We start from the raw sequence: 57,671 nt of genomic DNA on the forward strand, positions 1-57,671 counted from the left end.
AACTCGCGACCCCAACCTTGGCAAGGTTGTGCTCTACCAACTGAGCTATTCCCGCGTCTTTCTTACACCCGTACAAACGAAATTCTTCATCGGTACGGGAAGCGCATTATACGAGAAAAATGCTTAACCGCAAGCCCTTATCACCAAAAAAATGCGTTTTTTTGATTGCATGTCGATAAAATCATCACAATGATGCAATATCAATCATAAATGCACATTTTTACTCTTTAATAAAGGTCTTACGGTAATAAGCGAGTTCTGCAATAGATTCACGGATATCATCAAGTGCCTGATGAGTATTCTTTTTCTCAAAGCCATCTAAAATTTCAGGCTTCCATCGACGCGCTAATTCTTTTAATGTACTCACATCAAGATAACGGTAATGAAAATATTGCTCTAATTCTGGCATATAACGGTACAGAAAACGTCTATCTTGACCCACACTATTACCACAAATAGGTGATACCCCTTTAGGTACCCATTTTTCTAGGAATTCAATTGTCGCTTTTTGTGCTGAATTATCATCATATTGACTGGCTTTTACACGCTCAACTAAACCACTGCCCGTATGAGTACGTGTATTCCATTCATCCATTAAACTCAGTTGTTCATCAGATTGGTGTACAGCAATAACCGGACCTTCAGCTAAAATATTAAGTTGAGGATCTGTCACAATAGTGGCAATTTCGATGATATGGTCACATTCAGGATCAAGGCCTGTCATTTCCAGATCTATCCAGATCAGATTGTTCTCGCTTTTTGACATAATATATCCTAGCTGTTTCTAAGTGTGAGACATGATATTTTAGCGTTATCATAGCGCGTTTGCTCAATAAGCACGACAGAAGAACATCTAACCGAATAATACAAGTGAGGATCGGTGACAAAACGTAAATTATCTAAAGGCCAGCAACGCCGAGTACAAGAAAACCATAAAAAGCGTTTGCAGAGCAAAGAGAAAAAAAACCACGTTGAATTAGACGATACACAATTAGGTGAAGCCACAGAAGGCTTAGTTATCAGCCGTTTTGGTCAACATGCTGATATTGAAGCGACTGACGGTACCATTACCCGATGCAATATCCGACGCACTATTTCATCTCTCGTAACAGGTGATAAAGTCGTATGGCGTCCTGCATTACAAACACAAGAGGGTGTGCGTATAAATGGGATTGTAGAAGCTGTACATGACCGCACCTCAGTACTCACTCGTCCTGATTATTATGATGGTGTAAAACCGATTGCAGCCAATATTGACCAAATTATTATTGTGTCTGCTATTTTACCTGAGCTGTCTTTAAATATTATTGACCGTTACCTTGTGGCATGTGAAACCTTAAATGTTGAGCCTCTGATTGTGCTCAATAAAATTGATATGTTAGATGCTCAAAGCCGTCAAGAAGTAAGTAAGTGGATGCAAACTTACAAAGATGTTGGTTATCGTGTTCTTGAGGTCTCTAGCTATACTAAAGAAGGGCTCGACACACTGACCGAAGAACTGATTGGTCGCATTTCTATTTTTGCAGGCCAATCTGGTGTGGGTAAATCAAGCTTACTTAATACATTATTACCACCAATGGAAGAAAGTATTGTTGTCAATCAAGTCTCTGATAACTCAGGGTTAGGCCAACATACAACCACCGCATCACGCCTTTATCATTTCCCACAAGGTGGCGATGTCATTGACTCACCGGGTGTTCGTGAGTTTGGTTTATGGCACTTAACACCAGAGCAAGTGACAAAAGGATTTATTGAATTTAGACCTTACCTTGGAGGTTGTAAATTCCGTGATTGTAAGCACTTAGACGACCCAGGTTGCTTAATCAATGAGGCAGTAAGAAAAGGTGAAATTGCAGAAACGCGCTTTGAAAACTACCATCGTATTTTAGAAAGTATGAGTCAGGTAAAAGTCCGTAAGAACATTAATTTAGACTCTTAATCATAGATTCACTGACAACCCGATTAAGGGTGGGTACAATAGACCCCTTTTGTCTATTTTTTATCGTTTAATCCCAGAGGTTGCCATTTTGGACAAGCTAAAAATTAAACTTCAGTATTTATTGCCTAAATTATGGCTAACACAGCTAGCAGGTTGGTTTGCAAACAAAAAAGCGGGTGCCATCACCCAATTTGTGATTAAATCCTTTGCTAAAGCCTATAAAGTCGATATGAATGAAGCGAAAGACAGTCAGTTTCAAGCTTATTCAACATTCAACGCATTTTTTATTCGTGCTTTAAAAGACGGTGCTCGCCCTATTATTGAGGGTGATGACAAACTTGCATTGCCTGCTGATGGCGCAGTGAGTCAACTTGGTCTTATTCAAGATGACCAAATTCTGCAAGCTAAGGGGCACCATTACACCCTTGAAGCATTGCTTGCGGGTAATTTTATGTTGGCAGATAAATTCCGTAATGGTCAATTTATTACGACATATCTTTCACCTCGTGATTACCACCGTGTTCACATGCCTTGTGATGGTTTATTAAAAGAGATGATTTATGTTCCAGGCGATCTCTTTTCTGTGAATCCATTAACGGCAGCAAATGTCCCTAACTTATTTGCCCGTAATGAACGCATTATTTGCCTCTTTGAAACTCAATTTGGGCCAATGATACAAATTCTGGTGGGTGCCACTATTGTTGGTAGTATTGAAACCGTTTGGTGTGGCATGGTAACCCCTCCTCGTGAAGGTATTATTAAGCGTTGGACTTATCCTCAAGCAGATAAAACAGGTGCGATATTCTTGAAAAAAGGGGAAGAAATGGGCCGATTTAAATTAGGCTCAACGGTTATTAATCTTTTCCCTGAAAATACGGTTCAATTGAATAAAGATCTTATGAATGGCTCCGTTACATTAATGGGGGAACAATTGGGTTCCATCATCAATGTTGCTGGCAGTAACACTAACGTCATCAGTGAATAACACGTAATTCGGAGTAACCTTTGTGCGCCTGATAATCAGCCTTTTCTTCTCGCTCTTTTTGACGCTCTCATTAAGCACACCCGCAATATCGGCAGATGTGGAGAAACTACGTCAAGATATTAAACAACTTGAAGGAAGTACTAACCCTCAAGATATTGAGGCCATTCAGGCGCTACAAGGCACTATTAACTGGATTAATGATGGTGAAAAAGCGCAAGCAAATGCAGATAACTATCAAAAAACCATTGATGATTATCCTCAAATCACGAAAGAACTAAGAACAAAGCTACTTGAGGAAAGTCATGCTGTTCCGACTATTCCTGAAAAAATTAGTATTCCTGATTTAGAACAAAAAATTATTCAAATCAGTAGCCAATTAATGGAACAAGCAAGGCTGCAACAACAAGAGCAAGATAAAAGCCGTGAAATCAGTGAATCTTTAAATTTATTACCACAACAACTTTCAGAAGCTCGCCGTTTACTCAGCGACGCAACAGCAAGATTAGCATCTGTCAGTGCATCAACCACACCTTTAACTGAAGCACAAAACAAACTCACTCAAGCTGAAGTCACGGCTCGCAAAGCGATGGTGAATGAGCTAGAGATGGCGCAATTATCAGCCAATAATCGCCAAGAAATTGCCCGCCTTCGTTTAGAACTATTTAAAAAACGCTATCAACGCCTTGATGTACAGCTACAACAATTACGTAGTCTCCTAAATATAAAACGCCAAGAGGTGGCAGATCTCGCGCTAGAAAAAACAGAAATGCTAGCGGAGCAAGGTGGCGAACTTCCTGAGTTTTTGACTAAACAGATCCAAACCAACCGTGAACTTTCTCAAATTCTGAATAAACAAACACAGGAAATGAGTGAGCTATCAGAAAAACAACGCATTACAACACAGCAAACACAGCAAGTACGTCAAACACTGACCACTATTCGTGAACAAGCACAATGGCTAAGTGGCTCAACCGCATTAGGTGAAGCATTAAGAACACAACTGTCTCGTTTACCTGAAATGCCTCGCTCACAAGAGCTTGATAGAGATATTATTCAATTACGTGTTGAGCGTTTAGGCTATGAAGATATGCTGGATAATTTGAGTAAAATTCAGCCTCCAGAAACGGCTGATGGCTCTAAATTACCAGAAGCTCAACAATATATTTTTGATTCCCTTATTCAAGCACGCCATGAATTATTAAATTCGCTGTTATCCGGCTATGACTCTCAAATTCTTGAATTAACAAAATTAAAAGTCGCCACAACACAATTGGCAGATGCGTTAAAAGAGACTAAAGACGCCACAAACCGTTATATGTTCTGGGTTGCAGATATTAGTCCAATTAAATTTAACTACCCTGTTTTATTAGTTAAAGATATTACCCGACTACTTTCATTAGATACCTTCTCACAACTGGGTCATGCTGCTGTCAGTATGCTTAAAAATCAGGATACGTTCCTATTCCTGTTTGTCACCTTATCGATTGTAGGCTTTAGTCTTCGGACTCGAAAACATTACAACGCCTTTCTTGAAAGAGTTAGTAACCGTATTGGTAAAGTTACACAAGATCATTTTTCACTGACCATACGCACTGTCTTTTGGTCTATCCTTATTGCGCTACCCTTGCCTCTTTTATGGTCAGCCGTCGGCTATGGTTTACAAAGTGTTGAATGGCGTTACCCCATGGCAGGGGCGATTGGTTATGGTGTAACTGCTGCGGCACCCGTATTGTGGCTGTTTATGATCAGTGCAACATTTGCTCGCCATAATGGCCTATTTATTGCCCAATTTAAATGGAAAGAGAGTCGTGTTAAAAAAGCGATGCGCTTTTACCAGCTTTCTATCTTTGTCATCGTTCCATTGATGATGTCATTAATCACCTTTGAATATTATAGCGATAGAGAATTTGCCCCTACCGTTGGTCGTTTCTGCTTTTTATTACTCTGTATTGCCTTAAGCTTTATTACTTCGAGTCTTAAGAAAGCACACGTTCCGTTGTACCTTGATAAGCATGGCTCTGGCGATAACCTGATTAACACCATTTTGTGGTGGTTCTTACTTCTCGCCCCTGTGATTGCAGGCTTCGCTGCGGTTTTAGGCTACCTTTCTACGTCAATTGTTTTACTTGGACGTTTAGAAATGTCTGTGGCAATTTGGTTTGCACTACTGATTATCTATCACATTATTCAACGATGGATGCTTATTCAGCGTCGTAAATTAGCCTTTGAACGCGCCAAACAAAAACGAGCTGAAATCCTTGCTCAACGTGCGAAAGGTGAAGATGAAAATACCATTGTAGGAAGTAGTGGTGAAAGTACAGTAGGGTTAGAAATTGAAGCCCAAGAAATAGACCTTGATGCAATCAGTGCACAATCTATTGGTTTAGTTCGTTCTATTCTTACGATGATTGCATTAGTGTCGATGATCTTACTGTGGTCTGAATTAAACACCGCATTCTCTTTTGTCGATAATATCCGTCTTTGGGATGTTACCTCATCGGTTAATGGGGTTAATACGATACAGCCTATCACCATGGGCTCTATTTTAGTGGCGATCCTCGTCATTATTATTACAACGCAATTAGTTCGAAATCTTCCTGCCTTACTTGAACTCGCCATTTTACAGCATCTTGATTTAACGCCAGGTACAGGCTATGCCATTACCACAATGACCAAATACAGCATCACACTCGTAGGAAGTATTGTGGGCTTTTCTTTATTAGGCATTGAGTGGTCAAAATTACAATGGCTGGTTGCGGCAATGGGGGTGGGGCTAGGCTTTGGTTTACAAGAGATTTTTGCCAATATCATTTCAGGTCTGATGATTTTATTTGAAAAGCCCATTCGTATTGGCGATACCGTAACAATTCGTAATTTAACGGGGAATATTTCTAAGATCAATACACGGGCAACCACATTGACCGATTGGGATAGAAAAGAGATTATTGTCCCGAATAAGGCCTTTATCACTGAGCAATTTATTAACTGGTCGCTGTCAGACTCCGTTACCCGTATTGTGATGACCATTCCTGCACCGGCTGATTGCAACAGTGAACAAGTAACCAACGTTCTATTAGAAGCATCAAAACGCTCTACGATGATTTTAGAAAACCCCGCACCTGAAGTTTATTTAGTTGATTTGCAGCAAGGTATCCAAATCTTTGAATTGCGTGTTTATGCAGCGGAGATGGGCCATAGAATGCCAGCAAGACATGAAATTCATCAAAATATCCTCTCAGCCTTTGCTGAACATGGTATTCCATTACCGTTCCCTCCATTCCAAGCAAGAGTGGACATGATGGGCAATACTCTTCGCAGTTCAATGCGTGCAACACCAAGAGAAGTAGGTGGATTATAATCTATTTCATCAATTAATTTGACAAAGGCCGTTATCTTTTCGAAAAAACACGAAAAATAACGGCTTTTTTATTCTCCCCTTTCCCTCTTTCTTATCAATTAACGTTCTCTTTTTGGGTTTTAATATTCCCTAGGTACTCATTTGTAGCCCATTGATTGTCTATATTTAATCCAATTTTCTTTGTTTTTATTTTTTCGATGAAAAAAAACTTTGCGCTTTACTCTCTTTTTGTTTAATAAAATTGATAAATTGTAACATTTAAAACTATTTCACTATTGTATAAATGAGAGCGTAATAAAAAGAGCATCATAAAATGTAATTTCCACCTCTTTATTTCTAATACCCTTCGTTTACTCAAGCTCTCTCTGTTTTTCTAACAAACAGTCAATTGAACAAAAGCACAAAATCACATTTAAGATAAGTCACGGAATTTACCTTAAGGTAAAAATCATTCTACCTTCCTTTATTATTTTTTCATGTCATAGAACTAATCGACTCCTCTTTTAAAATATTACTCACAATTATTGATCTAAATCATATTTTTACGTTTTTATACTTAATATTACCCTTATAATGAGTACCCATCTCTCTTTTTTGATGATTTAACTTTAAATCATTGGTTACTTTTTTAGTATAAATTGACTTAAGTTAAATAAATTATAAGGATCTTAGATATTCCTATTATTAACAACCCAGATATAATATGCAGATAAAAATAATTATTTAACATAGTAAATTGAAATTTAACACTACCATTAATCTAATTTTGATTAGTTTTATTTTCTATAATATCAAGACTCATTATTAGCCTATCGTAATAAATATCGAAGTTATAGAATGACTCTTCTTTTCTCTTATTTATAAATACAAAGAAATAGTCAATAAAAGAAAACGACCGCTTATTAAAAATAAATAAAAAATAAAAACTGTTATATTAAAATAAAAAAAGATAAAAAAAGATAAAAAATCAATTGAATTTCTTAAAATCAAAGAAAGATAAAAATAAACAAAAGAATAATTTTAATAAATAAAAACAAACATAAAAAAAGAAACCTATTTAAAATAACACTTTTTAGTTATCTGAGTTTAATTTAATTAACCTAAATGTGTAATTAAATTAATAAACAACTAAATTAATTTAATATCAATTTTATTTTTTTAAAAACGAGAAAGATAATATAAAAAAAATAAATAATTTAATAAATAGCATTACAGCTTATAATGTTAATATTTCTTAAACTTGGTTAAAAAACAAGTATTCCTACCTATTAACAATGCTAAGATATATTGCTAGGTTTATTTATAATGAGTATTAAATAAATAATAATAAGAAGGTTCCATTATGGAAAAATCCCGAACGACTCTCGATCAATGGATTACCTTACAAGCCGTTGTTGATTACGGTGGATTCGCTCAGGCCGCTGATGCGCTGCACAGAACACAATCATCAATCAGCTATACAATCAATAAGTTAGAGCAAACATTAGGTATTGAAATTCTCTCTTTAGAAAAAAGAAGAGCAGTATTGACTCATGAAGGCAAACTATTACTTGAGCTATCAAGGGAAATAACGGAAAAAGCGATTTCACTAGAAAAAGAGGCCAAAAGTTTTTTATTTAACAATAAGTTAAAGATAAACATACTTATAGATCCTTTATATATTTCAAGTATTTTCTGGAATAAAATGACTCAATTTATTAAGGAAAATAGGCATTATGATATTAATATTCATAAGAATTCACTGAGTAAATTGGATGTTTTATCACAAAAAGAGTATGACTTAGTGATAACACATCATAATATAAAATCATTGCAACCTATTGATTTAGAATGTATTAAAACCGTTGTGGTAACACACCCTGAAAGCCCGTTACAGCATATTCAATATGATGATTTATCTAAGGAATTACAAAGACATACATGTATTTCTCTTCTTACTGATAACCCTGATACAAGTCATAATCATCAGGTAATTCATGTTGGATCGATTGAAACCGCAATAAACCTCGTTAAACATGGATTAGGTTATTCACGACTTCCAGTTGACGTTATTCAAGAGGAATTGAATAAAAATACGATAAAACAATTAAACATGCATAAAAAAGAAAAAGAATATAAATTCTATCTTTACTTGAATAAAAATTCATTCTTAACAGAGGATATAACAAAGTTATTATCCACTTTAAATAATTCACTTTCAGATTTAATTACTGATTAATAAATCGTTACTCTTAATTAAAAAACAAACATTAAACAATTTGATATAAAGACAAAAAAACTCATGTAAATCTTTATTAACTTAAATTTTTTGTAGTGTTATATTTTGTTGGCATATCTTCTATGCGAATAATTCATACCGAAATCTATACTTATAAATAAATTAAAAAGTAAAAATAATTACTTTTTATATAGGACTGATCATGAGCAAATTAAATAAATCACTCTATTTATTAGGGATGAGTCTCTCTCTACTTTCTGCACCGGCTGCCTTTGCATCGGGCACGATTAATTTTACCGGGGAAATAACCGATCAAGCGTGTACGGTGGATAGCTCTTCTAAAAATCTAACCGTAGATTTAGGAAAAGTATCTTCTAAAAGCCTAGCCACTAAAGGCGAAGTTGCGGGCCTTAAAGATTTCACCATTAAACTGATTGATTGCCCTGTTGATACAACAGTTGCAGTCCGTTTTGGTGGTAATCGTGATGTAGTTGATAGTGATATTTTAGCAATCGACACCGTCTCAGGTGGCGCAACAAATGTCGGTATCGCATTATTTGAAAAAGATGCGGTATCTCAAATTAACCTGTATGACGATTCGAAAGAAGTCGAAATTAAAGGCACTGAAATTAACTTAGATTATGTTGCTCGCTATAAAGCAACAGCTCAAGCAACACCAGGCCCAGCTAACGGATCAGCAGTATATAGCATCCAATATAAATAATAAAAAATGAGGGTAAGACTCATTACCCTCTTATTTCTTCTCAACTTTATGGCACCATTTATGAAAAAGACTTTTTTTCTGATCTTATTTTTATTGTTTTCTCTCATAACGGTAAGCCATGCTGCTGGAATAAGTGTGGGAGGAACACGTTTTGTTTATGGCGATAACGCCCGTGAAATTAGTATTCCCATTCTAAATACAGATAAAGAAAAGCCTTATCTGATCCAAAGTTGGGTTTCTGCTTTTCAAGGAAATGAAAAGACACCGTTTATTGCCACGCCACCTCTTTTTCGTATTGAACCTGATAACACGGGAACAGCACGTATTTCGTATACTGGTGAACCTTTAAGTTCAAATACCGAGGTTGTTTATTGGCTCAATATTAAATCTATTCCTCCCGTTGAAAAAAGCCCAGAAAACCAACTTCAACTGGTAATTAACTCTCAATTTAAGCTCTTTTTACGCTCTCATGATATTGAGCCACTTAACTTTAATAACGTCGAACTATCAAAACAAAACCAAGGCTTAGTGCTTAATAACAACACCCCTTATCACTTAACGATTAAACATATTTTTATCGGTGACAAACGCTACCCTTATGATCCTTTAATTCAACCACATCAAGAAGTGGTATTACTTCAAGAGCAAAATATTCACCAGAAAGTCACGGTGCAGTTTATTAATGACTACGGTGCAACTGTAGATAAAGTATTAAATTAAAGGTGTAGCCTGATGACTTTATCCATAATAGCGTTATCGACAAAACGATTATCGGCATTTCCTACTGATGATCGCTACCGCCACGGTGTACTTGCTATGGCAATTACGATTATTTTATTTCCTTACTTGGCGGTTGCTGAGGAACAATTTAATCCTGAAGCCCTCAATTTAGGAATAGAAAATCAAGTTGCGGATATTAATAGCCTTGATTATTTTTCTTATGCGGGAGGTCAGCTTCCGGGAGTCTACTCCGTTGATATTTATCTCAATAATAAACTAATTGATAACCGGCAAGTGCGGTTTATTTTTGATGAAGAAAGAAAAACACTGACTCCTGAAATTACCCTACAAGATTTATTAAATTGGGGAGTCAAAGAGTCAGTTACTTCACAAGTTAATTCCCCCTTAATAACAGATATTGCTAGCATTATTCCTAATGCAACTTATCAATATGATTTTTCACGAGCACGTTTATCGTTTTCTATTCCGCAAATTGCTTTATACAATTATGGTCAAGGCTATATCCCTCCTACACAATGGAACGAAGGGATCAATGCAGCGTTTGTAAATTATACTTATCGACAAAACCAGTATTGGTATCATGACCAAAATAACAGTAATTCGCTTTTCTTAGGATTACGCAGTGGTATTAATGTGGGGGCTTGGCGTTTACGTAATCACAGTAACTACAATAAAAACAATGATAACGCTTCACAGTGGAATAGCTTACAGACGTATGTTGAGCGAGATATTCGTAGCTTGAAAAGTCGATTAACTATCGGTGAAACCGCTTCTGATAATGATGTTTTAGAGAGCATCCCTTATCGTGGTATTAAACTTGCCTCTGATGAAAGCATGTTGCCACAAAGCCAGCGTGGATTTGCACCAGTCGTGAGAGGCATTGCACAAAGCAATGCTGTCGTCACGGTTCGCCAAAATAACAGCGTCATTTATCAAACGTCCGTACCACCGGGTGAATTTGCGATTTCAGATCTATATCCCACCTCTTACAGTGGTGATTTACAAGTCACAATAGAAGAAGCAGATGGAACAACACGGACTTTTTCACAGCCTTTCTCTGCTGTTCCCATGATGCAACGTGCGGGCAGCTTAAAATACAGTGTGGATATCGGTAAATATAATGCCGATAGTGCAGCCCAAAAACCAAACTTCTTACAAGCTTCCGCCATTTATGGTTTGCCTTACAACTTATCACTTTATGGTGGCACATTAATCTCAGCAGATTACCAAGCTTATGCAGTAGGTACTGGGGTTAATCTTGGCTATTTAGGTGCTATTTCTGCTGATGTCACTCACGCTAAAACAACCTTAATAAATAATGATGAGGCTCAAGGGCAATCTTATCGGGTTCAATATTCCAAATATTTACCTGACACCAAAACAGGATTTTCATTAGCGTCTTATCGCTATTCAACAAAAGATTATTATGATTTTTCAGCCGCTAATGAACGCTTTTCTCATCTTTATCATAAGAAAAAACAGTTTCAGTTGTCGGTGTCTCAATCTTTAGGGGATGTTGGCTATCTTTCATTAAATGGCTATCAGCAATATTACTGGTATCAAGATAGAGTCGATCGTAATGTTAATGTGAGTTTTAACTCAAACTACCGTGCTTTAAGTTATAGCGTTTCTTATGCATATAATAAACGTCAAGAAAGTGGCTTAACAGATCAAATCTTATCCATTAATTTTAGCCTTCCTTTCAATATTGCCCAAAATAACAATTGGTTAAGTTATCGTTATAACACCAGTAAACAAGGCGATTCAATTAGCTCTGTCAGCGTAAGCGGAACACAATTGGAAGATAACAATCTACAATATGATATTTCACAAAACTATAACCATACTCGTCAAGAATACAGTGGCTCAGTGAATGGTAATTACAGCGCCTCAGGTGGCGAGATTAGTGCTGGTTACAGTTACGATAAACGCTACCAATCAATGAATTGGGGCGCGACGGGAGCGTTATTAGCCCATTCCGGAGGTATCACGCCTTCTCGTACTATTTATGACTCTGCTATTTTAATTAAAGCAGAAGATGTGGATAACTTAAAAGTCAGTAGCGCACAAAGCCTATATACCAATGCACAAGGTTATGCAGTTATTCCTAATGTTTCACGTTATGAACGTAATAAAGTAACAGTTGATCCCGCGTCATTAACGGGCAATAACGATGTTGAATTAACATCAACAACCGTTATTCCAACTAAAGGAGCAATTGTCTTGGCTGATTTTAAAGCCAGAAAAGGCGCTCGAGTGCTTGCAAACTTACACTACAACGGAACACCTTTACCCTTTGGTACTCAAGTCGAGATTTACCAAGACGACCAAGTGATCTCAAGTGGAATTGTGGCCAACGACGGTGAAGTTTTCTTAAATGGTGTCCCTGAACACAGCCAGTTACGTGCCAAATGGGGTAATAGCGCCGTTGAACAATGCCAAGTAACGTTAAATGTGGATCTCTCGTTAGAAAAAATCCAATTTTTACAACTTAATTGCAGATAGGTGATAGTCATGAATAAATATATAACACTAGGTTGCCTGTCTGCTATTTTGTATACATCAACTACATTGGCAGAATTTAGAGCAGACCTTACCACTAAAACCGTCACCTATTCTGCACCCATTTATGTCTCACGTTCAGCACCTATTTTAACCGAAGTCGCCACGATTAATTTAGGAACCGTGAATGCATGGACATGGTGGAACCTCTCTGGTGGTGCAGTAAGACCGGGGATTTATTTACCCGGCTCTTTTAATGCGTCAAGCCCAAGAGTCAATGGTGCTTATGTCAAAGAGCTTAACAGCAGTGGTATTGGCTATACCTTACATGGCACCATTAACGGAAGTTGTAGTGGTTCTGCTTATGTCGATGGTCAGCAAAATATTGATGGTAACTACAGTAATCGCCTAATTTGTACCACGAATGCCACCAGCGGCAACTATTCCGTTGCATTAGAAATGAAGCTTTACAAGCTACGTGACAATGTTAAATCACAAACACTTCCTGCCTCATGGGTTGCTATGCTCATTGTGTATCATAATGGGTTTATCACTAGTGACTATACTGGCAAAGCAGAGCCAAAAATTAACCTTTCTCCATTAACCATTATTTCTAGTGGCTGTGATGTGGTGAATAATAATATTAATGTGCCACTGGGTACTGTACCTAAATCAAGCTTTAATGGGGTCGGCTCGGTGAGTGCAGAGAGTATTAAAGATTTTAATATTGATTTGAGTTGCGATCCGATTTCACCTATTAAGATCCGGTTTGATGGTGTTGCTGATGATCAACAGACAGCAGGAACCATTGGTTTAAGTAACCCAACTGACAGCAATACCGCTAAGGGTTACGGTATCCAAGTTAAATATAAAAATCAGCCTATCAAGCTGGGGCAATTAATGACTGTGAGTGAAAAAAATAGCGGTGCAGGGAATTATTCTATTCCTTTAGAGGCGGGCTATATCCAAACATCTAATACAACGAGTGCAGGCAAAGCAAATGGGACATTGCAGTTTACGATGCAATATCACTGACGAAATGCAGATGGATTGAAAAAGAAAAAGGCGAACAACCTATCTTGTTCGCCTTTTCTTTAGAAAGGATCACACTTGATATAATTTACGCAAATAATGAGGTACGGCATCATCAGCGTTAGATCCAATCACTTCCATTTCAGGTAATAGATCTTTTAGCATCTGATGAGAGTTTTGCATGATGCAACCTTTACCCGCCATCCGAAGCATCTCTTTGTCATTCATACCATCACCAAAAGCAATTGCATCTTTTGCCGAGTGTTGCATCAGTTCAGCCACCTTTTCGAGCGCCTCACCCTTTGATACACCTCCTGCCATCACTTCTAAGCAATTACGCAGTGAGAAACTTACATTGACCTTATCACCCCAACGCTGATTAATTTCATTTTCTAGTTTCAGCAATAGCTCATGATCATCAGAGGTGAAGAAGACTTTACACACATCGGTGGTCGGAAATCCTGTTTTACAATATATTTCATAGCTAAAGTCTGACTCTCGAAAAAACTCACAAGCCCCTGGCATCTCTTTATTAACATACCAATAGTCACCAGCATAAATATTGGTTTCAATGTCAGGGTGATCAAAAACCATAAGCGCCAAATCATAAGCAATTTCAGGCTCTAGATCTTGGCTAAAAATAAGGTCGCCATGAGTGTTGTGCACTCGTGCACCATTAGAGGTTATCATATAAGCGTTAATGCCTAATCCGTCACGAATTTGAGCAACATCAACATGATGACGGCCTGTTGCGAACACAAAATGCACCCCTTTATTAATAAGTAGGTGCAGTGTTTCTTGAGTATAGGGAGTTAATACGTGATTAGGTGATAACAGAGTGCCATCAAGATCTGAAGCGACTATCGAATACATACATATTCCTGATTAAAATAAATGCTTATCATAAAACTCACAGATTTCATTCAATGCTTGTGAGCGTAGCTTGTCTATTTCGAACAAGATTTCATGGTGCGCACCTTCAATCACCAGTGGCAATTTTTTCTTTTCTTCTCTTGTTCTGGACTGTCTATAACGTTCACAGAAAGCCCTTAGCTCTTGATTATCCACCACTTTATCATGCTCTGCTTCGAGCACTAATAGAGGGGTTTCAATCTCTCCCGCATGTTCAATTAACCAATCTCCTGTTTGTAGGCTTTCTCCCATCCAATGATATGTAGGGCCGCCTAATCGTAATTCAGGAAAATCAGCATAATAACGTAAATAACGACGGTATCGTTCATGACTGTGTGTTAACACATTAAGAATAAAGGGCAATGGAAACCATTTTCCTGTTGATACCGCGTAGTTATTTCTTTCTGATTCATTTTGTTCTGCTCGGTTAACTAGAAAATTAGCCACCCAGCGTGGTATCGGCAATTTAATACCAAACATCGGCGCGCATAATGCCGCTGCTTTAAAAATATGAGGTTGCTTTAGAAGATATCCCGCTAAGATAGCGCCCCCCATTGAGTGGGCTAACGCAAAATAGTGTTGATATTGATAAGGTAATACTATCGTATCAACGAAAGTCGAGAAATCATCGATATAATCACTAAATTTTTCCACATGGCCTTTTTGAGTATCATCTAATAGCCTATCAGAAAGGCCTTGCCCGCGATGATCTAGCAAGAAAACATCATAGCCAATGTGGAAAAAATCAAACGCCACTTCAGGGTACTTTACATAGCTTTCACTACGACCTGAAGCAATAACCAGTGCCTTATTGTGCGATGGTGATCGCCAATGGACATAACGAATTTTGGCACCATCAACGCCGATAAATTCACCCTCTTCACGTTGACTCCAAAAATCCAATAAAACGCCATTCGTAAACGCAGAAAACTGCTTTTCACGCGATAACCACGTATGTTTAAAAAGAGTGGTTGTCATTGGCGCTCCTCGTTGGTGTTATTCAAAGCCCTCAATATGGTCACGAATGAGCGTCATAAAAGCAGGGCCAAATCGCTCTAGTTTTCGTTGTCCTACCCCATTGATTAATAATAACTCATCAGGATAAACGGGGCATTGCTCTGACATTTCTATCAATGTGACATCATTAAAGACCACAAAGGGTGGAATATTCTCTTCATCAGCAATAGATTTACGTAATTTACGTAGTTTCGCAAATAATTTTCTATCGTACTGTCTATGTGCATTTCTTGTTTGTTGATTACGGCTTTTCGTTGGACTTAACACTCTAGGCACGGCTAATTGTAACGGGACTTCACCACGTAAAATCGGTCTTGCCATCTCAGTAAGCTGTAATGCGGAACGGTGTACAATATTCTGTGTCACCATTCCTAAATGAATAAGCTGGCGTATGACACTCACCCAGTGTTCATGGCTTTGTGCTTTACCGATACCGTAAACAGGTAACGAATCGTGCCTAGAATCCCGAATACGCTGATTATTCGCACCTCTTAAAATCTCAACAATATAGCCAATACCGAAGTGCTGACCCGTACGATAAATGCATGATAACGCTTTTTGTGCATCCACTAAACCATCATATTGCTTAGGGGGATCAAGACAAATATCACAGTTACCACAAGCATTTTGTCGATGTTCATCAAAGTAATTCAGTAAGACTAAGCGTCGGCATGTTTGTGCTTCAGCAAATGCACCCATGGCATTAAGCTTGTGCATTTCAATCGCTTTTTGATCGCTTTCTGGCTTTTCATCTAAACAACGGCGCAACCATGCCATATCGGCAGGATCGTAAAATAATACCGCTTCTGCGGGTAATCCATCCCGCCCTGCACGCCCTGTTTCTTGGTAATAGGATTCAATATTTCGAGGAATATCAAAATGAACGACAAAGCGTACATTGGGTTTATTTATGCCCATTCCAAAAGCAACGGTCGCAACAACAATTTGTAAATCATCACGCTGAAATGCCTCTTGCACTTTAGCGCGTTGTGCTATTTCCATTCCCGCATGGTAGCCCGCGATACTGAGCCCACGTTTACTGAGGCGCTCTGCGGTTTCTTCCACTTTACTGCGGCTATTGCAGTAAATAATGCCAGACTTTCCTTTTTGACCCCGAATAAAGAGCCAAAGCTGATCAAGCGGTTTGTATTTCTCAACTAAAGTGTAGCGGATATTCGGTCTATCGAAACTGCTGATATGAATTAAAGGATCATGCAAGACTAGCTGATTAATAATATCGTAACGTGTTGTGTTATCTGCAGTTGCGGTCAATGCAATAATCGGGACATCAGGAAGATACTGTCTTAATAATCCAATACCACGGTATTCAGGGCGAAAGTCGTGCCCCCATTGTGAAATACAGTGTGCTTCATCAACCGCTAATAATGCCGGTTTCCACTGCACTACATGGTGAAGAAAGCTTTCCATCATCAAGCGCTCAGGGGCAATGTACAGCAGTTTTATTTCACCCTTTTGACAACGTAGTTGGATATCCAGTTGTTCTTCACGTGTTTGTGTTGAATTTAAGTAGGCGGCGTCAATACCATGGAGGCAAAGCTGATCGACCTGATCTTTCATCAATGAAATTAAGGGCGAAACAACAAGAGTCAGCCCATCCAATAATAAAGCAGGAATTTGATAGCAAAGAGATTTCCCTCCCCCAGTCGGCATCACAACTAAACAATCGCGACCCGTTGTAATGGTATGGATGACTTCTTGCTGACCAGGACGAAATTGCTGATAACCAAAGGTATCTCGCAAAATGACTTGAGCTGATGGCATTGAATTAAGAACTTCTGCTGTGGACACACCGTTCCTCTGAAAAGCTGCTGATAAAAACTATGATGAGGAGTAAAAGAAAAGGCACCAATATGAAGGTGCCATCATCATTTATAGCCTTATGCTAACCCAGAACAAGGAAAATTACAGCATATCATTAAGCATCACACCCACACCGATGCGAGTTTGGCGAAAATTATAATCAATCATAGATTCACCATAACCACTAAAGACTTGGGTATAAAAACGCACATGTTTAGTAATAGGGTAACTCCAACCTAGTTCAGCGGCCCCATAGCCACTGTTCCAGTTATAGCGACCCGTTGCAGTGATCACACTGTCACCCAATCGGTAGCCCGCTTTTAAACGGTAATAACCCATATAGCGATTAATTTCTGGGTTATCATCACGTTGAGCACTTTCACTAAAGCGATACCATGGTTTCAAATCGAGTTGTAAATTCCCTTTTTGTACCATAAAACGTGCATAGGCACGGTTCCAGCTACGCGATGTGGGATCAGAACGTCCATTCGATTCGTGGTTAAAACCCGTTTCAATTTCGCGAAGTGTCCAGCCTGCAAACTTATAATCTGTTGCCCAACCTAAAAAAAGCTGAGGCTCATAGTTTGTCTCACGAAAAGGGGCAGATTCTTTCTTATTACTTAATTGCCACCAAGAGCGTTGAGTATAAGACGCCGCTAGAACTGAGTTTTCACCCGCAATGCCTCGCCATAATGGAAAGGCAAGGCTGAGCTGAAATTTCACCTCATCTTTTTTAGCCTTATTTCCCCAATCATAACTTTGAATAGCCTCTTTATTCATATCGGAGGTATCCGTATAAATAATGTAATTGGATTCATAAGGGTAAAGAACAAAAGGTGAATCGTATTCTTGTAATAAACCAGAAATAATACTGCCCTGAACAAGCGGTGCAGGAGATAAAGACGTTTGTATTTCTGATGTAAATCCCCATGCTGGATAGAATAAAACCACCGCAAGTAAAGAACGGATGTAACACATAGTTAATTATCCTGTCTCATTATTAAATAATATAGAAAGTTAGTACTTACTTTGAAATTAGTTCTTATAAATAGGCTTTATTACACTTAAGTGACCATATTTTACACGTAATTGCCATTAAATCTCGTATATTTTCACACCATTATATTTATAGCACGAATATGCAATTACGATTTCGTCATGTATTATTAACATAACATTAACTTTGTGACGTAATATCGGAGACCCTGAAAATGGAAAAACAGCTAACGTTAGAAGAGGCTCAAACATTAATTGGTCATGTTTTTGTTTATAAAATGCCATTTAACCAATTGATTGGTTTAGAATTAATTCGTTTTGAGCAAGATTATGCTGAAATTCAATTTCGTTACCAAGATAAGCTTGTAGGCAATATCGCTCAACGTATTTTACATGGTGGCCTTATTGCTTCTGTACTTGATGTCAGTGCAGGATTAGTGTGTGTAGGTAATGCATTAACACGTTTAGCGCCAATATCTCAAGAGCACTTAGAGCAAAAGCTCGCTAAGATGGGCACTATTGACTTACGAGTTGATTATTTACGACCAGGACGTGGAGAATGTTTTACTGCAAGTAGCCATATCTTACGCAGTGGAAATAAAGTGTCTGTTGCACGTGTTGAATTACATAATGAAAAACAGGTCCATATTGCGAGTGGCACAGCAACCTATATTGTTGGTTAACCCTTTGTTAATATTCATTGTGCACTATGATGCTTAGATTGCTATTAATTACTTGTAAAAATACATGCCTAATGACACATTAGAGAAAGTCATTGGGTATGATAACCCCGTCACACTTTTCCTTTCCATCAATTCCAGAGATAGCATGAGCCAGAAAAACACGATGAAAGGCGTTTTATGTGCCTTAGGCGCCTATTTGATCTGGGGTATTGCCCCCGTCTATTTTAAAAGTATTCAAGAAGTACCTGCAGAAGAGATCCTTACGCACCGTATTCTATGGTCATTCTTTTTTATGCTGATTTTAATGACCATTAGTCGTCATTGGCCTTACTTACGCCAATTAATGCGCCAACCTAAAAAAATCCTACTCTTGGCACTGACGGCGGTCATTATCGCCACTAACTGGCTTACCTATATTTGGGCGGTCAACCATGGCTATATGCTAGAGGCTAGTCTTGGTTACTTTATAAACCCACTTGTTAACGTGCTATTTGGAATGCTTTTCTTAGCTGAGCGTTTTCGTCGCATGCAATGGGTTGCCGTAGGCTTAGCATGTACTGGCGTACTTATCCAATTATGGCAATTTGGTTCAGTACCTGTGATTGGACTCAGCCTTGCAGTTACTTTTGGACTGTATGGTTTACTGCGTAAAAAATTAGGTGTCGATGCACAAACAGGGATGCTGGTGGAAACACTATGGTTATTTCCTGTGGCGCTGGTTTATATCCTATTTTTCACACATTCACCAACGAGCAATATGCTTGAAAACAGTTGGTCATTAAACACCTTATTAATTGCCGCAGGTATTATTACGACCATTCCTTTATTGCTCTTTACTGAAGCCGCTCATCATTTGCGTTTATCAACCTTGGGTTTTTTCCAATACATTGGCCCAACCTTGATGTTTATTCTTGCCACAATGGTGTATGGCGAACAGATTGATGCGGAACGATTAGTCACCTTTGGTTTCATTTGGGTTGCTCTGATTTTGTTTACCTTAGATGCGCTATATACCCAACGCCGTTTAAGACGCGGTTAATCCCCCAGAACTCACTCTTCCGCTAAATGACTAATTTGCGTAAAAGCGGGAGAGGGTTTCTTCTTGTTATTTTTCTTTAGTAAATGTGCACTCTTTGATATCTCTTCCACATAACGATTCGAGTGCCTAAATAGCGTTGATATTGAGTTATTAATCAATCGAATATGGTTAATCATAATACTGTAGTAAAGATTGATTCGAGGAACAAAATCACGCTGATGTCGTAATAATTTACAATACAAATCTTCTTCAACATCATTGATAGATTCACTCGGATGATAGGTATCACAAGGTATTTCATCAATATACTCAACTGAAAATGCATTTGTAGAAGAAGAGACTGATGAGGTGAGTGTGCAAGGATATACAAAACAATATGAATGGAAAGATACGCTAGAAATTTTCATCAATTAATCCCATTAATAAGAATAGACAATGGGATTATTAAGTAATCAAATCGAATTTCCCTTAAAAAAACACCCCAATTTATCTATCAAATAAGTCAGGGTGTTTTTTTATATTAGGATAATGACTGAGATAACGACAATACACTTTCAATCACGACTTATTCAAGTCGTGCGAATGCCGCCACCAGCCACTTGATACCTTCGCCATTAAACGCGATTTGTAACCGACAGTGTTCTCCGCTGCCTTCAATATTGATAATAGTGCCATCACCAAATTTAGGGTGTTTTACCCGTTGTCCAAGCGAATAACCTGAGTCATTGCTGATAAGGGGCATTCCTAAACGGCTATGATTCACAGGGCGTGAAACCGTAGCTCGTAGACGTACCTCTTCAACGCACTCTTTCGGTAATTCACCGATAAAACGAGATGGACGATGACTGACTTCCTTTCCATATAATCGGCGATTTTCAGCGTAAGTAAGCGTTAACTTTTTCATTGCTCGTGTTACACCGACATAGGCCAAACGACGCTCTTCTTCTAAACGCCCGCCTTCATCCAGCGACATTTGACTTGGGAACATACCTTCTTCAACACCCACAATAAAGACTTGTGAAAACTCAAGCCCTTTGGCTGAGTGAAGTGTCATTAACTGAACTGCATCTTGATACGCATCGGCCTGACTTTCACCTGATTCCAATGCCGCATGTGAAAGGAAAGCTTGCAATGGCATCAAATCTTCGTCTTCATCTTGATAGCTAAATTGACGCGTTGCGGTCACTAGCTCTTCCAAGTTTTCGATACGCGCTTGGGCTTTTTCACCTTTTTCTTGCTCATACATCGCTTTTAAACCGGAATCACGAATAATTCGGTCTGTTTGCACATGTAATGGCATATCCGCAGTTTCAGAAGCAAGGGTTTCAATTAATTCTAAGAACCGTTGTATTGCTGCTGTCGCGCGCCCTGCAAGCATTTTATGTTCAATAACCTGTAATGCACTTTCCCATAAGGTAATTTGGTTTTCTCTTGCGACTTGGCGCACGATATCTAATGTTCTATCGCCAATACCTCGGGTTGGTGTATTCACAACACGCTCAAAAGAGGCATCATCATGGCGGTTCGCTGTTAATCGCATATAAGAGAGTGCATCTTTGATTTCTTGACGCTCGAAGAAACGCTGACCACCATAAATACGGTATGGCATTGCGGCTTGTAATAACGCCTCTTCCATTATACGAGATTGGGCATTACTACGATAAAGAATGGCGCAGTCTGTTAGCGCACCACCTTCTTCTTGCCAGCGTTTAATTCGCCCAACAACATAACGTGCTTCATCTAAATCATTAAAAGCACAATAGAGCGAGATGGGCTCGCCTTCTGCACCTTCCGTCCACAAATTTTTGCCTAACCGATCGCTGTTGTTAGCAATCAGCGCATTCGCTGCTTTTAGAATATTGCTTGTAGAACGATAATTTTGCTCTAATCGGATTGTTTCTGCGCCAGGGAATTCATTTAAAAAGTTTTGAATATTTTCAACTTGCGCACCACGCCAACCATAAATAGATTGGTCATCATCACCAACGATCATAACTTTACCCGATTGACCCGCCAGCATTCTTATCCATGCATATTGAATGCGGTTAGTATCTTGGAATTCATCAACTAAGATATTGGTAAAGCGATTTTGGTAATGTTCTAAAATTTGTGGCTTATTCAACCAAAGTTCATGAGCACGTAATAAAAGTTCAGCAAAGTCCACCAGCCCCGCACGATCACACGCTTCTTGATATGCTTGATACACTTTTAACCATGTGGTTTCAACCGGATTACCATAGGTTTGAATATGTTGAGGGCGTAAACCTTCGTCTTTTTTGCCGTTGATATACCACATACCTTGACGAGCAGGCCATTGCTTATCATCTAAATTCATTGACTTCACAATACGGCGAATTAAACGATATTGATCATCGCTGTCAATAATTTGAAAATCTTGTGGCAGGTTTGCATCAAGATAATGCGCTCGTAATAAACGGTGAGCAAGACTATGGAAAGTACCAATCCACATACCACCTTGGCTAGTACCAATTAAGTCTTCAATACGATGGCGCATCTCTGCCGCAGCTTTATTGGTAAACGTCACCGCCATAATAGAAAAAGGAGAAGCTTGTTCAACAGATAATAACCACGCTATGCGATGTACCAGCACGCGTGTTTTACCACTGCCTGCGCCAGCAAGCACCAACATATTAATGCGAGATGCAGCTACGGCTTCGCGCTGTTTATCGTTAAGGCCTTCTAGCAGATATGAGACGTCCATAATTACCAATCATTTAGTGAAGAGAATACTGTGGATATATACAGAAATAGTGAATAAGCAACAAACTAACAGGATTTCACGCGCTATGCAAAACAAAGCCTTTTTCAATCACGTTAATCTCTGCCATTTAGACTTAATCTCACGATTAAACCAACTCTACCAATTTGCTTAAATCTGTAATTTCGATATGTGGCATTACTCGCGTTTCACCTTCTTCAAACAAACTACGCTTATCAAGGTTAATCCAGCAAGCTTGTAATCCGCTATTAACTGCCCCTTCAACATCGGTTACAAGATGGTCACCCACATGGAGAATATGCTGATGAGGTACGTTTAAAAGTGTTGCTGCCTTATCAAACATATCAGGATAAGGCTTAGAGCGACCATCAGGGCCTGCTTTTAAAATATGTGAAAAATACTGCCCTAAGCCACAACTTAACGGGTTTGCGTTACCATTTGTAATGGCAATTAGTGGGATTTTTTGCGCTAATTCAGTGAGAACGAAGTGTGTATTTTGAGGCACATTAATGCGACTACGCCAATAAGCAAAGTGCGCCATAATTTCATCAGCACCTTGTTGTGCCTTTGCTTCACTGTAGTTGTAATCTAACAACATATTTCTAGCCGCAAGCCAACGCCATTGTGTAATATCATGAAAAATAGCGGGGTTATTTTCTATAAGCGGTTTTTTATAGGCATTGACTTCGTGTTCTGTGAAATGATTAAAACGCAGGTCATACTGACGAATAAAAGCGAGGGTCTCTTTTTCCGTTTTATCCATCACGGGTACATTATCATACAGCGTATCATCTAGATCAAAAGTCATCGCGGCAATTGGCATCAGAGTTCGGTAAAAACGCATTATGATTTTTCTCTCTTAGCTCTCGGATGAGCAGCATCATAGACTTTCGCTAAATGCTGAAAATCTAAATGGGTATAAACTTGTGTCGTCGATAAATTAGCGTGCCCTAATAACTCTTGTACAGCACGTAAATCACCACTGGATTCCAGTAAATGCGTAGCAAATGAGTGGCGTAATTTATGAGGATTTACATGGCTACTTAGTCCTTGTTTAACGCCCCAAAGTTCAAACCGTTTTTGTACACTACGCACAGATAGTCGCTGACCACTTTTGGTTGAAATAAAAACAGCTTTATCTTCTGGTGCATAGAGCTCTCGCATCGGAAACCAATTTTGTAGCCACTCTATCGCTTTTCTTCCTAATGGGACTTTGCGCTCTTTGCTTCCTTTACCAAGTACACGGACTTCACCTTCATTAAGGTCAATATCACTAATATTTAAGTTGGTGAGCTCTGATAAACGTAATCCTGCACCATACATCACTTCCAGCATGGTTCTATCTCTGACAGAGAGCGGATCTTTTAAGTCGATATTCATTAGTTGGCTAACTTCATCTACATCCATATTCTTGGGAAGATGGCGGCCCGATTTCGGTGTACGAATCCCCTTGGCGGGATTGACTTCCAACATCCCTTGAGCCACCTGCCAGTCAAGAAAACTACGTAATGCAGAAAAACGCAAAGCAAGGCTTGTTGGTTGTAATCCACTACGGTGGCTTTTCGCCAGTAACATACGGACATGCTGGCTTTCGAGTGATTTCCACTGCGTTATTTTTATCGTCACTATCATCTGAGCGAGAGCAAAGAGTTGGCGATGATAATTTTCTATGGTGACAGGACTTAATCGGCGTTCAACTTGGATATAACGCAAAAATTGTTCAATCGCTAATGAGAGTGTTTCTGGTATGTCTATTGATTGGCTCATTGCCTTGCGATCCAACGTGTTAATAATTCGGGTAAGATATGGGCTAATTTATCCAGCATGACGGTTCCCATTCCTTCCTGAAAATGTTGAGTATCTCGGCTATTAAAAATAATCACACCTAAATCACCGTAATGTCCCAACAATGAAAGAGCAACTGACCCTGAGCGCCGCACATTAGGCATTAATAACATGATTTCTTGCCCATTTAACGTGCCTAAATAGTGATTATGACTCCCCATACGTTGAATACGAAAATGTTCAAACGATTGGCGGGATAATGCAAGTTCTTGTGCATCAAGAGGAGGCTGTAATTGCCAGCGATCGGTAAATAAGCGCAATTGTACAGAATAAAGCCCCAGTCCTTTCGCCCAGAGATTTAAACGCGCTTGCATTTCATTAAGAGAATCACTGCTTGATAATTCGGAAATTAATAATAAGAGTTGGCTAAACAGAGATTCATTTTCAGAGGCTTGTTCTATTAGTAAACGCATATCCTCTTCAAGGTAATGAATGCGATTACGCTGGCGAGACATTATCCATTCAACTAATGAGACCGTACCTCTGACAGGATGAGGCACCTGCATTTGCTCAATATAGCTTGCATTACGGATAAAAAAACCAGGGTGCTCCTTAAGGTAACGAATAATTTGTTGATCATTAAGTTCGTTTGTTTCGGGGCAACAGAACTGCTCATTTTTATCCGTCATACAGATAACCTCTCAAAAAATAATATTATAGCTGAATGATCCCATCATAAATATGTGTTGCAGACCCTGTCATATAAAGTGAATGACCGTCCCCGTTCCATTCAATAAGTAAGGAACCTCCGGGTAAAGTGACTTTCACTCGTTTATCTAACAAGCCTTGCGAAATACCAATCGCTACCGCTGCACAAGCACCACTACCACAAGCTTTGGTTTCACCGACTCCACGTTCAAAAACACGTAAATGAAGGTTACTTCTGTCTACAATTTGCATAAAGCCAATATTAGCGCGCTCAGGAAAGCGTTCATGCTGTTCTAATACAGGCCCTAATAGCTCAACTTCGGCTGTTTTAATATCTTCAACCTGAATAACACAATGGGGATTTCCCATAGACACCACACCACATAGCACAGTCCGTTCCATTGCTCTGATAATATAGGTCTTTTCTGTCTTTTGTGCACGAAAAGGGACTTTTTGAGGCTCAAACTCAGGCTCACCCATATTGACACACACATCATCGTTATCCATAACATGTAAGGTCATTCTGCCCGATTGGGTACTGACTTTTATTTCTCTTTTATTCGTCAACCCTTTGAGTCTGACAAAGCGAGCAAAGCAACGCGCACCATTTCCACATTGTGCAACTTCACTTCCATCCGCATTAAAAATGCGATAATGAAAATCAAGTTCAGGATCATAAGGTGCTTCAACGACCAAAAGTTGATCAAACCCAACACCCGTATATCGATTTGCTAATCGACATATTAGCTCGGGTGAAAAATAAACATTTTGAGTCACGGCATCAACCACCATAAAGTCGTTGCCAAGACCATGCATTTTTGAAAATTGCATCTTGCCCCTGCCTGAAACGGAATTGCCGTTCCTAAAATTGACTAATTGGTCTGAGTTGAGGTGTTCTCAACTTGTTGGGTTGGCTGGGATGACTGAGTCATTTTTGCCTGAGTATCTTCAGGAGGGAAATAAAGAGGGCCTTTCAAACCACAACCCGAAAGAGAAATCAGTGTTATTATAGCAAGAGTGCAACGTAAATACGTTTTCATTCGAAATCTGCCTGTCATTTATTTGGTTAATACCCTCTATAATCGCAGTTAGATCTCGAAAAGCAAATAGGAAATGAAGATGAACGACAGTGAATTTCACCAATTAGCTGACGAACTCATGTCAGACATAGAACAAACTATTGATAATTATGAAGGTGACGCAGATATTGATTGTGAAATCAATGGTGGTGTAATGACATTAACCTTTGAAAATAATAGTAAAATCATTATTAATCGTCAGGAAGCGTTTCATCAAATTTGGTTAGCAACCCGCTCTGGTGGCTATCACTTTGATTGGAAAGATAATCAATGGATTTGTGATAGAAGCAGTGGGGAATTTTTAACCATGCTCGCACAAGCAATAACAGAGCAAAGTGGTGAAGCATTTTCTTTCTAGTTAGCTCAATGTCGTTACAATAATGGGAGCACGAAAGGCTCCCATGTGTATTCTCAGTGTATATTCGCTTAAGAGTGTTGCACCGCTTTATAATCCGTAAATCCATGTGAGGCAACGACCATCTCTTGCGGTATCTCTTTATTGCCCAGATCCGTTAATTTACCGAAAGATCCCCCCGCAAAAGGCAACACTTGTGTCAATCCTTCCACTTTCACTATTTGATAAAACTGCGGCAGATTAAAATTAATAAAACTTGAACCGTATGTGAATCGGTCATGAGATGAAGAGTAAAAGCGGCTAACATCTTTCACTAACTCTTCTTTACTGCCTTCACAATGAGAATAAATTTCGACACGATTTGCTTCATCTAAGATATAGATATTAAAGACATTGTTATCTTCTGTAGTTTCAAAGAAGAATTGAATAATCCCTTCACAAGCAAAACCGTCAATCACCGCCGGTAAATAACGAGCATCTTTATCTAGCTTAACGGGCAATCCATGAAGCTTGTTATACGAAATGGCACCATAAAACTCGATAGCATTTTCTAATTTTTGTACCGACACATTCAGACGTTCAAAGAACAATCCCCACGTTTGCCCAGCAATGCGTAAGGCTTTAAAGCGACCCGGCTCTAAACGATTCGTTGATAAACGTAATTCAATACATTCAGAGACTAACTGCTGAACACGTGTACGAATTAAACCACGTAAATGTTGGCTATAGCAGAATACTTCAACAGAAGCTGGTGGTGCAGCATCTTGGTGCATTTTACCTAAAATCGTTTTTAACGATTCCAGCATAGATTGCGTACCACTAAAGTGAAGTGTTCTGACTTCATTCCATGAATTACGGTACAACAAATCAATACTTCCAATTAAGCATTGCTCTTTTTCACCAAAACTAAAGACATCTAATTTTCTAAAATCAAAATGAACCACTTGGTCAGAAAAACTTTCTGTTGGATCGGTTTCTAGGTTAACAATGATGGCTAAATGCCTAATTTCACAGGGACTATACAGTGCTTTTGGTGTCGGTGCAGGCACACGAATAGGGAAATGGATCGACATGTCCCTGACCAATTCATGAAGTTTTATTTCATCACAAGAAGATTCTCCTTGGTGAATATAAACACGTGAATCTTTCGTCAAAAGCCCATTAAAGTAAGACCACGCCACTAATTTATTTAAATAGCGGTTATATTCTAATGGTTGATGCCCAACAATATTTTCAAAGTCCGGTGCGCGGTTATATAAGTACCATCCACTACGATTAGCGCGGCCTTGTGGTACATAGATAAAGGTTAAATGAGACTCTGATAGGTCAGGTGATATTTGCGGATTAACCAGTGTTACTTTACCGGGTAATGCTTCAAATGCAGCATAGAGTTTACGCGTTAACACGCCAATATCTTGTGGACTTGCGCTAACACTTAAATTATTACGGCGCGCAAAACGGATAAGATTACGATAACTTTGCATCATCGTATCTAATAATTCATTGTGTGCATCACGCACACGTTCAATTTTCCAGCTATCTCGCGTATCGAGTACCGTTAAGCGCTCATTATCCCATTGCCATTGAGTAACCAATTGCGATAAGACTTGCCGTCTCCATCCTTCGGGCTCATTTTGTGTTTTTTCGTTAGATAATTTTTCACACACTTTCAGGTAGAAACAGCGACGAATAAGATCAAGGCGGGTTAAATCATTAATAGAAACCAAATAGCGGGTAACTCGTTCAAGCATCATACAATAAGCATCTAAACCGTAATTAACGATTTCACCACGGTGAAGGTGTTGCTTCATTTCTAATGCCAGCAATTTTCCATTAGGGTAATCCGCTGAATAGGCTTCTAATAAAATACTTTTTAATACTGCCTTATACGGCGAATCAACACTTTTATAAAGTTGCCATAGACTTGCTCCGAAATATTCTTCGGCAGAAAGCTCACCTAAGCCCCCTAAATCTAGCCATTCATTCGGTGTTAATACACCTTGGGCGTAAAGGGAGTTAACATATTCATCATAATGATGTTCTTCTTCTATAGGGACCATTGCCCATAGCAAGCGTTTACCTGCAAGGCGAACCGCCGTACGATAAAATTCATCAAGTAAAAGAATATGTTGAGTAGAACCACAGTCTTCTCCACCTAAGCTACCGCTTGCATGATGGCGAAATCTATTTTCATCGATTAAGAAAAATGTAACGTCAATGCCTAACTCGCCAGCCCATTGTTCAATCAATTGGCACTTGCGTTGTAAAAGCGCACGCTCATCTTGATCCAGCCATGATTGATGGCAGACCCAAATATCAATATCAGAGCAGTGACTTTGCCCAATAGAAGAAGTGCTACCCATAGAGTAGATGCCCGTAATTGGCAACTCTCCGCTGGTGTATCCATCCATTGGCTCATCACATAATGCGTTAACCAGCTTATTCGCCCATTGACGTTGCATGTCATCAGGTTCAAAGAAACATGTGCCGTGAGGGACATTTCCTTGTAGATAGCCGGGTAACTCAGGATGGTGGTAATGCAATAAAACAGGAATTAAACCATAGACCTGTTTAAACACATCACACATCGATGCAAATGCTCGTTCCAGTCTGAGTTGGTTAATCGCATCCAGCCGTTGCTTCAGTGTTTCAATATAAAGATACAAGAGTTTCGCCTGAACAATACTAAGAAGATAGTAGAATCTGAGTTTATAAGTGACCGAGCTTGAGTTATTCCATTATTAATAGATAAAACTTTACTAACAAAATCTCGGAAACGTGATCAATCTAACACCTTGCACGCAAGTCGTAAAGAGGAACTAAAAATATAGCACCAAGATCTAAACGTGATTGCTAGGCGCTTAATCGTGTAAAGCTTTTGAGTTAATGGCTTTTAAATCATAGGGATAATAAGTTTTATTTATAAAATAAATGATAAAAAAACAGTTCAATTCATCATTTACCTCATAAAAACCGCGGTTGACTAAAGGATGAAATAAAAAAATAAATTCTGACAAAACATAAAAAACAGACAAAAAAGTAAAAATAAAAATAACCTATTGATAATTATCAATTATATTTAATTAAACTATCTTTTTTACTTTTATACTTAAAATAGAAATTTTATTTTTAATATAGTGATAATAATATAAAAATAAATATTCAATTTTTATTAATTATTTATTTAATTAAAAACTGATTACTTTTCTTTATTTTTATTATTTTTCTTTTTTTTATTAAATAATAATTTTGTTAAATTTTATCGCGCTTTTATATATTAATAAATAATAACCAACAATGATAAGTTTAAAATAATGGTTGTTTTATCAATACGTTCAGATTAGTGATAACACATCCCTCTTCCCCTCCCCATAAAATGTTAACACCATTGACTTAATGTTCTAAATTTGTAAATAACCACACTTTTTATATAGATATAAAAAGAATAAAACTTGTAGAATAAATAAACCTATCGCAACTCATGGCTGTTTTACTTATTTTTTATTTCTTTTCTCTTTTTTTCTTTTTCAATTTCGTCCTCATTTCTTTCATTGTTATCACCTCACAAAACGCCTTAACTGGAAAATTGAGCCTTAAAGTGTTAAAACAATGACTTATTTCTAAACAAAAATATCGCTAATCGCTTGGAAGAGATAATACTATTATGTCAAAAAGTACCCTCCGTATTGCTACCCGCCAAAGCCCTCTTGCTATGTGGCAGGCACTTTATGTGAAAGAACAACTACAACTTGCTCATCCAAGTTTAATCGTCGAATTAATACCGATGGTCACTAAAGGTGATATCATTTTAGACACACCTTTGGCTAAAGTAGGCGGTAAGGGGCTTTTCGTAAAAGAATTAGAACTTGCACTGCTTGGATCTCGTGCAGATATTGCTGTTCATTCTATGAAAGATGTTCCTATTGATTTTCCAGAAGGCTTAGGATTAGTCACCATTTGTGAGCGTGAAGATCCCCGTGATGCCTTTGTTTCTAATCATTATAATTCTTTAGATCAACTTCCTGCAGGTAGTATTGTCGGTACCTCAAGCTTGCGTCGCCAATGCCAATTAAAAGCACAGCGCCCGGATCTCACTATTCGTGATTTACGTGGTAACGTCGGTACTCGCTTAGGTAAATTAGATAATGGCGATTACGATGCGATTATTCTTGCTGTGGCTGGCCTAAAGCGCCTTGGTCTTCATGAACGTATTCGCACCCCCTTATCTGCAGAACAATCCTTACCCGCAGTTGGACAAGGTGCTGTAGGCATTGAATGCCGTTTAGACGACAATGAAACTCGTCAATTATTAGACGCACTCAACCATACTCGTACCGCGATTTGTGTTAAAGCAGAGCGTGCGATGAATACCCGTCTTGAAGGCGGCTGCCAAGTTCCTATTGGAAGCTATGCAATTTGGCAGGATGATAAAATCTGGTTACGTGCATTAGTCGGATCACCGGATGGCGAAACTATTTTACGTGGTGAGCGTTTAGTTTCCCCACAAGAAGCTGAAACTGCAGGTATTTCACTGGCTGAAGAACTTTTAGATAAAGGCGCCAGAGCTATTTTAACTGCCGTATATCAAGGTAATGCACCGGCATGAGTATTTTAGTCACACGCCCCGATCCGGCAGGAAAAGCATTAACCCAGCGTTTAATTAATGCAGGGAAAATAGCATTTCAAGCACCGCTAATAGAAATAGTTGCAGGTCGTGAACTCTTTTTATTAGATGCTAAACTAAACAGATTAAAGGCGGGTGATTGTGTCTTTTTACTTTCTAAAAATGCGGTGTCATACGCAAACTGGCAACTAAATCAATTACAACAATCATGGCCAGATACGCTATCCTATTATGGAATAGGTCAAAGCACTGCAAAGGATTTTCAAGATTTAAGCCGTCTTTCTATTCACTATCCTGAACAAGGAGAAACCAGCGAAGATCTTCTTATACTTCCTGCGCTTAATCAGGTAAAAAATAAACGGATTTTACTGCTTAGAGGTAACGGTGGGCGTGACTTACTCGCAACAACATTACGTCAACGAGGGGCAATTGTTGATGAGTGCGAATGTTACCAACGTCTATTTATTCATTACTCTCCTGAAGATTTTGCCCTTCAGTGGGAAAAAGCACAGGTTGATACACTTGTTGTCACTAGCGGTGAAATGTTACAACAACTTTTTGATCTGGTCGCTGAATCTAAAAAAGCATGGCTGTTAAACTGCCATTTATTTGTGGTCAGTGAACGATTAGCAACAATAGCAAGAACATTAGGGTGGGAAACCGTCACCGTTGCTGAAAGTGCCAATAATGATGCTTTATTTCGTGCATTAATATAGAACCTAAATGAGACGCCGATATGACGGAACAGAAAAATACGAATGACAATGACTTGCCAAAAGATGCAGCTAAAGCTGATGAGAATGTCCGCTATCAGGAAGTCAAACCTGTTAATAACAAGCGCTCAGGTCTAATTGGAAGTGCTGTTGCTATCCTTGTTATTTTGGCAATTGGTGGTGGCCTTTACTATTACACCAATCAACAAGCTTCAAAGCTGAGTGTGGAAAATCAATCACTCAAGTCTGAACTTGCTCAATTACAACAGTTACAAAATACCTACCAACAGCGTTTTGATAATATTGATAGTATGTTTAGCTCACAAAAGCTGACTATTGATAACTTACAAAACGAGCGCCAAACCACTGAGCGCCAACTTCAAGATCTTCAAACTCGGTTTGCCGCTATTTCTAGTGCTGATGTTAAAAGTTGGCTATTAGCCCAAGCTGATTTTATGGTAAAGATGGCCGGTCGTAAGTTATGGAATGATCAGGATGTGGTTACCGCTGTCAGTTTACTGAAAGGCGCTGATAGCAGCTTGGCTGAAATGAACGATCCCAGTTTACTTGAAATTCGCCGTGCGATTAATGAAGATATCAGTAGTTTAGCCGCGCTAACCAAGATTGATAATGATGGCACTATTTTGCAATTAAATCAGTTAGCCAATCAGGTTGATAATCTGCGCTTAGCTGGCCTTGAGCGCAATGGCTCTCCGATGGATAAAAATGATGAAACCATTTCTGGCTCACTGTCAGACTGGAAACAAAATCTCAGTAAAAGCTGGAAAAGCTTTATGGATGATTTCATTACTATTCGTCGTCGTGATACTGAGGCGGTGCCTTTATTAGCACCAAACCAAGATATCTATTTACGTGAAAATATTCGTTCACGTTTATTAATTGCTTCTCAAGCCGTTCCTCGCCATCAAACCGAGATTTATCAACAATCACTTGAAGCCGTATCCACTTGGGTTCGTGCTTATTTTGATACCTCTGATCCTAGTACAACCGCATTTTTAGAGACGGTTTCTGAATTAGAGAAACAACCTATCACGTTGACAATGCCTGCTGAATTAAAAAGCCCAGTATTGTTAGAAAAACGTGTAGAAAGACAAATTCGTAATTTGCTGACACAAAATGAGTATACTCAGCCACAAGCTGTTGAAGTTGAAGCCGTTGAAGCCCAAGATGCTCAAGTGACTGATGCTGAAAATACAAACACTGAAACAACACAAGATGCGGTTGCAGCAGACAGTACGACAACGAATGCATCTTCTGTGACACAACAAGGAGAATAAGTTTATGTTAAAGATACTGCTCCTTTTTGTCGTCCTTATTGCAGGGATTATCTTTGGCCCAGTACTAGCAGGCCATCAAGGCTATGTGCTTATACAAACAGATGATTGGGATATTGAAACGAGTGTCACCAGCCTTGTCATTATGTTTATTTTACTGCAACTAGCATTATTGCTCATTGGTTGGAGCTACCGTCGCTTTATTGGTACAGGTTCAAAAGCCTATAGTTGGTTTTCTTTTCGTAAACGTAATCGTGCGCGTAAACAAACCAGCATGGCACTGATGAAATTAGCAGAGGGTGATTTTAAACAAGTTGAAAAACTGATGAGTCGTAATGCAGACTACGCAGAACAACCCGTTGTAAACTACCTGCTCGCCGCTGAAGCCGCACAACAACGTGGTGATGAATTTCGTGTTCAACAATATCTTGAACGTGCTGCCGAACTTGCCGATACCCATCAACTTCCTGTTGATATCACACGAGTCCGTATTTTATTGGCACAAAATGAAAACCATGCCGCGCGTACGGGTGTGGATGAATTATTAAATCAAGCCCCTCGTCACCCTGAAGTATTACGTTTAGCTGAAACAGCTTATACACGAACTGCAGCCTGGCAAGCATTGCTTGATATCATCCCTTCCATGCAAAAAATTGCACTACATACGGATGATGAATTAGCGCAATTACGTCAAAAAGCCTACATTGGTATTATGGGACAGAAAATGTCCGAAAATGGTTGTGATGGACTAAAAGATTGGTGGAAAGCGCAACCACGTAAAGTCCAACATGATAATGCACTACGCGTTGTTTTGGCTGAACATCTTATCGAGTGTAATGATCCTGATACAGCTCAATCGATCATCTTAGATGGGATAAAACGTCAGTATGATGAGCGATTGATCCTATTATTACCACGCTTAAAAAATACGGATACTAATGTAGTTTTAAAAGTGTTGAATACACTCATTAAGCAACATGGGCCAACACCGCTACTTAATAGCACATTAGGTCAGATTGCGATGCAACAAGGGCAATGGGTGCAAGCAGAAACGGCATTCCGTAATGCACTAAAACAGCGCCCTGATGTTCATGATTTTGCGTGGCTTGCTGATGCATTAGATAAACAGAAAAAATCTGAAGAATCTGCAAAAGTGCGCAAAGATGCATTATTAATGACACTCAAAAAAGATTCTATCATTTTTGAAGAGCCGAAAAAAAGCCAATAAACTCCCCCGAGATATTGCCTAATCGACTACGTTGAAAACCCTCTATATTGAGGGTTTTTTATTGGTTTTAAATCTATTATTGAAATAGCAACACGGCTTCAACACACAAGATCAAAAACACATACCCCCAAGCAATGCGATAAAACCGGCTCGGTATTCCTTTTGTGTTCTCTTGATTAAATGACAAGTAATATTTTCTTGCTTGGTAAAATATCGCGATATAAATCAGCGCAATTCCCTGACAGAGAAAAGCCACATACTTAGCCCATGATTTGCCACCAATAATGAGTATGATCAGGGGGATCAAAAAGAACAGTAAAGGACCAAACTTCTCGATTAGAAAAAGCCTTTCTTGCGCGAGATACGCTTTTTGTTTATTTATCATGATGGTGCTATCTCCAGTCTGCCCTAGCGCTGGATAATAACGTGATAACGCGATGAATACAAAATTGATAGGGGCTGGCTATACGCCCATAGAAAAAAACGCCTGTATAAAACTATACAGGCGCATAAATATACAATCAGGTCTACAGACGGATGGTGCCTCACTCAACGTTTCGTCCTGTTGATGATGAATGATGTTCATCGTTAACGTGGACGTAGGCACCGAATAATCGGCTCTGCATCATTCCTAGGTTTATGAAGTCAATGCTGTCATAAGGAGTGGAATGAGCATCTACAATAAAGATAATGCATTTAGCGTGCCACTTTTTATCTTTATCTTAATAAATTTACTTAGTGATATAAATAAAAGATAACTTATTGAATTTTAGTTTTCCTTTTCTGTTTCACTCATATTCGATGATAAAAAGGCCCTTCTTTATGCTTTCACAATGCTATTGCTAAATAGAAAAGAAAAAATAGGGCGACTATACGTCTCTATTTCACGACAAGAAACACAACCCATCTATTTAATAGAATTAAATCAATGGATTAAGTGTCACCTATTAGCGACATCAAAAATGCTAAGTGTTGGTATTTACCGACAACTTAAATTAAATCCATATATTTCATATAATTATAACTTCTATATTTCTATTTTTAATTCGTCTCTTTTAGAAGATAAAAATAAGGTAGTAAATTAAATTATTAATAACCCTTAAGTGATGAGACTCGATATCACATAAAAAGGATAATTTTATTTTTCTTGTTCAAGACCAAGAAAAGAAAATAAATAAAAAAGAGAACTATAGAAATAGGGGTAGAGACAGAGACAGAGACAGAGACAGAGACAGAGACAGAGACAGAATATAACGATTTTAACTAGTTGATCATAAACCGTAAAAACGAAAAAGCCCCGATAAAATCGGGGCTTTCTCTTATTGGTCGGCGAGAGAGGATTCGAACCTCCGACCCACTGGTCCCAAACCAGTTGCGCTACCAGGCTGCGCTACTCGCCGTCTGAATCACTGCTCTTATCTTGTTTATTGGTGCGAAGGGGGGGACTTGAACCCCCACGTCCGTTAGAACACTAACACCTGAAGCTAGCGCGTCTACCAATTCCGCCACCCTCGCATAAACAATAACTAAGATAAGATGGGGTGGCTAATGGGACTCGAACCCACGACAACTGGAATCACAATCCAGGGCTCTACCAACTGAGCTATAGCCACCATAACAGCTATCTTATTACTTCTTACAACAACATTCTTCACCGTAACTCTTAGCACGCTTATTGGCGCGCCCGACAGGATTTGAACCTGAGACCTCTGCCTCCGGAGGGCAGCGCTCTATCCAGCTGAGCTACGGGCGCTTCACGCCGTTGCGGGAGAGGATAGTACGGATTTACGCTCTGTCTGTCTAGTGCTTTTTGAAAAAAAAAGTTTGTTTGACGATAGTTTGTGCATTTCGTCGATAAATGGAGCGTTTTTACACACTAAACACCCCATTAGTATAATAATCAAACAATCCAAATGCGAGATAAAAGCATGAATAAATCATCTCACTCGTAAAATCCAACAAAAAACGCACTATTTCAATTACAGTTTATTAGAATAGTAGTACCCAACGAACTTTAACAGTTTAAATTGACGTCTAATTCGACTTGGTTGCGATAATAAACGATATAACCACTCTAACCCAAGATTTTGCCATGCTTTTGGTGCTCTCTTAACATGACCCGTAAACACATCATAAGTCCCACCCACGCCCATATACAATGCGTCAGGGTAAATCTCACGACATGCACGAATAAAGAGCTCTTGCTTAGGTGAACCCATAGCTATTGTCACTATTTTCGCACCAGAGGCTTTTATACGCTCAAATAACGCTTCTCTATCTTGTGGTGTGAAGTAACCGTTCTGACTCCCTACGATATTCACATTCCACTGTGCTTTAAGCTTATCTTCGGTTTGAGTAAGGATCTCAGGTTTACCGCCAATAAGAAAGACCGGTGTTCCCTCTTTTCCCGCCCTTTCCATTAGTGCTTCCCATAAATCCGCGCCGGCAATACGAGAAACATTTGCATCTGGATATTTACGGCGAATACCACGTACAACACTAATGCCATCAGCATAAAGATAATCAGCTTCATTAAGGAGCTCATTAAGCGCAGTATCTGTTTCTGCGGTTAGAATTTTTTCTGCATTAATCGCAATTAGAGATCCACTTTTTATTTGTGCTCCTTCATAGAGATAATCTAGGAAATGAGCCATATCGCGAAATCCCCAGATATTATGTCCGCGGATTGAATACTTCGGAATTGAATTGGGTCCCATTACTTTTCCTTTTTCTCTAAACGAGGTTCACTTTGTATCTGACGAGTCACGTAATTACGCACTAATCCCGCACTTTCAAATAGCCAATAAAGCAGTTTGGCCATGACTAAACATAAACCAAAAATGAGACAGAAGAACACCACACGAGAGACAAAGGAATCAACCCCTTCCCGTGCTAATACAATCATGTTAAAAATTGCCCCAAAGCAGAAAGCCTGCAAAATAGCAGATTTATAACGATTGCTCTCATTCAGCCCTTGCTGATACAGCCAATCAAACCATTTAATAATCAGTCCTACCACAATGGCGCCTAATGGGATAAACACAACACCTCCCATGACCACTAACGAACCAATTAATGTCGGTGAAATTGCTAGGCCTGAATGGTAATTAAGCACTTCCCATGTGAAGTAGTTTGCTGAATTGAGTACAACATCAGGGCGTTCTGGCCAAACCCAAGAAGGAATGAAGACGTAAAAATCACGAATAATGGGTGCGAGCCCCTGAAATTCAATTTTGTCATAGTTATCGAGCAACAACGCTAAATTCTCCCAAGGAGAGAATGTGTCACGCGTTAAATACAAGAAGGTATAGAAAGCCTCTGCGCCACTGACATCAAGTCCATAGCGCTTTAGTGCCAACCAGAACATCCCGACAATACTCATTACCCCTGCGGCAACCAGCATCCACAAGGTTATCCAGCCTCGAACAATGCCAATAAATAAAAAGAGTGCAAACGCGATAATGATATTCGCGCGAGTTCCGCCCACAATGATATAAGTTAAAATTCCGAAACCAACCGTTGCGCATAGAAAGAAAATCCAGCGTTGTTGTGTTGGTTTTAAGAAATACACCACCAGCATGGCGGGAATAAAAAAATAGAAAAAGCGCTTAAGTGCGACACCGGATACTTGGCTTGAAAAAATCTGACTATAGGTTTTGAGTTTAAAGAGTAAAAAACCATTTTGTAGGAAGAAAATACCTACCGTCACAAACGCAATCAATGCTAATAAGATCCAAGTGAGATTAGTTTCTACTCTATTCATCGTAAATAACGACCTAGAAGGGCCGCTAACCGGCTTTCTCAACCTCACCTTATAAGTGACATAATAAATGGCATAGAAGCTGGTAGAGGCTAATACCGCGTATAATAATGAATCAACAGGAACAACCGCGACATCAAATTGAAATACCAACATACAGGTCAGTGGAAAGCCAAAATAAAATGTCAGCAAATAAAGCATTGAGAAAAACACATTAAAATTAAAACGAACCCGACGAAACTCTTGATAAGTCAGTAATAAAATAAAGCTTAAGGAGATAAAATAAACGAGTGTTAACCCACCCAGTTCCGCCAATGTCATTGGGGTTCTCCTGTGCTCATCTCAATTAACTGCTTCCAGCCATCCGTAAAATTAGGCGCAAAAAAGGCAATATCTTGGCGATCAAGCATAAGTAATTGACGCTGAGCTTCTTCAATCAACGCAACATCTAATTTATCACCAGAGAAAAAGACAGGAACATTTTGCTCGGTTAAATCTTGCCAAAATGGATTTTGACGACTGATAACAAAAGGGATCGCAAACTGAATAAGGAGGCAAAGTGTACCGATACCTTGCTGACGATGAAAAATAAAATAGCCTAAATCACAGGTTTTCAACAATGTGAGATAATCATCGAACGCCAGTTTATCACGTAAAATTTCAACGTGATTATCAGGTAGAAGCTGATTAGCCGCTTGAGAAACTTCATCAATATATACGTGATTATTGTCAGGGTATCCCATTGGGATAATCACTTTTGCACGCGTTCCATATTGTTCCGCAATGGCTTTTAAGGCTTCGATATGGCGGTTTGATCTATCCCCTGAATTTCCCACAATAATGGTAATTTGTTGTGTATTAATGGACGTTTTTTCTGTCACCGTGAGTGCAGGGTCCATTCTAGTTGGAAAATAAAGCAAACTTGCTGGAATATTAACATTAAATTGTGCAAAGTAATTAAGATCACCTCGTGTACCAAAGACACGCCCTACCCGCTTTTGTGCAAGTTTACGAAGAAGATAGAAGAGCCTAAATTTTAATTGTTTAGAATCCTGATACAGATCAGCACCCCAAATATGCCACCAAAATTGATGCCGTTTAATTTTACCTGTCAGTAATGCCAACCAAATAGGCGCATTAAACTGGCCTAAAAAAAGGAATCGTTGATGAGTATCGGCTTTTGCTAATGTGACCACTCTCTGTGCAACCTGCTTTTTATCGGCTAAACATTCAATGTCTAAAGCTGGGTAGCTTTCTTGCAGTGAAGTATCTTTACTGGCAACGATAAAACGAGGTTTATACGTTAATCCCGCCTCAGTCACGAGGTGGTCGTTAAAAAACCGTAACATTGTGTTGTTATGATGCACAATGTCTGAACCTAGTACGTAAATCAAAGTTGTCATTTGCGCCTGCAATAAATCACGAAAACAGAACTACAGAGAAGGAAGTAAATAATGTATGTTGCCATATAGGCTTGGGCTGCACCCAGTGCGCCATGTTCAGGAATAAGCCAACGTGAAAATAGCGTTAATAAAGCAAACTGACTTATTTCTGTAAGGATATAAAAACGTAGTGCCGCTTTTGCAATGACAAGATAACCAAAGACATAAGCGCCTACCTTTAAAACATCACCAACAAGTTGCCATGCAAATAAATCACGCATAGCAACAAATTGATCAGAAAAAAGTAACCAAATCGCGAAATCTCTGAGCAACCACACCATGAAACTAGCCGCGGCAACCGCAGGAAGTACAAACTTCAGTGATTTCACTATTTCTTTAGTAATATCACTCTTTTGCGTTAATCGAGAGAGTGTTGGCAATAAATAAACCGAAAAAGAGGCCGTAATAAACTGCAGGTAAGCATCTGAAATACTGCTCACACCTTGCCAAATCCCAACGTCATCCCAGCTGTAGTGTGCAGCAAGCAGATTACGCATCATGATGTAAGCCACTGGCAACGTAATCGATGTCAGTAAAGCCATAATAGTAAACTTACCCAGATGGCTTGCTATTGCCTTATCCCAATGCGGTTTCAGCTCACTCAACGCAAAGCGCTTACGTTTTAATACTATTACTGTAGCAGGAAATAAGATCAGCGCAGGGACTAACGCAAGTCCAATCAGCGCACCGTGATAGCCCGCAAATAAATAACACAAATAATAAGCAACAACCCCAATAAGGCTTCCTGCAATTATCGATAGCGCATTACCTGCAGCATCACGATAACCTTTTAATATGGCAAGGAAATAATTGCTATACGCGATCCCCATTTGAATAAAAGCAACGGCTCTTACAATATCTTGATACTGCTGATAATTATCATCAAATAGGACGTGGCTAATGGGTGCAGCAAAAATCAGAAACAAAATAGCTAATAGTGTGGAAAACAGCAGGATCATAGATGATGAAGTCCCTAACACCTTTTTACGTTGGAGATCATCATCTTGATATTGTGCGATTAATTTTGTCACACCATTAAAAATACCTGCACCCGATAAAACACCTAACACGGTGATTAACTGGCGAAAGTTACCCGCTAATCCAACCCCTGATGGGCCAAAAGAAACGGCTAGTAATTTAACGACAAGCAGACCAGCCCCGATTTTTATCAGGGTTGATCCGGCTGTCCAAACTGACGCTTTGGCTAATGACATAATTAAGCAAAGAAGTCACTGATATGGCTAATAACCGTTTGTTGTTCTTCTTCTGTCATATTGTAGAACATAGGTAAACGCACTAAACGCTCACTTTCTTGCGTAGTGAAAATATCTTCACCATCAAAGCGACCAAATTTTATGCCCGCAGGACTTGTATGTAATGACACATAGTGGAATACCGTTAATACACCGTGCTCTTTCATGTAGTCATTAAACGCGGTACGTTGCTCGATATCTTTCAGTTTGATATAGAACATATGCGCGTTGTGTTCTAATCCTTCAGGAACGATTGGAAGCGCTAATAAGTCTTTTTCTGCTAATGGTGTCAATGCATCATAGTAAATCTGCCAAAATGCTAAACGACGCTCATTAATCTTTTCAGCTTCTTCGAGCTGAGCCCACAAGTAGGCTGCTTGTAAGTCTGACATTAAATAGCTAGAACCAATATCACGCCAAGTATATTTGTCTACCTGACCACGGAAAAATTGGCTACGATTAGTGCCTTTCTCACGGATAACTTCTGCGCGATTAATTAAATCAGGATCGTTAATCAGCGTTGCACCGCCCTCACCGCCTGATGAGTAGTTTTTAGTTTCATGGAAGCTATAGCAACCAAGATGACCTATTGTGCCAAGAGCCTTACCTTTGTAAGTTGACATGACACCTTGTGCAGCATCTTCAATCACAAATAGATTATGCTTTTTCGCAATCGCCATAATCGTATCCATTTCACACGCAACTCCCGCGTAATGAACAGGCACGATAGCGCGAGTTTTATGGGTAATAGCCGCTTCAATTTTTGTTTCATCAAGATTCATGGTATCTGGACGAATATCAACAAAAACAATGGTTGCACCGCGTAATACAAACGCATTAGAGGTCGAAACAAAGGTAAAACTTGGCATAATGACTTCATCACCAGGCTTGATATCTAATAAGATAGCAGCCATTTCAAGCGATGCCGTACAAGATGGTGTTAACAGCGTTTTATGACAATGAAATTGTTCTTCTAACCACTTTTCACATTTTTTTGTGAAATTGCCATCACCACAGAGCTTGCCACTTTCCATAGCTTGTTTCATGTATTCTAATTCTGTGCCGACAACCGGTGGTTTATTAAACGGAATCATATTATCCCCTGTATAACCAATAAGTGGTGCTCTCTATTAAGCCCCCACTGTGTGTATATAAACGCGAAGCTGCAATATTGCTGATCTGAGTTGCCACATATAAGGTTGAAATACCTTGTTGTTGACACCAGAACTTCGCGACCGACATCAGTTGTTTACCAATGCCTTGTCCTGTTCTGTTGGGCATTACAGCCAGTAATCCCACTCTTGCTTCACATTCAGAGATTCGACGTAAGGTCACAAAACCACTCACGTTATTTTCAGCATCACATGTCAGCAAGCAAATATTATCGAACGTACCTAATACGGCCTTTTTAACCCATAATCCGTAAAAGCGACTACTATCACCTTCCTGATACCACGGTGATCTAAAACGACTTTGTACAAAAGCCTCTGATGCAGCGGTCATCAATAAATCGATATCGCCTTCATTGGCATCTCTAAAACAACATTCAGGTGCTTTCTTACAAGCATTTTCTGTGCCAATTGGAAGTTTAAAATCAATTTCACCTTCCGCAAATTGAAAACCTAATTGGCTCAGTTTATCGATAAGAGAAAGCTCATGAGACGCGACTTTTGCTTGAACGATGGCAAATATATCAAGCTGTTTGCTTGTTAAGACGGGCGCTTGTGTATCAAACTCAAGACGCCCTGTTTTGAGTGAGAAATACTCACTTTCCCACTCAAGATAATTAATATTGGCGAGGACGGACATGTAATAAATCCAATAGATAGCGACCATAACCTGTTTTAGACAGTGATTTTGCGCTTTCTCTTACTTGATCATCACTAAGCCAGCCATTACGCCAAGCAATCTCTTCAAGACACGCCACTTTAAATCCTTGGCGCTTCTCAACAGTTTGAACGAAAGTACTGGCCTCGATTAAACTGTCATGTGTGCCCGTATCTAACCACGCAAAACCACGCCCCAGTAGTTCAACGTTAAGCTCGCCACATTCGAGATACATCTGATTAATCGACGTAATTTCTAACTCACCACGAATCGAAGGTTTGACGCGTTTGGCAAAATCAACCACTCGGTTATCGTAGAAATAAAGCCCTGTTACAGCCCAATTAGATTTAGGTTGTTCAGGTTTTTCTTCTATTGATAACACTTTAAAGTCATCATCAAATTCAACAACACCAAATCGTTCCGGATCCATCACTTGATAGCCAAATACAGTTGCACCCCGTTCACGTTGTGCAACTTGTTTCAGTTTCGGACTAAATCCTTGACCAAAATAGATATTATCGCCTAACACTAAACAGCAATGGTCATCACCAATAAATTCCTCACCTAAAATAAAGGCTTGGGCTAAGCCATCAGGTGACGGCTGAATTTTATATTGAAGATGAACTCCAAATGCAGAACCATCGCCCAATAAGCGTTGAAATGACGTGATGTCATCTGGTGTTGTGATGATCAAGATATCTCTAATACCAGCGAGCATCAGAACTGAAAGCGGATAATAGATCATGGGCTTATCATAGATAGGCAATAACTGTTTCGACACCCCTTTGGTTATCGGATGCAGTCGTGTACCAGAACCACCCGCTAGAATAATACCTTTCATCATTTATCCTTTTTACTTAATCAGTTTCCAAGCCCTAAACGTTCACCTGCATAAGAGCCATCAAGCACGCGTTTCCACCAAGTTTCGTTATTTAAATACCACAAAACAGTTTTACGAATACCAGATTCAAATGTCTCTTCAGGTTTCCAGCCTAATTCAGCTTCAATTTTCGCTGCATCAATTGCATAGCGCAGGTCATGACCTGGTCTGTCTTTTACATACGTAATTAAATCAACGTATTGAGCAACACCATCTGGTTTAGCGGGATATAGCTCTTCTAATAGTGTGCAAATGGTTTTAACAACATCAATATTACGACGTTCATTATGACCGCCAATATTGTAAGTTTTACCCGGTGTTGCCGTTGTCGCCACTAAATAGAGGGCTCGCGCATGGTCTTCAACATAGAGCCAATCACGAATTTGTTCACCTTTACCATAGACAGGTAATGGCTTTCCTGAAATCGCATTTAAGATAATTAATGGAATTAATTTTTCAGGAAAATGGTAAGGACCGTAGTTATTTGAGCAGTTTGTGATCACGGTTGGTAAACCGTAAGTACGCAGCCAAGCACGAACTAAATGGTCGCTTGACGCTTTGGAAGCAGAATATGGGCTACTTGGCGCATAAGGCGTAGTTTCAGTAAAGAAATCATCTGTACCTTCTAAATCGCCATACACTTCATCTGTTGAGATATGATGGAAACGAAATGCCGTTTTCTTCGCTTCAGGCAGAACTTGCCAAAAGTGGCGAGCGGCTTCCAATAAGATGTAAGTACCCACAATATTGGTTTCAATAAACGCAGCAGGCCCATCAATAGAGCGATCAACATGGCTTTCTGCTGCTAAGTGCATAACAACATCTGGCTGATATTGAGCAAATAAGCGATCAAGCTCAGCGCTATCACAAATATCGACTTGCTCAAACGCATAGCGTTCGCTATTAGCGACAGTTGCCAATGACTCTACATTACCGGCATAAGTCAGCTTATCGACCACAACAACGCTGTCGTTGGTATTTTCAATAATATGTCGAACAACAGCAGAGCCGATAAAACCGGCTCCACCTGTGACTAGAATGCGTTTCAACGCCATACTCCTTTAGTATCTACAATCCATTTTTGAGTGACTTTGCTACCTGAGATCGCTTTAAATTGCTGATGATCAACGAGCATTAAGACAATATCAGCGTCTTTTAATGCTTGCTCAGTTGACACTAACTCCGTGATCCCTTTCAATTTTGTTGGTAACTCATGAATATTGGGTTCAACCGCCCATGTTGTACCGCTGTGCCAATCTGCCACTTGTTTTGTGATATTCATGGCTGGGCTTTCACGTAAATCATCAATATTTGGCTTAAAAGCTAAACCAAAGCAAGCAATCTTGATTTCATTAGCTCGTTTGCCGGTCTCTGTCAGACAATCTGCAACAGCAGCTTTAACTTGATCAATTACCCATACAGGTTTGCCATCATTGACTAAACGCGCAGTGTGAATTAAACGAGATTGTTTTGGGTTTTGTGACACGATAAACCAAGGGTCAACTGCAATACAGTGTCCACCAACGCCTGGGCCTGGTTGTAAAATATTGACGCGTGGATGGCGGTTCGCCAAGCTAATTAGCTCCCACACATTGATATCTTGGTCAGCGCAGATCAGCGATAATTCGTTAGCAAATGCAATATTAACATCGCGGAAGCTGTTTTCCGTTAGCTTACACATTTCTGCGGTACGCGCATTGGTGATAACACATTCACCTTCGAGGAAAATTTTATACAATTCGCTCGCACGCTCTGACGATTTACGGTTCATTCCGCCTACAACACGGTCATTACGAATAAGCTCAATCATTACTTGACCCGGTAATACACGCTCAGGGCAATAAGCTACATCAATATCAGCATCTTCACCTTGTTGATGAGGAAAGGTTAAATCAGGACGAGCTTCCGCTAACCACTCTGCCATTTGTTCTGTAGAGCCAACTGGTGAGGTTGATTCTAGAATAATCAAGTCGCCTTTTTTAAGCACAGGCGCAATAGAGCGTGCCGCGGCTTCAACATAAGCTAAATCAGGCTCATGATCACCTTTAAACGGTGTCGGTACGGCAATAAGATAAGCATCTGCTGGCTGTGGCGTGGTGTAGGCTTTTAAATGCCCCTCTTCAACCGCTTGTTTGACAACTTTATCAAGATCAGGCTCAACAATATGAATTTGACCTTTATTAATCGTATCAACCGCATGCTGATTAACATCAACACCGATAACGCTTTTTTTACGAGAGGCAAAGGCTGCCGCTGTAGGTAAACCAATATAGCCGAGGCCGATAACAGAAATAGTTTCAAAACTCATAATGTCACCTGATTTTTTTTCAATGCTTCAAGAATACGCTGGCAGGCATGTCCATCACCATAAGGGTTTGTTGCTTTACTCATTTGGTGATACGCATTTTCGTCTGTCAATAAAGAGGTTACTTCGCTCACAATACGTTTAGTGTCTGTTCCTACTAAACGAACAGAGCCTGCTTCAACAGCCTCTGGACGTTCTGTAGTATCTCGCATTACAAGAACAGGCTTACCGAGTGAAGGGGCTTCTTCTTGTATCCCCCCCGAGTCAGTTAAAATAAGGTAAGCATGATTCATTAAATAAACGAAAGGGAGATAATCTTGTGGCTGTATCAGCTTAATGTTGTCAATACCATGAAGAATGCGCTGAACAGGCTCACTTACATTAGGGTTTAAGTGGACAGGATAGACAACTTCAACATCAGGATGCGCTAATGCAATTTCAGCTAAGGCTTGACAAATACGCTCAAAACCACCACCAAAGCTTTCTCGACGATGCCCTGTCACCAAGATCATTTTTTTGTCTGGTTGGATAAATGGATAGTTTACAGCAAGCTCATTTAAGAGTGTTTGATTGCCCATCACTCTGTCGCTTACCCAAAACAATGCATCAATAACAGTATTTCCGGTAACAAAAATATTTTTATCTGCAACCGCTTCGCGCACCAGATTTAATTTTGCTGTCTCTGTTGGTGCGAAATGATACATGGCAAGATGCCCTGCAATGGTACGGTTAGCTTCTTCTGGCCACGGTGAATAGAGATTGCCTGTACGCAATCCTGCTTCTACATGACCAACCGGAATCCGTTGATAAAATGCGGCTAAACTTGCTGCCATGGTTGTTGTTGTATCACCATGCACCAAAACAACATCAGGTTGGAATGATGCTAATACCGGTTTTAACCCTTCTAAAATACGACAGGTAATATCCGTTAAATCTTGTCCTGGTTTCATAATATTGAGATCATAATCTGGTTTGATCTCAAAAAGATTTAATACCTGATCAAGCATTTCTCGATGTTGGGCCGTAACACATACCTTCGCTTCAAACGAATCATCATTTGCTAAAGCGTGCACTAAAGGTGCCATTTTTATCGCTTCAGGGCGTGTGCCAAAAACAGTCAACACTTTCACAGTGGCTCTCTTTTTTTCGTTGTTATATCGCTTATTTTTGGGAAAGCAATATGCCCTTATACTCAGTACATCAGGTGTTAAAACACCTGATGTCTCGTTATTGTCATCAATGACAAAATATTATTATTATTTTTTTAATGAGCTACGTCTTACTAGTGCAACACCTGCACCGGCTAATACGCCGATTGCGCCCCAAAGCACCATCATAAAGGCACGACGAGGACTATCACGTTTTACAGGATCTTCAGGAGTACGTAGAAAGCGGTAAGTTTGGAAGTTATCTTGTAATTTTGCGCCCACAGCAAGGGTCGCTAACATTGCCGTATTCTGATCATAATCACTATCAAAATCAGCACCTGTCGCCATTAATGTTTCTAGCTGTGATTGCAACAAAGGAACGCCTAACAGAAACAATTTAGAATCCGGTAACTCATCAATTGCAATGGATGTCTGTTTTTGAGAAATACCTTGTTTCTCAGCCACTTTTATTGATTGCTCTAATAAGTTAATTTGGCGTTGATAAGCGGCTTGAGCAGCCATTTCTTGGCGTTTAACTAACGCTTTCATTGACTGTGTTCTTGTTGCCCAGGCTGTTATCACTTCATCATTAAGATGGGTAGATGCTCTTTTATTAGCGAAAGCAATATACTCATTTAATAATTGGCTTGCCTCTTGTGAGGATTCAGCAATAAGCCTTAGTTGATCATTAACTAATTTTTTCTCATCCGAAGGCGTAAATTGAATATTGTTAATTAACTCATCCAATAATGCCGCATTAGCCTGCTCATCACTCTCTTTACGCTGTTTGAAATAATCTGTTTGTAACCAAAACTCACGGCGTGTATCAAAAGCAGCAATTTGAGTGATGAACTCTTGATACGCTTCATCAGAAATACTTAACGCTGATGTTTGTGCTGATGGATTTATTTGTGTATCAAGGTTACGCAAAAACTGAGATTGTGAATAATAACTCCCTAAGTTATTTATCGTTGGCTTCTCTGTCATTGCGATTGCACTCCATTTAGGTTGCATCAAATAAGATGCCCCGAGTGCAATCAGTGCAAAAAGCAGAGCGAACCCTATAATCCAGCTTTTTCCTGACCAAAGTGCACAACAAAGACCTCGAATGTCGAGTTCATTATCTGGCTGATTACCCTGTCGGGAGGCGTTATTTTCCGAGTTCATCACGTTAAAAAACCTCTGCTTATATTAATGCTGTTGTGTTGCTCTACGTAAGCGACGCTTATGTCGTTTAATAAAACGGGCGACTCGCCACGCGCGTTTAATGCAATAACCGTACATAACAAATGCAAGCAAGAATAATGCCAACATGAACCATTCAGGAACAAATGATAGGTTTTGACCGATAATACCAATTGCTGCCAATAACGCAGCTGCCGCTGTAATTAAAATAAAGGCTTGGCGAGAAGTAAAACCGGCTCGCATGATTAAGTGATGAATATGTTGACGGTCTGGCGAGAAAGGACTCATCCCTTTGCGTAAACGGCGATACATAATTGCCACCATATCCATAAGAGGAATCGCAATTATCCATAACGCAGTCACCGCTTTAACAGGGCGTGGTTGAGTTTGTGTTGATGCAACCAAAAGCCAAATAATGGTAAATCCGATCAGTGTACTGCCCGCATCGCCCATAAAGACTTTAAATTTCTTACCACAAATACCTAAATTTAAAAGGATATAAGGCAAAATTGCAGCAATAAATGAGAAACACCAGAAGGCGAGCGCTGAATTACCACTTTGGTATAATAAAATACCCAATGCGCCAAAAGAAACGCAAGAAAGCCCGCCTAATAACCCATCAATACCATCAACCATATTGAAGGCGTTGATTGCGGCCCAAACAGCGAAAAGCGTAACAATATAGCCAAAAGGTCCTAAATGCATTTCCCAAGGACCAAAAGCATGACCGAGAGTATCGAGTTTTAACCCTGCCCCCACCATCATCACTATCCCAACAAAAGCTTGAATCGTTGCTCTTATCTTGACGCTAATATCGAAACGATCATCTAACGCACCGATAAATACAAGAAGTCCCGCACATCCCAAATACAATTCCTTATGAGGAATATAAATATTTGAAATATAAAATGCGAAAACAATACCAAAATAGACTGAAATCCCACCCACAAGAGGGATCAATCCATGATGTTTTTTACGATAATTCGGTTTATCCACGAGTCCAATTTTCTTTGCAACTTTACGAGCCAAAAATAAAAATGCGAAAGAAAATAAGAACACATAAAAAACGCTTGTGCTCATTTTTAGTATATCCACAGTACTGTTCTCTATAATAAATATAGCTGGTTATTTTACCCTTCCATGTGTTTTTATTCTTTTTCCAGCTCCACCACGACGAGTTCATTCAAAAACCCACCACCCTTCATCAATTATAAGTTTTCCTTAACTATTTTTATTGATGCCATCGCTATTTTTATCAATTACTAAAACATGCAATATATATACCAACTTCTCACTAAAATATTGCAATCAAATTTTTAATTACACCCATAAAAAATAAAAACAAAAAACGCCACAAATAGTGTGGCGTTTTTATCATATCGTCATTCTGACAAAGTGAACGAGCTTAACAGCATATAAATTGAGGTGATATTACTTATTCTGTAACAGAGCGCACTCTTTTAATATTTTCATTCTGTTATTCAGCTCAATCGCTTTATTAATCGACCTTATGAGCGTTTCATAAAATCGAAGAATTCTTCATTTGTCTTCGTCATTGCTAACTTATTAATGAGGAACTCCATCGCATCAATCTCACCCATTGGATGAATAATTTTACGTAGGATCCACATTTTTTGTAGCTCATCTTGCGTCGTCAGTAACTCTTCTTTACGTGTACCAGAACGATTGTAATCAATCGCAGGGAAAACACGTTTTTCAGCGATTTTACGAGACAGGTGTAATTCCATATTACCTGTACCCTTAAATTCTTCGTAGATAACTTCGTCCATTTTAGAACCCGTATCAACTAACGCTGTTGCAATGATAGTTAAACTACCACCTTCTTCAACATTACGCGCCGCACCGAAGAAACGTTTAGGACGATGTAATGCGTTTGCATCCACCCCTCCCGTTAACACTTTACCTGATGAAGGCACAACGGTGTTATAAGCACGCGCTAAACGAGTGATAGAGTCTAACAAGATGATGACGTCTTTTTTATGCTCAACTAAACGCTTCGCTTTCTCAATAACCATTTCAGCCACTTGTACGTGACGAGAAGCGGGTTCATCAAAGGTTGAAGCAATAACTTCACCTTTTACCAAGCGCTGCATCTCGGTCACTTCTTCTGGACGTTCATCAATCAGAAGTACCATCAATACGCAATCTGGGTGGTTATTAGCAATATTTGCTGCGATATTTTGCAGCAACATGGTTTTACCTGCTTTTGGTGGAGCAACGATAAGACCACGCTGACCACGACCAATAGGAGCCGCTAAGTCAAGAACACGCGCGGTTAAATCTTCTGTTGAACCATTACCACGCTCCATGCGTAAACGATTATTAGCATGTAAAGGGGTTAAGTTTTCAAAGAGGATTTTACTGCGAGCATTTTCTGGTTTATCAAAGTTAACTTCATTAACTTTTAGGAGGGCAAAATAGCGTTCACCTTCTTTAGGGGGACGAATTTTCCCTGCGATGGTGTCACCAGTGCGAAGGTTAAAACGGCGAATTTGACTTGGAGAAACATAGATATCATCGGGACCAGCAAGGTAGGAACTGTCTGCGGAACGTAGGAAGCCAAAGCCATCCTGCAATATTTCCAGCACACCGTCACCGAAAATATCTTCTCCACTTTTCGCGTGTTGCTTCAAGATAGAGAAAATAATGTCTTGCTTTCTCATTCGAGCCAGGTTCTCTAGCCCCATATTTTCGCCAAGTGCTATCAGTTCTGATACCGGCGTATTTTTTAATTCGGTAAGATTCATAATGGTGGGTTCTTAATAACTCGGGGTAATTCTCGAACTATGAACGTGAATAGTATAACAGCGAATTGCTGTCAGTTTCGTCATGTGTAAAATTACAGATTATAACTTTCTAACATAAGGATATAACTAAAAAGGTAATGTTAGAGAGTATTAATACTATTAGACCAGTCTGCTTTATCCCCAGAAAATGACATTCATTATCGTAATGCGATGAGTGTACTTTCAACTTATGGGTTAGGAACATACTTGGAAAAATTTATATTCCTTGAATACTATAGATTATTCTAAGGCAACTTGACTGGTTAGATGAATTCAGATTACTTATATTAAATATCATATTAGATTAAATATCATATCATGCTATTCAATTCTATTACTTTGCTTGCTTGATATTCAATATCTCAGACTTATTTAATTGTGTCTAATCATATTGACAAGAAGATCCGATATATTATGTAAGTGGCGCTAACTTATCATGCTTCGAAGCGGACGTCTAGCGGTCAATAACAGAAATACTGACAAGCTCTAAACGTCCCACTTTATTTTTGATATCTAAATCAAATTAGATATTTTCGTCTAAAAACTCTTTCAATTGAGTTTTTGACAAAGCACCGACTTTAGTCGCAGCAACTGCACCATTTTTGAATAAGATCAGTGTAGGAATACCGCGAATGCCGTATTTTGGTGCTGTTAGCGGATTTTGATCGATGTTTAGCTTCGCAACTGTTAATTTACCCGCGTATTCTGTTGCAACTTCATCTAGAATAGGAGCAATCATTTTACATGGGCCGCACCACTCAGCCCAGAAATCAACGAGCACGGGGCCGGTTGCTTGTAATACATCAGCATCGAATTTGCTGTCAGATAAGTGAAGGATTTTATCGCTCATTGTTCTACTCCAAAGAATAATATTGACCGTACCAGTGTAACATTAAATAACAAAAGTCTGTCTGCATTTCAGCGGATAAACTTTTGTAATGCAACCCATAACTGATATTCTATTACATTATGAGCAAAACATATTTGACAGAAAAGAAGTTTTCCGACTTCGCCTTGCATCCAAAAGTGATAGAAGCCCTTGAGAAAAAAGGGTTCTCTAATTGTACACAAATTCAGGCATTGACGTTACCTATCACTGTGAAAGGTCAAGACATTGCCGGGCAAGCCCAAACAGGAACAGGAAAAACGTTGGCGTTTTTAACCTCAACGTTTCATTATCTTTTAACACACCCTGCAAAAGAAGGGCACGAAACCAACCAACCTCGTGCTCTGATTATGGCGCCAACACGCGAATTAGCCGTACAGATTTATTCTGATGCTAAAGAGTTAGCGCAAACTACAGGAATAAAAATGGGTCTCGCCTACGGTGGCGATGGCTATGACGAACAACTCAAAGTATTAAGCAATGGTGTCGATATTGTCATTGGCACAACGGGTCGTTTAATTGATTATGTTAAACAAGGCCATGTTAACTTAAGCGCTATTCAAGTCGTCGTACTTGATGAAGCCGATAGAATGTACGATCTTGGCTTTATTAAAGATATTCGTTGGATCTTCCGTCGTATGCCAGTCGCAGCTGAGCGAATGAATATGTTGTTCTCTGCAACACTGTCTTACCGCGTAAGAGAGCTTGCTTTTGAGCAAATGAATAACCCTGAATACGTTGAAGTTGAGCCAGAACAAAAAACCGGTTTTAGTATTAAAGAAGAGTTATTTTACCCTTCAAATGAAGAGAAAATGCGTCTTCTTCAAACTTTAATTGAGGAAGAATGGCCTGATCGCTGCATCATTTTTGCTAATACTAAACACCGTTGTGACGATATTTGGGCACACCTTGCTGCAGATGGACACCGTGTTGGCTTATTAACAGGTGATGTCCCACAGAAAAAACGTCTACGTATTTTAGAAGATTTTACTGAAGGTAATATTGATATTCTGGTTGCTACTGATGTCGCAGCACGGGGCCTCCATATTCCGTTGGTAACTCATGTATTTAACTATGATTTACCTGATGATTGTGAAGACTATGTTCACCGTATTGGTAGAACTGGTCGTGCAGGTAATAGTGGTAACTCTATTAGTTTGGCGTGTGAAGAATATGCTCTGAATTTACCTGCTATCGAAACGTATATTCAACATGCGATCCCTGTGAGTAAATATAATAGTGATGCACTTTTGGCTGAACTGCCTGAGCCTAAGCGTCGTCATCGTCCTCGCCAAGGTCAGCCTCGTCGCAATAATAATGCGCCGTCGCGTAATAGAGGAAATAATACTCAACGTAACAACCGAAATAAACGCCCGAGTCATCCATAAATTATGCTGAAATCCTCATCACTTTATGCTGCTATTGATTTAGGTTCTAACAGTTTTCACATGTTAGTCGTTCGAGAGATTGCGGGATCAATACAAGTGCTTTCCCGTGTGAAACGTAAAGTTCGACTGGCAGCAGGCCTAAATAGCGAAAATGAATTGTCCGAACAGGCAATGGAACGTGGTTGGCAATGTTTGCGACTTTTCTCTGAATATCTTCGTGATATTCCAGCAGAGCAAATTAGAGTCGTGGCAACGGCCACACTACGTATTGCGAAAAACACAGATACTTTTGTCGCAAAAGCATCTGAAATTCTCGGTAATACAGTGCATGTTATTAGTGGTGAGGAAGAAGCGCGTCTTATTTACCGTGGTGTAGCACATACAACAGGTGGCGCAGAGCAACGTTTAGTTGTTGATATTGGCGGTGGTAGTACAGAATTAGTTACAGGAACTGGCGCAAAAAATACACAATTGATGAGCCTGAGTATGGGGTGTGTAACTTGGTTAGAGCGCTATTTTACCGATCGCTCTTTAACCCAAGAAAATTTTGCCAAAGCACAAGATGCCGCCAAAGCGATACTCGCCCCAGTTGCTCATAAATTAATTGAACAAGGCTGGCAAGTTTGTGTGGGTGCATCAGGCACAGTACAAGCGTTGCAAGAAATAATGATCGCTCAAGGAATGGATGAATTAATCACTTTACCTAAGTTAGAGCGACTCAAACACAAAGCTATTGAATGTGGGAAATTGGAAGAACTGGAAATTGAAGGTCTTACCTTTGAACGAGCCTTAGTTTTTCCAAGCGGGCTTGCTATCTTGATTGCCATATTTGAAACATTACATATTGAAAATATGATCCTAGCCGGTGGTGCATTACGTGAAGGCTTAGTCTATGGCATGTTACATCTTCCTATTGAGCAGGATATTCGCCAGCGTACATTGCGTAATATTCAACGTCGTTTTCAAATTGATATTGAGCAGGCACACCGAGTTCAACAACTGGCCGAACACTTTTTTATTCAAGTTAGTAAAAGTTGGCAGTTAGATAATCGTTGCCGTGAGTTACTGAATAGTGCCAGCGCATTACATGAAATTGGTTTAAGTGTTGATTTTCGGCAAGCTCCCTCACATTCAAGCTACTTGATTTCACATCTTGATTTGCCAGGATATACACCGGCACAACGACGCTTATTAGCGTCTTTGTTAAGAAATCAAATGGGGATAATCGATCTTTCACCACTTAATCATCAAAATGCATTACCGATAAATCAAGCTAATCGATTGGTGCGTTTACTGCGATTAGCCATCATTTTTGCTAGTCGTCGCCGTGATGATACACTTCCTGCATTACGATTACGCACTGAGGATGAAAACCTCATTATCACGCTTCCATATCAATGGCTTAATGAGCATCCTCTACGTGCCGAAAATCTTCAAGAAGAGATCCAACTACAGAGTTATGTGCATTGGTCTTTAATCATTGAAGAACAAAATAGCTCTCGTATAAGTTAACGCATTTTTCCTTATACAAAAATAAAAACCCCTTGAACATAAATATGCCAAGGGGTTAATTTTATCTACCGCTCTCTATGCTATTCAGGTTTATGCTTTGCCAGCATAGCTCTTAATCCAGCCACACCCTTTTGACCTTTTTCTTGCTTCTCTTCTGCACTTAACACTTTCTTTTTATTCGTATCCCAATTTAAATCATCTTGAGGTAATTCATACAGAAAACGACTTGGATCTGGGCGAATTAACTCACCATATTGACGTCTTTCTTTACATAACGTAAACGTGAGTGTTTTTTGTGCCCGCGTAATGCCCACATAAGCAAGACGTCTTTCTTCTTCGACATTATCTTCATCAATACTACTTTGATGTGGCAATATACCCTCTTCCATTCCCACTAAAAACACATGAGGAAATTCAAGACCTTTAGAGGCATGCAATGTCATTAATTGGACTTGATCAAGCTCTTCTTCTGTTTCACCGCGTTCCATCATATCGCGTAAGGTAAAGCGGTTAATCACTTGAGAAAGCGTCATGGGTTCATTTAATTCATTACCCTCAAGCATTTCGCTCATCCATGAAAATAACTGGTTAATATTTTTCATCCTCATTTCAGCCGCTTTTGTGCTACTTGAGGTTTCATATAACCAACTCTCATAATCCATTTCATGCAATAAATCACGTACGGCTAATAAAGGCTCTCGCTCTGCTTTTTGTACAATACGCGACATCCATTGTGAAAATGCCTGCAATGAAGTTAAACCTCGTCCTGTTAAAGTTTGACTTAAGCCCAAGTCAAAACAGGCATTGTATAAACTTTTATCTCGAACTTTTGCCCATTCACCTAATTTTTGAATCGTCATTGGGCCAATTTCACGACGAGGCTTATTCACAATACGTAAAAATGCCGCATCATCATCAGGATTAGTAATAACACGTAAATAGGACAGAATATCTTTTATCTCTTCACGTGAAAAAAACGAGGTTTCACCCGAAATACGATAGGGAATACGGTTTTGCATCAAGTATTTTTCAAAAATACGAGATTGATGATTACCACGATAAAGTATTGCGTAATCTTTATAATTGGTTTTATTAATAAAGTGATGTGCAATTAATTCGCCCGCTACGCGCTCAGCTTCATGCTCTTCATTATTTACCGTTAACACACGGAGCTCATCACCATAACCTAACTCTGAAAATAGCCGTTTTTCAAAAACATGGGGATTATTTTCAATTAAAATATTGGCTGATTTTAAAATACGCCCTGAAGAGCGATAATTTTGCTCAAGTTTAATCACGTTAAGTTGTGGAAAATCTTTTTGTAACAACACTAAATTTTGAGGACGCGCACCACGCCATGAATAAATGGATTGGTCATCATCACCTACCACAGTAAAACGCGCTCTTTCACCCACCAGCCATTTTACTAATTCATATTGGCTTGTATTGGTATCTTGATATTCATCCACCAATAAATAGCGGATACGTCTTTGCCAGCGCTCTCTGACTTCTTCATTTGTGCGCAATAATAGGGTTGGTCGGCTAATTAAGTCATCAAAGTCGAGCACGTTACAACTACGCAGATGTTGTTCATAACGTCGAAAGCATTCGGCAAATGTATGATCTTGTTGCGATCTTGCTATTCCTATTGCTTGCTCTGGTGTGAGCATATCGTTTTTCCAGTTAGATATTTGGCTCTTTAACTGAGAAAGTAAATCTTTATCTTCTTCTAATAAATCTGCCGTTAATTCTTTAAGTAATGCAGATTGGTCTTGATCATCAAATAGTGAAAATTTAGCTTTAATCCCTAACGCTTTGTATTCACGTTTAATAATTTCTAATCCCAATGTATGGAACGTTGAGATCATTAATCCCTTCGCTTCTTGACGCCCTAATGTTTGAGCAACACGCTCTTTCATTTCACGCGCAGCTTTATTGGTAAATGTAACTGCTGCAATTTGTTTTGCTGAGTATTGGCATTGACGAATAAGGTGTGCAATTTTATTGGTAATAACCCGTGTTTTACCCGACCCTGCTCCTGCCAAGACCAAGCAAGGGCCTGACACATATTCTACTGCTTTTTGCTGACCAGGATTTAATCGCATACTTTTTCCAAACTTCATTAACCAAGAACATAACGGGGGATAATTGTAGCAGAAAGCGCATAGGAAAATGGTTCGGTTTTTCAGACTTAACTTTATCTAGGTAAACGAAGTTAAACATTGTTTAACAAAGTTTAACCTTGTATGATATTTGAACAATCCTGGAGGTGTATTATGAGTATAAAAAGCGAACTAATAGCCACTAAAATTGATGTTGAGCTCAAAGAGGCTTTTGTTGCAATAGCTCGAAATAAACACAGACCAGCCTCTCAAATCTTAAGAGATCTCATTCGAGTTTATGTGGAAAGTAATCAAGCCCCACCAAATGAAAAAACATTAAAGACTTTTGCAAAAACAGATAAAGGTGATGATGTTTTTTATGCTGAAGATGCCAATGATTTATTTAAAAAATTGGATATCTAAATGCGAAAAATTAGCTATTCAGGACAATTCAAAAAAGATCTAAAACTTGCTGAAAAGCGAGGGAAAGATATCAATAAACTAAAAGATATCATGTTGCTCTTAATGCAAGGAAGACGACTGCCAATGCAATTGAAGGATCATCCATTAACTGGAAATTGGAAACCTCGTCGAGATCTTCACATTGAACCTGATTGCTACTTATTTACAAAATAGAAGATGATACCGTTCATTTTGAAAGAACGGGCTCACACTCTGATTT

47 protein-coding genes, 4 tRNA genes and 1 pseudogene (1 of these 52 running past the window's edge) are annotated in these 57,671 nt (G+C 39.2%); 19 read left to right on the plus strand and 33 right to left on the minus strand.

All coding sequences use genetic code 11. The features are described 5' to 3' along the window. Window positions 1-220: 220 nt before the first annotated feature. Entirely contained in the window at window positions 221-766 is a 546-nt protein-coding gene (gene orn, locus INT04_RS15065) for an oligoribonuclease (RefSeq protein WP_193016917.1), read from the minus strand. Between the two features lie 114 nt (window positions 767-880). On the opposite strand from orn, the gene rsgA reads away from it, so the two are divergent. The 8 genes from rsgA to INT04_RS15105 all read left to right on the plus strand — a co-directional run bounded on the left by rsgA (window position 881) and on the right by INT04_RS15105 (window position 13,502). Further along, on the plus strand, window positions 881-1,939 hold the full coding sequence (gene rsgA, locus INT04_RS15070; protein ID WP_193016918.1) for a small ribosomal subunit biogenesis GTPase RsgA: 1,059 nt from the start codon (window positions 881-883) through the stop codon (window positions 1,937-1,939). A gap of 88 nt (window positions 1,940-2,027) precedes the next feature. Next, a complete protein-coding gene (gene asd, locus INT04_RS15075; RefSeq protein WP_193016919.1) occupies window positions 2,028-2,924 on the plus strand; it encodes an archaetidylserine decarboxylase in 897 nt (298 codons plus the stop codon). Between the two features lie 22 nt (window positions 2,925-2,946). Next, window positions 2,947-6,282: a miniconductance mechanosensitive channel MscM gene (gene mscM / locus INT04_RS15080; protein ID WP_193016920.1), complete on the plus strand. Its 3,336-nt coding sequence runs from the start codon at window positions 2,947-2,949 to the stop codon at window positions 6,280-6,282. Window positions 6,283-7,624: 1,342 nt separating this feature from the next. Then, a complete protein-coding gene (locus tag INT04_RS15085; protein WP_193016921.1) occupies window positions 7,625-8,500 on the plus strand; it encodes a LysR family transcriptional regulator in 876 nt (291 codons plus the stop codon). A 202-nt stretch (window positions 8,501-8,702) separates the two neighbouring features. Next, window positions 8,703-9,224, plus strand: a complete 522-nt coding sequence (locus tag INT04_RS15090; RefSeq protein ID WP_193016922.1) for a fimbrial protein — start codon at window positions 8,703-8,705, stop codon at window positions 9,222-9,224. Between the two features lie 60 nt (window positions 9,225-9,284). Continuing rightward, window positions 9,285-9,944 carry a molecular chaperone gene (locus INT04_RS15095; RefSeq protein WP_193016923.1) on the plus strand — a complete coding sequence of 220 codons (660 nt, stop codon included), beginning with the start codon at window positions 9,285-9,287 and terminating at the stop codon, window positions 9,942-9,944. A gap of 12 nt (window positions 9,945-9,956) precedes the next feature. Next, on the plus strand, window positions 9,957-12,470 hold the full coding sequence (locus tag INT04_RS15100) for a fimbria/pilus outer membrane usher protein (protein ID WP_193016924.1): 2,514 nt from the start codon (window positions 9,957-9,959) through the stop codon (window positions 12,468-12,470). Window positions 12,471-12,479: 9 nt separating this feature from the next. Then, the gene (locus INT04_RS15105; RefSeq protein WP_193016925.1) at window positions 12,480-13,502 is read left to right on the plus strand and encodes a fimbrial protein; all 1,023 of its coding nucleotides are present in this window, start codon (window positions 12,480-12,482) and stop codon (window positions 13,500-13,502) included. 69 nt (window positions 13,503-13,571) lie between these two features. Here the strand turns inward: INT04_RS15105 and yigL are convergent, their stop codons facing one another. From yigL to pldA, 4 genes are all read right to left on the minus strand, one after another. Next, window positions 13,572-14,372, minus strand: coding sequence for a sugar/pyridoxal phosphate phosphatase YigL (gene yigL / locus INT04_RS15110; protein WP_193016926.1), 801 nt, complete (start codon window positions 14,370-14,372; stop codon window positions 13,572-13,574). A 12-nt stretch (window positions 14,373-14,384) separates the two neighbouring features. Continuing rightward, entirely contained in the window at window positions 14,385-15,389 is a 1,005-nt protein-coding gene (gene pldB / locus INT04_RS15115) for a lysophospholipase L2 (protein WP_193016927.1), read from the minus strand. Window positions 15,390-15,407: 18 nt separating this feature from the next. Then, a complete protein-coding gene (gene recQ / locus INT04_RS15120) occupies window positions 15,408-17,237 on the minus strand; it encodes an ATP-dependent DNA helicase RecQ (protein ID WP_193016928.1) in 1,830 nt (609 codons plus the stop codon). A 114-nt stretch (window positions 17,238-17,351) separates the two neighbouring features. Continuing rightward, window positions 17,352-18,227, minus strand: a complete 876-nt coding sequence (gene pldA, locus INT04_RS15125; RefSeq protein ID WP_193016929.1) for a phospholipase A — start codon at window positions 18,225-18,227, stop codon at window positions 17,352-17,354. 233 nt (window positions 18,228-18,460) lie between these two features. Between pldA and INT04_RS15130 the strand changes: the two genes are divergently transcribed. Both INT04_RS15130 and rarD read left to right on the plus strand, forming a co-directional pair. After that, window positions 18,461-18,928 (plus strand): thioesterase family protein, encoded by a 468-nt coding sequence (locus INT04_RS15130; RefSeq protein ID WP_193016930.1) that lies wholly within the window; start codon window positions 18,461-18,463, stop codon window positions 18,926-18,928. A gap of 145 nt (window positions 18,929-19,073) precedes the next feature. Then, on the plus strand, window positions 19,074-19,967 hold the full coding sequence (rarD, locus tag INT04_RS15135; protein ID WP_193016931.1) for an EamA family transporter RarD: 894 nt from the start codon (window positions 19,074-19,076) through the stop codon (window positions 19,965-19,967). A gap of 11 nt (window positions 19,968-19,978) precedes the next feature. On the opposite strand, the gene INT04_RS15140 is transcribed toward rarD, so the two are convergent. From INT04_RS15140 to lptM, 7 genes are all read right to left on the minus strand, one after another. Continuing rightward, on the minus strand, window positions 19,979-20,374 hold the full coding sequence (locus INT04_RS15140) for a hypothetical protein (protein WP_193016932.1): 396 nt from the start codon (window positions 20,372-20,374) through the stop codon (window positions 19,979-19,981). Between the two features lie 158 nt (window positions 20,375-20,532). Further along, the gene (uvrD, locus tag INT04_RS15145) at window positions 20,533-22,689 is read right to left on the minus strand and encodes a DNA helicase II (RefSeq protein ID WP_193016933.1); all 2,157 of its coding nucleotides are present in this window, start codon (window positions 22,687-22,689) and stop codon (window positions 20,533-20,535) included. Between the two features lie 145 nt (window positions 22,690-22,834). Then, a complete protein-coding gene (gene yigB / locus INT04_RS15150) occupies window positions 22,835-23,551 on the minus strand; it encodes a 5-amino-6-(5-phospho-D-ribitylamino)uracil phosphatase YigB (protein ID WP_193016934.1) in 717 nt (238 codons plus the stop codon). Beyond that, on the minus strand, window positions 23,551-24,474 hold the full coding sequence (gene xerC / locus INT04_RS15155; RefSeq protein WP_193016935.1) for a tyrosine recombinase XerC: 924 nt from the start codon (window positions 24,472-24,474) through the stop codon (window positions 23,551-23,553). The genes yigB and xerC overlap by 1 nt, the downstream gene beginning before the upstream one ends. Then, window positions 24,471-25,181: a DUF484 domain-containing protein gene (locus INT04_RS15160; protein ID WP_193016936.1), complete on the minus strand. Its 711-nt coding sequence runs from the start codon at window positions 25,179-25,181 to the stop codon at window positions 24,471-24,473. Before INT04_RS15160 ends, xerC begins: the two co-directional genes overlap by 4 nt. A 25-nt stretch (window positions 25,182-25,206) precedes the next feature. After that, the gene (gene dapF / locus INT04_RS15165) at window positions 25,207-26,031 is read right to left on the minus strand and encodes a diaminopimelate epimerase (protein WP_193016937.1); all 825 of its coding nucleotides are present in this window, start codon (window positions 26,029-26,031) and stop codon (window positions 25,207-25,209) included. A 41-nt stretch (window positions 26,032-26,072) separates the two neighbouring features. Beyond that, window positions 26,073-26,240 carry an LPS translocon maturation chaperone LptM gene (lptM, locus tag INT04_RS15170; protein ID WP_193016938.1) on the minus strand — a complete coding sequence of 56 codons (168 nt, stop codon included), beginning with the start codon at window positions 26,238-26,240 and terminating at the stop codon, window positions 26,073-26,075. A 79-nt stretch (window positions 26,241-26,319) separates the two neighbouring features. Here lptM and cyaY point away from each other — a divergent pair, with 79 nt between their 5' ends. Beyond that, window positions 26,320-26,637, plus strand: coding sequence for an iron donor protein CyaY (gene cyaY, locus INT04_RS15175; RefSeq protein WP_193016939.1), 318 nt, complete (start codon window positions 26,320-26,322; stop codon window positions 26,635-26,637). 68 nt (window positions 26,638-26,705) lie between these two features. Here the strand turns inward: cyaY and INT04_RS15180 are convergent, their stop codons facing one another. Then, a complete protein-coding gene (locus INT04_RS15180) occupies window positions 26,706-29,300 on the minus strand; it encodes a class I adenylate cyclase (RefSeq protein ID WP_193016940.1) in 2,595 nt (864 codons plus the stop codon). Window positions 29,301-30,298: 998 nt separating this feature from the next. Between INT04_RS15180 and hemC the strand changes: the two genes are divergently transcribed. Genes hemC through hemY form a run of 4 tightly spaced genes read left to right on the plus strand, consistent with a single transcriptional unit; the run spans window position 30,299 to window position 34,494 of the window. Next, on the plus strand, window positions 30,299-31,240 hold the full coding sequence (hemC, locus tag INT04_RS15185; RefSeq protein ID WP_193016941.1) for a hydroxymethylbilane synthase: 942 nt from the start codon (window positions 30,299-30,301) through the stop codon (window positions 31,238-31,240). Next, on the plus strand, window positions 31,237-31,974 hold the full coding sequence (gene hemD, locus INT04_RS15190; RefSeq protein ID WP_193016942.1) for a uroporphyrinogen-III synthase: 738 nt from the start codon (window positions 31,237-31,239) through the stop codon (window positions 31,972-31,974). The genes hemC and hemD overlap by 4 nt, the downstream gene beginning before the upstream one ends. A gap of 20 nt (window positions 31,975-31,994) precedes the next feature. After that, window positions 31,995-33,269 carry a uroporphyrinogen-III C-methyltransferase gene (gene hemX, locus INT04_RS15195; protein ID WP_193016943.1) on the plus strand — a complete coding sequence of 425 codons (1,275 nt, stop codon included), beginning with the start codon at window positions 31,995-31,997 and terminating at the stop codon, window positions 33,267-33,269. Window positions 33,270-33,273: 4 nt separating this feature from the next. After that, window positions 33,274-34,494, plus strand: coding sequence for a protoheme IX biogenesis protein HemY (gene hemY, locus INT04_RS15200; RefSeq protein WP_193016944.1), 1,221 nt, complete (start codon window positions 33,274-33,276; stop codon window positions 34,492-34,494). 76 nt (window positions 34,495-34,570) lie between these two features. On the opposite strand, the gene INT04_RS15205 is transcribed toward hemY, so the two are convergent. The 19 genes from INT04_RS15205 to trxA all read right to left on the minus strand — a co-directional run bounded on the left by INT04_RS15205 (window position 34,571) and on the right by trxA (window position 51,951). Next, entirely contained in the window at window positions 34,571-34,879 is a 309-nt protein-coding gene (locus INT04_RS15205) for a hypothetical protein (protein WP_193016945.1), read from the minus strand. A gap of 938 nt (window positions 34,880-35,817) precedes the next feature. Next, window positions 35,818-35,894, minus strand: a tRNA-Pro gene (locus tag INT04_RS15210). 28 nt (window positions 35,895-35,922) lie between these two features. Next, window positions 35,923-36,009 (minus strand) — tRNA-Leu (locus INT04_RS15215). A 22-nt stretch (window positions 36,010-36,031) separates the two neighbouring features. Beyond that, window positions 36,032-36,107, minus strand: a tRNA-His gene (locus tag INT04_RS15220). 63 nt (window positions 36,108-36,170) lie between these two features. Then, a tRNA-Arg gene (locus INT04_RS15225) sits at window positions 36,171-36,247 on the minus strand. A 226-nt stretch (window positions 36,248-36,473) separates the two neighbouring features. Next, on the minus strand, window positions 36,474-37,211 hold the full coding sequence (wecG, locus tag INT04_RS15230; protein ID WP_193016946.1) for a lipopolysaccharide N-acetylmannosaminouronosyltransferase: 738 nt from the start codon (window positions 37,209-37,211) through the stop codon (window positions 36,474-36,476). Continuing rightward, window positions 37,211-38,575 (minus strand): ECA oligosaccharide polymerase, encoded by a 1,365-nt coding sequence (gene wzyE / locus INT04_RS15235; protein ID WP_193016947.1) that lies wholly within the window; start codon window positions 38,573-38,575, stop codon window positions 37,211-37,213. Before wzyE ends, wecG begins: the two co-directional genes overlap by 1 nt. Then, on the minus strand, window positions 38,572-39,657 hold the full coding sequence (locus tag INT04_RS15240) for a TDP-N-acetylfucosamine:lipid II N-acetylfucosaminyltransferase (protein ID WP_193016948.1): 1,086 nt from the start codon (window positions 39,655-39,657) through the stop codon (window positions 38,572-38,574). The genes wzyE and INT04_RS15240 overlap by 4 nt, the downstream gene beginning before the upstream one ends. After that, window positions 39,654-40,910: a lipid III flippase WzxE gene (gene wzxE, locus INT04_RS15245; RefSeq protein ID WP_193016949.1), complete on the minus strand. Its 1,257-nt coding sequence runs from the start codon at window positions 40,908-40,910 to the stop codon at window positions 39,654-39,656. The genes INT04_RS15240 and wzxE overlap by 4 nt, the downstream gene beginning before the upstream one ends. A 2-nt stretch (window positions 40,911-40,912) precedes the next feature. Continuing rightward, window positions 40,913-42,043, minus strand: a complete 1,131-nt coding sequence (rffA, locus tag INT04_RS15250) for a dTDP-4-amino-4,6-dideoxygalactose transaminase (protein ID WP_193016950.1) — start codon at window positions 42,041-42,043, stop codon at window positions 40,913-40,915. 1 nt (window position 42,044) lies between these two features. Beyond that, complete coding sequence (gene rffC / locus INT04_RS15255; RefSeq protein WP_193016951.1) at window positions 42,045-42,758, minus strand: dTDP-4-amino-4,6-dideoxy-D-galactose acyltransferase; 714 nt, start codon at window positions 42,756-42,758, stop codon at window positions 42,045-42,047. Next, entirely contained in the window at window positions 42,736-43,617 is an 882-nt protein-coding gene (gene rfbA / locus INT04_RS15260) for a glucose-1-phosphate thymidylyltransferase RfbA (RefSeq protein ID WP_088494036.1), read from the minus strand. Before rfbA ends, rffC begins: the two co-directional genes overlap by 23 nt. 20 nt (window positions 43,618-43,637) lie before the next feature. Next, window positions 43,638-44,711 (minus strand): dTDP-glucose 4,6-dehydratase, encoded by a 1,074-nt coding sequence (rffG, locus tag INT04_RS15265; RefSeq protein WP_193016952.1) that lies wholly within the window; start codon window positions 44,709-44,711, stop codon window positions 43,638-43,640. Beyond that, window positions 44,702-45,964, minus strand: a complete 1,263-nt coding sequence (gene wecC, locus INT04_RS15270) for a UDP-N-acetyl-D-mannosamine dehydrogenase (RefSeq protein WP_193016953.1) — start codon at window positions 45,962-45,964, stop codon at window positions 44,702-44,704. The genes rffG and wecC overlap by 10 nt, the downstream gene beginning before the upstream one ends. After that, complete coding sequence (gene wecB / locus INT04_RS15275; protein ID WP_069369918.1) at window positions 45,961-47,091, minus strand: non-hydrolyzing UDP-N-acetylglucosamine 2-epimerase; 1,131 nt, start codon at window positions 47,089-47,091, stop codon at window positions 45,961-45,963. Before wecB ends, wecC begins: the two co-directional genes overlap by 4 nt. 126 nt (window positions 47,092-47,217) lie before the next feature. After that, complete coding sequence (gene wzzE, locus INT04_RS15280) at window positions 47,218-48,276, minus strand: ECA polysaccharide chain length modulation protein (protein WP_193016971.1); 1,059 nt, start codon at window positions 48,274-48,276, stop codon at window positions 47,218-47,220. 24 nt (window positions 48,277-48,300) lie between these two features. Next, entirely contained in the window at window positions 48,301-49,389 is a 1,089-nt protein-coding gene (gene wecA, locus INT04_RS15285) for a UDP-N-acetylglucosamine--undecaprenyl-phosphate N-acetylglucosaminephosphotransferase (protein ID WP_193016954.1), read from the minus strand. A 413-nt stretch (window positions 49,390-49,802) separates the two neighbouring features. Continuing rightward, window positions 49,803-51,062 (minus strand): transcription termination factor Rho, encoded by a 1,260-nt coding sequence (rho, locus tag INT04_RS15290; protein ID WP_193016955.1) that lies wholly within the window; start codon window positions 51,060-51,062, stop codon window positions 49,803-49,805. Between the two features lie 562 nt (window positions 51,063-51,624). After that, on the minus strand, window positions 51,625-51,951 hold the full coding sequence (gene trxA / locus INT04_RS15295; protein WP_193016956.1) for a thioredoxin TrxA: 327 nt from the start codon (window positions 51,949-51,951) through the stop codon (window positions 51,625-51,627). Window positions 51,952-52,070: 119 nt separating this feature from the next. Here trxA and rhlB point away from each other — a divergent pair, with 119 nt between their 5' ends. Continuing rightward, window positions 52,071-53,375, plus strand: a complete 1,305-nt coding sequence (gene rhlB, locus INT04_RS15300; RefSeq protein WP_193016957.1) for an ATP-dependent RNA helicase RhlB — start codon at window positions 52,071-52,073, stop codon at window positions 53,373-53,375. A gap of 3 nt (window positions 53,376-53,378) precedes the next feature. After that, window positions 53,379-54,887 carry a guanosine-5'-triphosphate,3'-diphosphate diphosphatase gene (gppA, locus tag INT04_RS15305; RefSeq protein ID WP_193016958.1) on the plus strand — a complete coding sequence of 503 codons (1,509 nt, stop codon included), beginning with the start codon at window positions 53,379-53,381 and terminating at the stop codon, window positions 54,885-54,887. A gap of 80 nt (window positions 54,888-54,967) precedes the next feature. On the opposite strand, the gene rep is transcribed toward gppA, so the two are convergent. Beyond that, entirely contained in the window at window positions 54,968-56,992 is a 2,025-nt protein-coding gene (rep, locus tag INT04_RS15310; protein WP_193016959.1) for a DNA helicase Rep, read from the minus strand. 171 nt (window positions 56,993-57,163) lie between these two features. On the opposite strand from rep, the gene INT04_RS15315 reads away from it, so the two are divergent. Continuing rightward, window positions 57,164-57,412 carry a hypothetical protein gene (locus INT04_RS15315; protein ID WP_193016960.1) on the plus strand — a complete coding sequence of 83 codons (249 nt, stop codon included), beginning with the start codon at window positions 57,164-57,166 and terminating at the stop codon, window positions 57,410-57,412. Beyond that, a pseudogene (locus INT04_RS15320) lies at window positions 57,413-57,671 on the plus strand (type II toxin-antitoxin system YafQ family toxin) (it continues 10 nt past the right edge of the window).

Source organism: Proteus sp. FME41, assembly GCF_014897315.1.
GTDB lineage: Bacteria > Pseudomonadota > Gammaproteobacteria > Enterobacterales > Enterobacteriaceae > Proteus.

Bases quoted from the DNA above. Each gene is read 5' to 3' on its own strand.
- orn (WP_193016917.1), bottom strand. From the start codon at position 766: ATGTCAAAAAGCGAGAACAATCTGATCTGGATAGATCTGGAAATGACA.
- INT04_RS15085 (WP_193016921.1), top strand. From the start codon at position 7,625: ATGGAAAAATCCCGAACGACTCTCGATCAATGGATTACCTTACAAGCC.
- INT04_RS15090 (WP_193016922.1), top strand. From the start codon at position 8,703: ATGAGCAAATTAAATAAATCACTCTATTTATTAGGGATGAGTCTCTCT.
- INT04_RS15095 (WP_193016923.1), top strand. From the start codon at position 9,285: ATGAAAAAGACTTTTTTTCTGATCTTATTTTTATTGTTTTCTCTCATA.
- INT04_RS15100 (WP_193016924.1), top strand. From the start codon at position 9,957: ATGACTTTATCCATAATAGCGTTATCGACAAAACGATTATCGGCATTT.
- INT04_RS15105 (WP_193016925.1), top strand. From the start codon at position 12,480: ATGAATAAATATATAACACTAGGTTGCCTGTCTGCTATTTTGTATACA.
- yigL (WP_193016926.1), bottom strand. From the start codon at position 14,372: ATGTATTCGATAGTCGCTTCAGATCTTGATGGCACTCTGTTATCACCT.
- pldB (WP_193016927.1), bottom strand. From the start codon at position 15,389: ATGACAACCACTCTTTTTAAACATACGTGGTTATCGCGTGAAAAGCAG.
- pldA (WP_193016929.1), bottom strand. From the start codon at position 18,227: ATGTGTTACATCCGTTCTTTACTTGCGGTGGTTTTATTCTATCCAGCA.
- INT04_RS15130 (WP_193016930.1), top strand. From the start codon at position 18,461: ATGGAAAAACAGCTAACGTTAGAAGAGGCTCAAACATTAATTGGTCAT.
- rarD (WP_193016931.1), top strand. From the start codon at position 19,074: ATGAGCCAGAAAAACACGATGAAAGGCGTTTTATGTGCCTTAGGCGCC.
- INT04_RS15140 (WP_193016932.1), bottom strand. From the start codon at position 20,374: ATGAAAATTTCTAGCGTATCTTTCCATTCATATTGTTTTGTATATCCT.
- uvrD (WP_193016933.1), bottom strand. From the start codon at position 22,689: ATGGACGTCTCATATCTGCTAGAAGGCCTTAACGATAAACAGCGCGAA.
- yigB (WP_193016934.1), bottom strand. From the start codon at position 23,551: ATGCGTTTTTACCGAACTCTGATGCCAATTGCCGCGATGACTTTTGAT.
- xerC (WP_193016935.1), bottom strand. From the start codon at position 24,474: ATGAGCCAATCAATAGACATACCAGAAACACTCTCATTAGCGATTGAA.
- INT04_RS15160 (WP_193016936.1), bottom strand. From the start codon at position 25,181: ATGACGGATAAAAATGAGCAGTTCTGTTGCCCCGAAACAAACGAACTT.
- dapF (WP_193016937.1), bottom strand. From the start codon at position 26,031: ATGCAATTTTCAAAAATGCATGGTCTTGGCAACGACTTTATGGTGGTT.
- lptM (WP_193016938.1), bottom strand. From the start codon at position 26,240: ATGAAAACGTATTTACGTTGCACTCTTGCTATAATAACACTGATTTCT.
- cyaY (WP_193016939.1), top strand. From the start codon at position 26,320: ATGAACGACAGTGAATTTCACCAATTAGCTGACGAACTCATGTCAGAC.
- hemC (WP_193016941.1), top strand. From the start codon at position 30,299: ATGTCAAAAAGTACCCTCCGTATTGCTACCCGCCAAAGCCCTCTTGCT.
- hemD (WP_193016942.1), top strand. From the start codon at position 31,237: ATGAGTATTTTAGTCACACGCCCCGATCCGGCAGGAAAAGCATTAACC.
- hemX (WP_193016943.1), top strand. From the start codon at position 31,995: ATGACGGAACAGAAAAATACGAATGACAATGACTTGCCAAAAGATGCA.
- hemY (WP_193016944.1), top strand. From the start codon at position 33,274: ATGTTAAAGATACTGCTCCTTTTTGTCGTCCTTATTGCAGGGATTATC.
- INT04_RS15205 (WP_193016945.1), bottom strand. From the start codon at position 34,879: ATGATAAATAAACAAAAAGCGTATCTCGCGCAAGAAAGGCTTTTTCTA.
- wecG (WP_193016946.1), bottom strand. From the start codon at position 37,211: ATGGGACCCAATTCAATTCCGAAGTATTCAATCCGCGGACATAATATC.
- wzyE (WP_193016947.1), bottom strand. From the start codon at position 38,575: ATGACATTGGCGGAACTGGGTGGGTTAACACTCGTTTATTTTATCTCC.
- INT04_RS15240 (WP_193016948.1), bottom strand. From the start codon at position 39,657: ATGACAACTTTGATTTACGTACTAGGTTCAGACATTGTGCATCATAAC.
- wzxE (WP_193016949.1), bottom strand. From the start codon at position 40,910: ATGTCATTAGCCAAAGCGTCAGTTTGGACAGCCGGATCAACCCTGATA.
- rffA (WP_193016950.1), bottom strand. From the start codon at position 42,043: ATGATTCCGTTTAATAAACCACCGGTTGTCGGCACAGAATTAGAATAC.
- rffC (WP_193016951.1), bottom strand. From the start codon at position 42,758: ATGTCCGTCCTCGCCAATATTAATTATCTTGAGTGGGAAAGTGAGTAT.
- rfbA (WP_088494036.1), bottom strand. From the start codon at position 43,617: ATGAAAGGTATTATTCTAGCGGGTGGTTCTGGTACACGACTGCATCCG.
- rffG (WP_193016952.1), bottom strand. From the start codon at position 44,711: ATGGCGTTGAAACGCATTCTAGTCACAGGTGGAGCCGGTTTTATCGGC.
- wecC (WP_193016953.1), bottom strand. From the start codon at position 45,964: ATGAGTTTTGAAACTATTTCTGTTATCGGCCTCGGCTATATTGGTTTA.
- wzzE (WP_193016971.1), bottom strand. From the start codon at position 48,276: ATGAACTCGGAAAATAACGCCTCCCGACAGGGTAATCAGCCAGATAAT.
- rho (WP_193016955.1), bottom strand. From the start codon at position 51,062: ATGAATCTTACCGAATTAAAAAATACGCCGGTATCAGAACTGATAGCA.
- trxA (WP_193016956.1), bottom strand. From the start codon at position 51,951: ATGAGCGATAAAATCCTTCACTTATCTGACAGCAAATTCGATGCTGAT.
- rhlB (WP_193016957.1), top strand. From the start codon at position 52,071: ATGAGCAAAACATATTTGACAGAAAAGAAGTTTTCCGACTTCGCCTTG.
- gppA (WP_193016958.1), top strand. From the start codon at position 53,379: ATGCTGAAATCCTCATCACTTTATGCTGCTATTGATTTAGGTTCTAAC.
- rep (WP_193016959.1), bottom strand. From the start codon at position 56,992: ATGCGATTAAATCCTGGTCAGCAAAAAGCAGTAGAATATGTGTCAGGC.
- INT04_RS15315 (WP_193016960.1), top strand. From the start codon at position 57,164: ATGAGTATAAAAAGCGAACTAATAGCCACTAAAATTGATGTTGAGCTC.